53 protein-coding genes and 1 other annotated feature (2 of these 54 cut by a window edge) are annotated in these 57,671 nt (G+C 40.3%); of the genes, 12 read left to right on the top strand and 41 right to left on the bottom strand.

The genetic code is table 11. The features are described from left to right. Positions 1–988, bottom strand: partial view of a 5-methyltetrahydropteroyltriglutamate--homocysteine S-methyltransferase gene (gene metE, locus I6N96_RS13840; protein ID WP_209558142.1) — the beginning only. The gene continues 1,295 nt to the left of window position 1, outside the view; 988 of the gene's 2,283 nt are visible here — the first part of the coding sequence; the start codon lies at positions 986–988; its stop codon lies beyond the left edge, outside the window. Between the two features lie 160 nt (positions 989–1,148). Next, positions 1,149–1,394: a binding site (T-box leader), on the top strand. Between the two features lie 54 nt (positions 1,395–1,448). Here metE and I6N96_RS13835 point away from each other — a divergent pair. Both I6N96_RS13835 and I6N96_RS13830 read left to right on the top strand, forming a co-directional pair. Continuing rightward, on the top strand, positions 1,449–2,396 hold the full coding sequence (locus tag I6N96_RS13835; RefSeq protein ID WP_209558141.1) for a LysR family transcriptional regulator: 948 nt from the start codon (positions 1,449–1,451) through the stop codon (positions 2,394–2,396). Next, a complete protein-coding gene (locus I6N96_RS13830; RefSeq protein WP_209558140.1) occupies positions 2,380–3,501 on the top strand; it encodes an aminotransferase class I/II-fold pyridoxal phosphate-dependent enzyme in 1,122 nt (373 codons plus the stop codon). The genes I6N96_RS13835 and I6N96_RS13830 overlap by 17 nt, the downstream gene beginning before the upstream one ends. A gap of 200 nt (positions 3,502–3,701) precedes the next feature. On the opposite strand, the gene I6N96_RS13825 is transcribed toward I6N96_RS13830, so the two are convergent. The 9 genes from I6N96_RS13825 to ganS form a co-directional block, all read right to left on the bottom strand. Further along, positions 3,702–6,152, bottom strand: coding sequence for a leucine-rich repeat domain-containing protein (locus I6N96_RS13825; RefSeq protein ID WP_209558139.1), 2,451 nt, complete (start codon positions 6,150–6,152; stop codon positions 3,702–3,704). 708 nt (positions 6,153–6,860) lie between these two features. Then, positions 6,861–7,184 carry an EF2685/EF0750 family sortase-dependent surface protein gene (locus I6N96_RS13820; RefSeq protein WP_209558138.1) on the bottom strand — a complete coding sequence of 108 codons (324 nt, stop codon included), beginning with the start codon at positions 7,182–7,184 and terminating at the stop codon, positions 6,861–6,863. 40 nt (positions 7,185–7,224) lie between these two features. Next, the gene (locus I6N96_RS13815; protein ID WP_209558137.1) at positions 7,225–7,866 is read right to left on the bottom strand and encodes a hypothetical protein; all 642 of its coding nucleotides are present in this window, start codon (positions 7,864–7,866) and stop codon (positions 7,225–7,227) included. A gap of 64 nt (positions 7,867–7,930) precedes the next feature. Then, positions 7,931–8,413, bottom strand: a complete 483-nt coding sequence (locus I6N96_RS13810; protein ID WP_245186977.1) for a hypothetical protein — start codon at positions 8,411–8,413, stop codon at positions 7,931–7,933. A 54-nt stretch (positions 8,414–8,467) separates the two neighbouring features. Continuing rightward, entirely contained in the window at positions 8,468–11,137 is a 2,670-nt protein-coding gene (locus I6N96_RS13805; protein ID WP_209558136.1) for a fibronectin type III domain-containing protein, read from the bottom strand. 494 nt (positions 11,138–11,631) lie between these two features. Further along, entirely contained in the window at positions 11,632–13,668 is a 2,037-nt protein-coding gene (locus I6N96_RS13800) for a beta-galactosidase (RefSeq protein WP_283811205.1), read from the bottom strand. Positions 13,669–13,677: 9 nt separating this feature from the next. Then, complete coding sequence (gene ganQ / locus I6N96_RS13795) at positions 13,678–14,538, bottom strand: galactooligosaccharide ABC transporter permease GanQ (protein ID WP_209558135.1); 861 nt, start codon at positions 14,536–14,538, stop codon at positions 13,678–13,680. Position 14,539: 1 nt separating this feature from the next. Beyond that, positions 14,540–15,817 (bottom strand): sugar ABC transporter permease, encoded by a 1,278-nt coding sequence (locus I6N96_RS13790; RefSeq protein WP_209558134.1) that lies wholly within the window; start codon positions 15,815–15,817, stop codon positions 14,540–14,542. A gap of 190 nt (positions 15,818–16,007) precedes the next feature. After that, positions 16,008–17,282, bottom strand: a complete 1,275-nt coding sequence (gene ganS, locus I6N96_RS13785; RefSeq protein WP_430650164.1) for a galactooligosaccharide ABC transporter substrate-binding protein GanS — start codon at positions 17,280–17,282, stop codon at positions 16,008–16,010. Between the two features lie 297 nt (positions 17,283–17,579). Between ganS and I6N96_RS13780 the strand changes: the two genes are divergently transcribed. Then, entirely contained in the window at positions 17,580–18,584 is a 1,005-nt protein-coding gene (locus tag I6N96_RS13780; RefSeq protein ID WP_209558132.1) for a LacI family DNA-binding transcriptional regulator, read from the top strand. A gap of 131 nt (positions 18,585–18,715) precedes the next feature. Here the strand turns inward: I6N96_RS13780 and I6N96_RS13775 are convergent, their stop codons facing one another. The 5 genes from I6N96_RS13775 to I6N96_RS13755 all read right to left on the bottom strand — a co-directional run bounded on the left by I6N96_RS13775 (position 18,716) and on the right by I6N96_RS13755 (position 24,129). Beyond that, positions 18,716–19,429 (bottom strand): alpha/beta hydrolase, encoded by a 714-nt coding sequence (locus I6N96_RS13775; protein ID WP_209558131.1) that lies wholly within the window; start codon positions 19,427–19,429, stop codon positions 18,716–18,718. A gap of 154 nt (positions 19,430–19,583) precedes the next feature. Continuing rightward, positions 19,584–20,249: an HI_0552 family protein gene (locus I6N96_RS13770; RefSeq protein WP_209558130.1), complete on the bottom strand. Its 666-nt coding sequence runs from the start codon at positions 20,247–20,249 to the stop codon at positions 19,584–19,586. Positions 20,250–20,420: 171 nt separating this feature from the next. Then, a complete protein-coding gene (locus I6N96_RS13765; RefSeq protein ID WP_209558129.1) occupies positions 20,421–21,491 on the bottom strand; it encodes a hypothetical protein in 1,071 nt (356 codons plus the stop codon). A 209-nt stretch (positions 21,492–21,700) separates the two neighbouring features. Then, positions 21,701–22,513, bottom strand: a complete 813-nt coding sequence (locus tag I6N96_RS13760; protein ID WP_209558128.1) for an ankyrin repeat domain-containing protein — start codon at positions 22,511–22,513, stop codon at positions 21,701–21,703. 218 nt (positions 22,514–22,731) lie between these two features. Next, positions 22,732–24,129, bottom strand: coding sequence for an aminotransferase-like domain-containing protein (locus I6N96_RS13755; RefSeq protein WP_209558127.1), 1,398 nt, complete (start codon positions 24,127–24,129; stop codon positions 22,732–22,734). A gap of 215 nt (positions 24,130–24,344) precedes the next feature. Between I6N96_RS13755 and I6N96_RS13750 the strand changes: the two genes are divergently transcribed. The 3 genes from I6N96_RS13750 to I6N96_RS13740 all read left to right on the top strand — a co-directional run bounded on the left by I6N96_RS13750 (position 24,345) and on the right by I6N96_RS13740 (position 27,036). Next, complete coding sequence (locus I6N96_RS13750; protein ID WP_209558213.1) at positions 24,345–25,127, top strand: PhzF family phenazine biosynthesis protein; 783 nt, start codon at positions 24,345–24,347, stop codon at positions 25,125–25,127. A gap of 80 nt (positions 25,128–25,207) precedes the next feature. Beyond that, on the top strand, positions 25,208–25,720 hold the full coding sequence (locus tag I6N96_RS13745) for a hypothetical protein (protein WP_209558126.1): 513 nt from the start codon (positions 25,208–25,210) through the stop codon (positions 25,718–25,720). Then, on the top strand, positions 25,717–27,036 hold the full coding sequence (locus tag I6N96_RS13740; protein ID WP_209558125.1) for a glycosyltransferase family 2 protein: 1,320 nt from the start codon (positions 25,717–25,719) through the stop codon (positions 27,034–27,036). The genes I6N96_RS13745 and I6N96_RS13740 overlap by 4 nt, the downstream gene beginning before the upstream one ends. A gap of 240 nt (positions 27,037–27,276) precedes the next feature. Here the strand turns inward: I6N96_RS13740 and truA are convergent, their stop codons facing one another. The 6 genes from truA to I6N96_RS13710 all read right to left on the bottom strand — a co-directional run bounded on the left by truA (position 27,277) and on the right by I6N96_RS13710 (position 31,694). After that, entirely contained in the window at positions 27,277–28,017 is a 741-nt protein-coding gene (truA, locus tag I6N96_RS13735) for a tRNA pseudouridine(38-40) synthase TruA (protein WP_209558124.1), read from the bottom strand. Positions 28,018–28,225: 208 nt separating this feature from the next. Further along, complete coding sequence (locus I6N96_RS13730; RefSeq protein WP_209558123.1) at positions 28,226–28,834, bottom strand: hypothetical protein; 609 nt, start codon at positions 28,832–28,834, stop codon at positions 28,226–28,228. Between the two features lie 127 nt (positions 28,835–28,961). Continuing rightward, positions 28,962–29,261, bottom strand: coding sequence for a hypothetical protein (locus I6N96_RS13725; RefSeq protein ID WP_209558122.1), 300 nt, complete (start codon positions 29,259–29,261; stop codon positions 28,962–28,964). Continuing rightward, complete coding sequence (locus tag I6N96_RS13720) at positions 29,262–29,621, bottom strand: hypothetical protein (protein WP_209558121.1); 360 nt, start codon at positions 29,619–29,621, stop codon at positions 29,262–29,264. It abuts the gene before it with no gap. Between the two features lie 10 nt (positions 29,622–29,631). Further along, positions 29,632–30,942, bottom strand: coding sequence for a hypothetical protein (locus tag I6N96_RS13715; protein WP_209558120.1), 1,311 nt, complete (start codon positions 30,940–30,942; stop codon positions 29,632–29,634). Beyond that, positions 30,939–31,694, bottom strand: coding sequence for a tandem-type lipoprotein (locus tag I6N96_RS13710; RefSeq protein ID WP_209558119.1), 756 nt, complete (start codon positions 31,692–31,694; stop codon positions 30,939–30,941). Before I6N96_RS13710 ends, I6N96_RS13715 begins: the two co-directional genes overlap by 4 nt. A gap of 493 nt (positions 31,695–32,187) precedes the next feature. Here I6N96_RS13710 and I6N96_RS13705 point away from each other — a divergent pair, with 493 nt between their 5' ends. The 3 genes from I6N96_RS13705 (at position 32,188) to I6N96_RS13695 (ending at position 34,702) form a co-directional block, all read left to right on the top strand. Then, positions 32,188–33,126 (top strand): ABC transporter ATP-binding protein, encoded by a 939-nt coding sequence (locus tag I6N96_RS13705; RefSeq protein WP_209558118.1) that lies wholly within the window; start codon positions 32,188–32,190, stop codon positions 33,124–33,126. 81 nt (positions 33,127–33,207) lie between these two features. Next, positions 33,208–33,978 carry an ABC transporter permease gene (locus tag I6N96_RS13700; protein WP_209558117.1) on the top strand — a complete coding sequence of 257 codons (771 nt, stop codon included), beginning with the start codon at positions 33,208–33,210 and terminating at the stop codon, positions 33,976–33,978. A gap of 97 nt (positions 33,979–34,075) precedes the next feature. Further along, positions 34,076–34,702: a DUF6273 domain-containing protein gene (locus I6N96_RS13695; protein WP_209558116.1), complete on the top strand. Its 627-nt coding sequence runs from the start codon at positions 34,076–34,078 to the stop codon at positions 34,700–34,702. A 458-nt stretch (positions 34,703–35,160) separates the two neighbouring features. On the opposite strand, the gene I6N96_RS13690 is transcribed toward I6N96_RS13695, so the two are convergent. The 9 genes from I6N96_RS13690 to I6N96_RS13650 all read right to left on the bottom strand — a co-directional run bounded on the left by I6N96_RS13690 (position 35,161) and on the right by I6N96_RS13650 (position 41,991). Beyond that, a complete protein-coding gene (locus I6N96_RS13690) occupies positions 35,161–35,670 on the bottom strand; it encodes a DinB family protein (RefSeq protein WP_209558212.1) in 510 nt (169 codons plus the stop codon). 367 nt (positions 35,671–36,037) lie between these two features. Then, positions 36,038–36,313 carry a hypothetical protein gene (locus I6N96_RS13685; protein ID WP_209558115.1) on the bottom strand — a complete coding sequence of 92 codons (276 nt, stop codon included), beginning with the start codon at positions 36,311–36,313 and terminating at the stop codon, positions 36,038–36,040. Between the two features lie 149 nt (positions 36,314–36,462). Further along, entirely contained in the window at positions 36,463–36,936 is a 474-nt protein-coding gene (locus tag I6N96_RS13680) for a hypothetical protein (protein WP_209558114.1), read from the bottom strand. Further along, a complete protein-coding gene (locus I6N96_RS13675; RefSeq protein WP_209558113.1) occupies positions 36,933–38,195 on the bottom strand; it encodes a hypothetical protein in 1,263 nt (420 codons plus the stop codon). The genes I6N96_RS13680 and I6N96_RS13675 overlap by 4 nt, the downstream gene beginning before the upstream one ends. A 131-nt stretch (positions 38,196–38,326) precedes the next feature. Further along, complete coding sequence (locus I6N96_RS13670; protein ID WP_209558112.1) at positions 38,327–38,536, bottom strand: hypothetical protein; 210 nt, start codon at positions 38,534–38,536, stop codon at positions 38,327–38,329. 59 nt (positions 38,537–38,595) lie between these two features. After that, positions 38,596–39,519 (bottom strand): hypothetical protein, encoded by a 924-nt coding sequence (locus tag I6N96_RS13665; RefSeq protein ID WP_209558111.1) that lies wholly within the window; start codon positions 39,517–39,519, stop codon positions 38,596–38,598. Next, positions 39,516–41,339, bottom strand: coding sequence for a DUF3114 domain-containing protein (locus I6N96_RS13660; RefSeq protein ID WP_209558110.1), 1,824 nt, complete (start codon positions 41,337–41,339; stop codon positions 39,516–39,518). The genes I6N96_RS13665 and I6N96_RS13660 overlap by 4 nt, the downstream gene beginning before the upstream one ends. Beyond that, positions 41,336–41,686, bottom strand: coding sequence for a DUF3958 family protein (locus I6N96_RS13655; protein ID WP_209558109.1), 351 nt, complete (start codon positions 41,684–41,686; stop codon positions 41,336–41,338). The genes I6N96_RS13660 and I6N96_RS13655 overlap by 4 nt, the downstream gene beginning before the upstream one ends. Positions 41,687–41,688: 2 nt before the next feature. Further along, positions 41,689–41,991 (bottom strand): TIGR04197 family type VII secretion effector, encoded by a 303-nt coding sequence (locus tag I6N96_RS13650; protein ID WP_209558108.1) that lies wholly within the window; start codon positions 41,989–41,991, stop codon positions 41,689–41,691. Between the two features lie 515 nt (positions 41,992–42,506). On the opposite strand from I6N96_RS13650, the gene I6N96_RS13645 reads away from it, so the two are divergent. After that, positions 42,507–43,007: a pyridoxamine 5'-phosphate oxidase family protein gene (locus I6N96_RS13645; RefSeq protein WP_209558107.1), complete on the top strand. Its 501-nt coding sequence runs from the start codon at positions 42,507–42,509 to the stop codon at positions 43,005–43,007. A 227-nt stretch (positions 43,008–43,234) separates the two neighbouring features. Here I6N96_RS13645 and I6N96_RS13640 read toward each other — a convergent pair whose 3' ends face one another. From I6N96_RS13640 to I6N96_RS13595, 10 genes are all read right to left on the bottom strand, one after another. Continuing rightward, complete coding sequence (locus tag I6N96_RS13640; RefSeq protein ID WP_209558106.1) at positions 43,235–43,756, bottom strand: YehS family protein; 522 nt, start codon at positions 43,754–43,756, stop codon at positions 43,235–43,237. Between the two features lie 378 nt (positions 43,757–44,134). Further along, the gene (locus I6N96_RS13635) at positions 44,135–44,737 is read right to left on the bottom strand and encodes an ABC transporter permease (protein WP_209558211.1); all 603 of its coding nucleotides are present in this window, start codon (positions 44,735–44,737) and stop codon (positions 44,135–44,137) included. A gap of 11 nt (positions 44,738–44,748) precedes the next feature. Then, on the bottom strand, positions 44,749–45,660 hold the full coding sequence (locus tag I6N96_RS13630; RefSeq protein ID WP_209558105.1) for an osmoprotectant ABC transporter substrate-binding protein: 912 nt from the start codon (positions 45,658–45,660) through the stop codon (positions 44,749–44,751). 4 nt (positions 45,661–45,664) lie between these two features. After that, on the bottom strand, positions 45,665–46,288 hold the full coding sequence (locus I6N96_RS13625; RefSeq protein ID WP_209558210.1) for an ABC transporter permease: 624 nt from the start codon (positions 46,286–46,288) through the stop codon (positions 45,665–45,667). A 10-nt stretch (positions 46,289–46,298) separates the two neighbouring features. Next, positions 46,299–47,408 (bottom strand): ABC transporter ATP-binding protein, encoded by a 1,110-nt coding sequence (locus tag I6N96_RS13620; protein ID WP_209558104.1) that lies wholly within the window; start codon positions 47,406–47,408, stop codon positions 46,299–46,301. A 200-nt stretch (positions 47,409–47,608) separates the two neighbouring features. Continuing rightward, positions 47,609–49,051, bottom strand: a complete 1,443-nt coding sequence (locus I6N96_RS13615) for an FGGY-family carbohydrate kinase (protein WP_209558103.1) — start codon at positions 49,049–49,051, stop codon at positions 47,609–47,611. Positions 49,052–49,234: 183 nt separating this feature from the next. Next, positions 49,235–50,011 carry an SDR family oxidoreductase gene (locus tag I6N96_RS13610; RefSeq protein WP_209558102.1) on the bottom strand — a complete coding sequence of 259 codons (777 nt, stop codon included), beginning with the start codon at positions 50,009–50,011 and terminating at the stop codon, positions 49,235–49,237. Between the two features lie 203 nt (positions 50,012–50,214). Continuing rightward, positions 50,215–51,141 (bottom strand): electron transfer flavoprotein subunit alpha/FixB family protein, encoded by a 927-nt coding sequence (locus I6N96_RS13605; RefSeq protein ID WP_209558101.1) that lies wholly within the window; start codon positions 51,139–51,141, stop codon positions 50,215–50,217. Further along, positions 51,141–51,929: an electron transfer flavoprotein subunit beta/FixA family protein gene (locus I6N96_RS13600; protein WP_209558100.1), complete on the bottom strand. Its 789-nt coding sequence runs from the start codon at positions 51,927–51,929 to the stop codon at positions 51,141–51,143. Before I6N96_RS13600 ends, I6N96_RS13605 begins: the two co-directional genes overlap by 1 nt. Before the next feature lie 121 nt (positions 51,930–52,050). Continuing rightward, positions 52,051–53,538, bottom strand: a complete 1,488-nt coding sequence (locus tag I6N96_RS13595) for an FAD-binding oxidoreductase (RefSeq protein WP_209558099.1) — start codon at positions 53,536–53,538, stop codon at positions 52,051–52,053. Between the two features lie 204 nt (positions 53,539–53,742). Here I6N96_RS13595 and I6N96_RS13590 point away from each other — a divergent pair, with 204 nt between their 5' ends. Further along, the gene (locus I6N96_RS13590) at positions 53,743–54,441 is read left to right on the top strand and encodes a MurR/RpiR family transcriptional regulator (protein ID WP_209558098.1); all 699 of its coding nucleotides are present in this window, start codon (positions 53,743–53,745) and stop codon (positions 54,439–54,441) included. Between the two features lie 595 nt (positions 54,442–55,036). Then, on the top strand, positions 55,037–56,314 hold the full coding sequence (locus tag I6N96_RS13585) for an MFS transporter (protein WP_209558097.1): 1,278 nt from the start codon (positions 55,037–55,039) through the stop codon (positions 56,312–56,314). Between the two features lie 150 nt (positions 56,315–56,464). On the opposite strand, the gene I6N96_RS13580 is transcribed toward I6N96_RS13585, so the two are convergent. Further along, positions 56,465–57,671, bottom strand: partial view of a hypothetical protein gene (locus I6N96_RS13580; RefSeq protein ID WP_209558096.1) — the 3' portion only. Its footprint extends 95 nt past the window's final position; only the last 1,207 of its 1,302 coding nucleotides appear in the window; its start codon lies off the right edge, out of view; it ends in the stop codon at positions 56,465–56,467.

The raw sequence follows: 57,671 nt of genomic DNA, 5'->3' as shown, positions 1-57,671 counted from the left end.
CAGAAAATGGTACATGAAGCAACGAACAGGAAGTTGATAGTACCAGTTGTTCCTGCGGCAGCTGCTCAAGGATTCCCAACGTTTGGCGATAGTCATTTCGCCAGATGTTTTTCCCATTCACCACACCGGCAAATAGTTGTTTATTTTGAGGAAAACCAAGCGTTTTGATCAATTCGAGTGTCTTCTTTCCTTCAACTAGATCCAAGCCAATTCCATCTACACCCACTGCTAAAAGATCAGCATAGATATCCCTTACATCCCCAAAGTAGGTTTGCAGCAGCAGCTTGACCGTTCTTGAATCGGCAGTCAACTCTTGATAGATCGTTAAGAAGAGCTCTCGATCTTCTTCTGAAATATCCTTCACCAAAGAAGGCTCATCCAGTTGAATCCATTGAGCCCCCAGCTCATTCAGGGTAGCAATGATTTCCTTATATGCTGTAATCAGTCCCTGAAGCTGCGCTTCCTCTGTCGTTCCATTGAAGGTTGCTAGTTTTATTAGAGTAAATGGTCCCAAGACAACCGGCTTTGTTTCAATGCCAAGTGCTTTTGCTTCCAGATATTCATCGAATAGTTTTGTTCCTGCAACCTTCACTTCTGTCGTTTCCTCAAATTCAGGTGTCAGGTAATGGTAATTGGTATTGAACCATTTTTTCATCGGTAATGCTGTGACATCTCCTGCTTTTCCTTGATAGCCTCTTGCCAAAGCAAAATAAGTATCCAATGGAGAAAGCTTCAAATCCAAGAAACGCTTAGGGATGATATTCAGCAAAACCGCAGTATCTAATGTTGTGTCATAAAAAGAAAAATCATTACTGGGAATCAGTGAAATCCCCTTTTCCTTCAGCAGATTCCAGTGCATTCGTCTGAGCTGCTTTCCTTTATCCACTAGTTCTTCCTGCGTAATATCTCCGCGGAAATAGCTCTCTGTTGCAACTTTCAATTCACGGTTCTCCCCAATTCTCGGGAAGCCAACGACCGTTGTTTTCATGGAATCGCCTCCTAAATAGTTATGAGAAAAACTTTACCACAGACGATAAGCATCTGACTAACTGTTAATTTTTATAACTTGTTATAGGTTAAGTCTATAACGGAAAAGCGAGAGAATTATTTGACACCAAGGAAAATTTTGTCTATAGTATAGAGCAATATATGATGCGCAGAAAAGAAGAGTACGACTAGAAAGTCTCATACAGAGAGCTCCGGCAGGTGAGAAGGAGCAGTGAGGATCGGTTGGAAGATGGTCTTTGAGCATTCAGCAGTGAGTAATCCCACAAGCCGCTGACGGAGGTGCCCGTTACAGCAACGCAGTATCAGCAGACGCTCGTACTGGCTAAGGTCGTTATTGTAAGGTGACGACAAACAAAGGTGGTAACGCGAAATCATTCGTCCTTTTTCTTGTATAGAAAAAGGGCGTTTTTTTATTTATCTGAAAGGAAAGGAGCAGGCTTATGCGTATACAACAACTGGAATATCTGGAAAAAATCGCTGCAATCGGCTCGATCAATGAAGCAGCAAAAAGCTTATTTTTATCACAACCAACGCTATCTAATGCAATCAAGGAGTTGGAAAGCGAGATGGGTATCTGTCTTCTTCACCGCAGTAAATCGGGGGTTTCGCTTACAGAGGAGGGACAGGAATTTCTGGCGTACGCTAAGCAGGTGATCGATCAGGTCGATTTGTTGGAGAAACGTTATAAGCACGGACATGAGCGCTCTTCCCGTTTGTCTATTTCCTCCCAGCACTATGCCTTTTCCGTTCATGCGTTTGTTGAATTTATCCATTCATATGAAGATGACAGCTATCAATTCACCTTGAGAGAAACCGAAACCCAAAATATCCTTGAGGACGTAGCCGGGTTCAGAAGTGAGATCGGCATTCTGTTTCTAAGTGATTTCAATCGGCAGATATTGGAAAAACTGTTTGAAGAAAAAAATCTGGTTTTCTCCTCCCTATTCTATGCGACACCGCATATCTTCATCAGCAAGGATAATCCTTTAGCGGGTAGAGAATCTGTGACACTTGAAGAACTGGATGAGCTGCCTTACCTCTCCTTTGAACAGGGGAACGGCAATTCCTTTTACTTTGCCGAAGAAATTCTGAGTACACGTACTTACAAAAAACATATCAAGGTCAGTGACCGCGCCACAATTTTCAATTTAATGGTTGGGCTTAATGGATATACGTTCAGCTCCGGCATCATCAGTCGAGAGCTGAATGACGACAGCATTGTCGCTATCCCGCTGAATATACCTGACCAAATTGAAATCGGCTGGATCAAAAGCAAACGTGGTACCTTGTCTACTTTAGGCGAACATTACTTAGAGACACTGAAAAAACACATTCATGACTACGGGTTTTCGACGATTGAGGAGGATATTTATGAAAAAAATCAATGAAGCACTTCAATGGCAGGAAGCCACAAAGCTAGTCCAAATCGGCAATCACAGTGACGATCAGACGGGTGCGGTCAGTACTCCGATTTATCTTTCGACTACCTACGCTCATCCAGAGCTAGGGAAAAGCACCGGCTATGACTACACACGAACAGCAAACCCTACACGTCAGGTCGTGGAACAAGCATTGGCACAACTAGAAAACGGTCGTTGCGGTTTCGCTGTCAGCTCCGGTATGAGTGCCATTCAATTAGTATTTGAACTGTTTCCCTGCGGCAGCCGTTTTCTTGTTTCCAGAGATTTGTATGGCGGAAGCTATCGCTATTTCGATGCTTTGACTAAAAAAGGATTTGGGTATTTCACTTATTTTGACACACTGGATGAGCTGGAGAAGGCGATTGGTTCGGAAACATCTGCCGTCTTTTTAGAAACACCAACAAATCCTTTGATGAATGAACTTGATATCGCTAAAGCTGCCCAACTGGCAAAAAAACATGATGCTCTGCTGATTGTTGACAATACTTTCTTAACTCCGATCCTTCAAAAACCATTGACTTTAGGTGCAGATATCGTGGTTCATTCAGCGACAAAATTCTTGGGCGGACACAACGATCTGTTGGCGGGAGCGGTCATTACAGCTTCTGATGAGCTAGGTGAAAAGCTGGCATTCGCATTGAACACCACAGGAGCTGTTCTTTCGCCTTTTGACTCATGGCTTCTGATACGTGGTCTGAAAACACTGGCACTGCGGGTAACCCAACAAGAGAAAAATGCACGAAAATTGGTTAGTTACTTAAAACAAGAAGCTCTGATCAAGGAAGTCTTTTATCCTGAGCGCGGCAGCATGATCAGTATCAAGCTAATATCTGCCGATCAAATTCCATCTTTCCTGTCAGCTCTGGAGCTATTTACCTTTGCAGAAAGTCTAGGCGGAGTCGAGAGTCTGGTGACATATCCAACGACTCAGACTCATGCGGATATTCCCAAAGATTTACGGGAATCCTATGGTCTAACAGATGATTTACTTCGATTGTCCATCGGGATCGAAGCAGCTGATGACTTGATTGAGGATATCCAGCAGGCATTAGAAAAATCCGCAGCTCGCTGATACAGCAAACTGCGGATGCAATACGAAAATCATTCAAGCTTCAAGATGATATCTGTTCATGCATGTCGATTGATTCAAGCCTTTTGAACGAATGTAAGATCATTCAAGGTTGGTAACAGAACACGACATTTCTTATCTTTATAAGTAATTATATCCACTATTTCTGAAGAGAAGCCTTTCTTTTCCATGACTTTACTAAGCTATTCTTTGTACTCCAAGTACACAGTTATATTTATCGTCACAGATTGTCCATTTATAGTTCCCTTATAGGCAAATGGCAGCCAAGTTGCCGTTTTTGAAACCTTCCAATGAAGCTCATCGCCAATCTTCTGTCCGCCGCGAGAATAGAAATTGATCGACTCAATACTCATATTAGAACCGTATTTTACCGGATCTTTGATAGTTACTTCTCCATTCCCATTGATATAGCCTGTCATTTCTATTTTCTGACTGTCACCTCCGGAAGAAAAACGCGTAGCGGTTATATTCTCCATCGGCGTAAAATCACAAATACTATTTCCAGCTAAATTCAATGTTCCCAGCTTTGTCAGGTTTCTCAAAGGTGTTATATCACTGATTTGATTATTTGAAAGCTGAAGAATTGTTAATTTTGTCAGATTTTTTAATGGTGTCAGGTCTGAAATCTGATTGCTGTCTAAGGAAATGTTCGTCAAATTGACTAGATTTGTCAGAGGGCTCAAATCACTGATATTGTTTTTATGCAGTCTTAAATACGTCAATTTTGTTAAATTCCGAAGCGGTTCAATGCTTTCAATTTCATTACTGTACATTGTCAGGTGGCTTAAGTTTGTCGCATATTCCAAGCCGGTCAAACTTTTTATCTTTATTTCTAAGCCGTTGAGTGGAACAGAAAGTGACACCAGCTTTTCCATTTGAGCTTTAGTGATTTCAGCATCTTCTGCCTGTCTCAGCTGTGTGTTGATCATTTTTCTCAGCTCTGTATCCGGAATATCTACAACATCCTCTGTCGAAGCTTTTATCACAGTCAGCTGTACAGAAGCTGTCTTACCATTGTGTGTTTTTGCAGTGATGGTGACAATTCCAGCTGCTTTGGCTGTTACAACACCATCTGCCGAGATAGCAGCAATCTGTTCGTCATCAACTGACCAAACAACAGATTTATCTGTGCTGTCATCCGGAGTGACTACAGCAGTCAATATAGCTGTTTCTCCAATTGCCAATTCTTTTCTATTTGCAGTGATTTCAATTTTTTCCGGAAGTACTTCACTAGACAGCTCTGTTACAAGAGTTGGTTTATTAGGATTTGTGATATCCAGCTGATACAAATAAGTTATTTTTCCACTTGTCGAATCTGGTGATACCCAAGTCAGCTTATTATCTGTTACTATCGGTTGACTGTTCGCCGTAAAGCACATCCCTTCAAAACTTTCCTCTGACAGTACCGTACCTTGTCCGTCTAGCAATGTGTAGATTGTTTTTGGATTAGCTCCCTTGATATCATCAAATACGGTGTACAAATAAACATAACGATCGTTATTTATTTTGATCAAACGAGAATCTCCTACATATGCCGTCTCAGCTTCGCCAAACTTAGTCAGCCAGTTGAATGTAGTAGTCATTGTTGCTTTATCTACGCTTAATACAAAGGCATTCATTTTTGCTCCTGTTGTCACTCCATTGACCGTCTGAGTACTTTGAGGTATCAGCCTTCCGGAAACCAGATAGGACTGCTCCGTAATTTCAAAACCGCTCATTGTTGCTCCAGTAAAGTTAGCCCCATGAGCTCCATCAAATGGCTGCAGCATATACTCTTTACCGTCTGAAAACGTAAATAGTTCAATCCCTCGGCCATATGCATCTCCATGACCTAATGTGACAAATTTACCCTCGTCGGCTTGAACAAACTGGTTCATTGAATGGCTCTGATAACCTTTGTTCCAATTTTTATTTGTTAGCGACATGGTAGAAGTATCTACAGAAAAAATCAAATTGGACTGATGAGCGACACCATTTGAATCCTTATACATCATTCGATTCGTGTGGATAGCTAACTCAGTTCCCTCCAAAGCAACCCTTGTCTGACCTGCCTTAAACGGCTCTGTGATGCCTTTCATATAAGCAAATACTACACCGCCTTTTAGCTCAGCAACGCCCTGCATGTTTCCCTCTTGATCATATTTCCGCACTTCTATTACAGTTTTATCATTGTTCTCTTCGGAATTTGCTTGACCAACAATCAGGTAGCAGTAACCGTCGGGAGCAAAATAGAAATGACCATATAGAGGCATCGTTGAATAGTCTATCGTCACAGTTTTCAATAACGTATTGGTCTGTTTCTGGTATGCGTGAAGATACACCTTGTTGGTGCCAGTATCCGTGACAGCAGTCAGAATATTCCCTTCATCATCAACCGATGTAGTGACTTTATCCGGCTGAGCCCAGTTGCTGTCTTTTAAAGCAGAATTAGATGTATAGTTATAAGGTGACCACCCCAGCCTCGACTGCGTAATTTCAGGCAGCAATGCCACACTCCCCACCGGAAGTTCTGTCCCTAGTCTAACGTTCGCAGACACTCCTGGTTCTTCTGCCAAAACGATTGGTGAACACAAACCAACAACTCCCACTGCCAATCCAAGCATAAAACATGTTCCTAATTTTCTCTTCTCCATAGCTTCTCCTTTCTGACAAAAAAATTTGCCAGCCCCAGTATTCAAATTTGTGCGAGAACCTTCTTGTTTTTCGATTACCGGAACAAAAATAACCAGCAATTACTTTGCTCTATTTCAGTCTAAGTCATTACAAACAAAGTGTAAGCGTTTTCTCGAAAAACAATGACTATTGAAACAGAATAGCGCATCCTTGCTGCCCTTTCAAACAATTCATCGCTGTTAAAATTTAGCATCAGCAACCAACAGAACAATGTTAGCTATATACATGCATGGCTCTATTGTCCCATCATTTCAAAAGCATGAATATTCTCATCACTTTTTTAATTATCCATATTAATATGTATAATTGTCAAGTAATTTTCTTAAAATTTTATATATTGTTTTTGTGTTTTTGTAAAAATAATATATATTATAAATAAAATATATAAACAAAATAACACGTTTATCAATACCATCAATTAGTTATCTGTTCCATCTCGTTTTTTCAAGAATTTTATATTTATTTTCATTAGTAGATATCTCTTCCTTTTCTACATCTTCAACTACTCATTACGTGTTAAAATGAAAGGCTCCACTATTCTCGTTTTTCATTCTCCAACACAGTATCAAGGATATTATCATTTTCTCTGCTTCGACTAGACGAGCTAAGGCTTTGTAAAACATACAAAAAATAAGCGCAGGAATCAAATCGATCCTGCGCTTATGACTTTATTCACTTCTCTTTTTCAGCTTCGTAAAAATAAACAAAAGAAGACAGGCTGATCCGATGATCAGAATTAGATAGGTACGCTGTTCGCCGGTTTCAGGGAATCGACGCAAAAGGATTTCGCTTTCCTTCGGTGAAGCAATATCCTCAGAAGGAGAAGGCGGTTCAGGTTCTTCGGATGTGTCAGCCATCGTCGTGTCTCCCCCGATTTGTCCGTTGATTTCAACAGAAGCACCAGACGCATGAATTGGGATAAAAGAGCATAGTCCCAACATCATGATCACACTAGAGAGAAGGACTCCCTTGATAAACGAGTGCTGCTTCATCTATACATTCTCCTCAGACTTGCTCTATATGCTTGACCGACTATCTGCCGATCGTTGTGCCATCTGACTGCACAGAAGCAAATTTCAATGTCAGTGTGTAATTTTCTGCTTCAGCAGTTGCCGGTGCGCCTTCAACTGTACCTGTGTAATGGAATGTTGCATCGCTACCATATGCATCTTCAGCATCATTTGCCAGATTTAAACGACCTTCATTGTTTGCCAGCATCAACCATGGTGTGTCAGGCATTGCTGCAATCGCATTTGTTTCTACCAAGTTTACAGCAGTTGGAGTAGATACCAACTCTTTTGATCCTGCCGCCGGATTGATTGTCAGTTGAGTAACGTAGTTTGGTGTACCTGTCAGTGAAGATAGGTATACAGCAACACCACGACCAGAATTATTTTGAATACCATATGTAGCTGATTCAATTTCTGTATGTGCTGAAGCAATTGTTGTATGGAACGCAGTTGCTGTATCGACTGTTACGTTGATCCAATCATCCGAACCTTCAGGCAATTGTGTATCGGGATCTGTGTTGTCCATTTTTCCAATCGATCCGTTGATTTGGATCTCGCCTGTGTTTAATCCATCATATGTTTCCGCACTTGCTGCTGGTGCCAAACCTGCCATGCCCATTCCTAAAACCATTGTTGCTGCGATTAATTTCTTAGTTGCTTTCATAAGTGTTCTCCCCTATAATTTTTTATTTATATTAACAGGATGGATTCCCTGTTAAATGTGTGTGTTATGCTAAAACGCTGATCGTGATACTTGCTTGAACCTGACCCTTTTTTTGTTTTGTCACAGGATCATAGATATTGAATGTCGCTGTTGCAGGGTACTCCCCTTTATCTAGTCCTTCATCCAATACAGCTCGTTTGACTTCATAGCCAGGCTCAATGGCTCCGGAGGAATAAACTTCTTTACCACCCTCATTTAGTGCGATGACGACATTGATTGGATACGCATTATGTTCAGGATTTTGAATATAGATATCCCCTTCTTCATTCCCAGAAGTAAAGACTGCCTCCGGTTTGATTACCATGTTGAACTTACTGGCATCTACTGCGGTTTGTTCGGCTTCCTTGATTTGCTCATCTGTCATCTTCTGTGCTGCTTTGGCATCAGGCAGATAATCACCTGATACAACACGGACAGTTTCTGTCTGCTGAGTAAAATAATAATAGAGACCTCCTCCGATGAATGCAAAGAGTAATAAACCTAGCAAAATCCATTTTCTTTTCTTATTTGTGCTCTGCTTCTTTTCTATAACTTCTCTCTCCTATTCTGCTTTTTCAAATTTTAGTGTCAGTGTATAAGACGGCAGCAAGACTTTTCCAAGCGGGTTAAAAAATTTACCACTGAAGTCCAACTGTAGTATATTCGCATCTGAAGTATTCATCGTTCCCAGTAATTTCGGTTCTGTTTGGATCTCTTGCGATAGAAAGGTTTCAGTCATAACAGTTCCTCTCGCCAAAAGCTTCAGTGCCAATTGATCAGAAGCTGCTTGACCGTTCATATCCGTTAACAGTTCTATTTCCTTTGCTGCTTCATTCTCAGGTGTGAATCCTGTAACATGCACAGCTGTATCAACGTTCCCCTGATTCTTTATTTCATAGGACTCGTCTTTACTATGAATCGTTCCGGCATTCTCAGTGCCCGCTTCCTTATCATCCGTTGCAAAAATCATCTCTACTGGAATAGATACATCGATATATTCGCCATACTTCGTTTCAAATGTATAAACAAAAGGAAATAAAATTTCTCTTCCGGAAATACCCGTAACTTTCACCCGAACATAGTATGTTGTTGATGGTCGCAAGTTTGTCAGCTCTTCAGAAAATTGACTGTCATTCGGACCGAAACGCTGCTCAACAAGAGTTGTTTCTGCCTCTGAAAAATCACTATTTTTGCTATACTCCATCTGAATCACTGCATCTGAATAGCTCGCTCCAAAGTCGGCCGCTTGATTAAAAATCGGATTCTCTTGCCCATTGCTGAAATCTGTCCAGAAACCAGTATTATTTGCCAATATACCCGAAATTTTTGCTGTCGTCTCTGTTAAATCCTCTTCATTTTCTATTCCTAAGCTCTGCAAATCAGGGTCGGTAGAAAAAGTTATTGGCTGCGACCAGTCGCTTTGCCCATTTTCATTTGTGACCCTAGCCTGAAGCCAGTATGTGGTATTCGGATTTAAATCGGTTGCTTCGAATTGATACGTCCCTTCAGTCTGTTGAGAGAGATCCGTCATTGTGTAAATGTGCTTTGCTTTCTCTAATGTTCCTGTGTCACCCTCATTTGTAAAAAGGAAATACGTCGCCTCTGTTGCGGGAAAGCTGCGGTTTTCAGAAGTAACAGACAATACAGCACTTTGACTGCTTTCATTGGTCACTGCGGTGGATAAAATCTCCGGTACCCAAACACTCGAAAATACAAGTCGTTTAGAGGTTGCCAGAGCATTCAATTCCGCTGTACTTAGTGCTTCTCCAGAGACATTCTGATAGGTCGTATTCGTTGCAGACAGTGCCGTTTCGGTTTTATTGAACGCTGCACTGGGCAGCTCTGCTGTTTCACTACTATAAGCAGCTACCTTCATCCGATTCGTTCCGCGATAAGAAAGGTTGGCGACGCTTGTACTGCTGGAGCGAATGCCTAAGGTACCAGCAGCAGTTCCATTGAATGCTGCTTTCTGTACACGGTCGATATCCATCGAAAAGGTTCCAGAAGTACTTACAGAAAACATATTGCCCTCTTCAACATTCATTTCATACGCGGCATTTTCTCCAATCGTCATCCCCCCCCTAGAGTTGTACAAAGGCATAGGAATTTTTAAGTCCAGCTGCACAGCAGAATTTACACCAAAGCGAAAATCTGTTGCTGCTCCTGTCCCCAAATTAGGATAAATGAACCTCTTTCGTGTTGCCTCTGTTCCCGTTTGCTTGACTGCTAACGCTGCGTTGTCTTCTACTATGATCGATTGATCATAACTTGCTGAACCACTATAGAAAAACGCATGACCTGTCTCAACATCAAATGAGGCACCCGAACGAACCACAACATTTGCCGAGCTTGCATATGGACTATTGGTGTTCGTCCCATGGGCATAGATAAAACCATACATGTTCGTTGTATTATGTACTACTTTCGTTGTTCCAGATTCCACTTCTATGTAATTCGTTTCTGCCCATTCCTGAGAATATGTAGATGATCCCGTTTGGTTGAAGCTGTTGTTCCCTTTGAAAATGATCTGTCCGTTCAAATTATAAAGCGGCTGACCATTGTTCGTTGTGTAATTGATATTTTCAAATATCATGGTCATGTTAGGATAGGCATCAAATCCGGTAATGATTCCATAATACCCGGTTGCTCCTGAACCATCAGCCAAACCAAAATTCACGTTTTTCATGGTAACCGTCGCATTCGTTTCTTGAAGGTAGAACCCTGCAGCTGTACTCCCAGCCTTATTATAAGTAATTGTGTGCCCAGCCCCATCTAAAACAAAAGAATTATACAAAGCCAAGCCAGTTGAACCAATATCAATGTCTGCAGTTAAGCGGATATTATTTTTCTTATCTGTTCCTATGTATGTTTTTAATGTGGCCGCATCTCCGACTAGCCAATACCCGTCCTCTGCCTGCAGTGCTTCTGCGTAAACAGCAGCTTTTGCACTCGTGTCTTTCTTTTCATTCGAAGAATCGGTTGTTTCTGTTTGTTCTTCAACTGTCGTTGACGACACCTCAACATCTTCCTCAGAAGAAGCAGTGATTTCTTCTAAGCTTTCTGAAGTTTCTTCCACTTCAGCTTCTTCAAGCTGCTCATCTGATCGTTCTACAGATTCTGTACTTTCCTGAATTGCCATTTCCTCAGCAGCTGGTTGAAGTACTTCTAGCCCTGCAGCACTGATCCCATTTCCAAACATTAAAATCGACATCATCAATGCAAGCTTATTCAATCACCTTCCCCTTTCTTCAAAAGACTTCATTTCACTATTGCCTAATTTATTTTTAGTGAAGGATCCCTCATTGTTAAACCATTCATTAGAAGGGGTAAAACATGCGGTTTTCCTATCTAAATTGCTAATTAATGCCATGATATTTTTTTATCACTCATACCAAAATACAATCTTTCACAAACTTTTTCAACATGTTTTAATATATAATTTAATTTTTTTATGATATTTTAATAAAATACTGTAGTTATTTAAAAAATTAATTTCAATACTATTATATTAGTACAACTAGATTCAATTGAATCAACAAAGAAAACATACGTTTTTTTATGACGATCCCTTTTCTATTCTATTCGTAATTCAAAAAAATATTTCTATGAGTTTGCTCATTTCTTTTCATATAAAAACTCAAAATTTCCATTTGTTTCTCAGTGAATCAACAGAAGAAATCCGATCCATAAATTTACGGATCGGATTTCTTCTGTTCTATTCATTTGTTATGGCTGTAAAACCTTTACACCATATGGTTTTAGTTCAATCAACGTGCCTACTCTTTCACCAGTAAGCAAATCTGTACTCTCTTTTGCTACTTCGATCACTTGATTCTCCTCCGAAAAGTTCATGACAAAGTAATAGCTTTCTGCTTCTGAATTACGTGACTGGACAGAAACATCAGGATGCCCTTTTACAATCCATTGATTGCTAAGAGACAGTTCTTCGATCAAGCTGCCGTAGAAGTCCGTCAGAAAATCCTGTTTCGTTCTCGCGCCGATGAAATACGCTATTCCGTCACCTAGCGAATGCTTCGTCACAGCTGGCTGTTGTGCGTAAAAATCCTGCGTATAGCTTCCCAGACTTTGTCCTCCCTGAAGCTGAATGATGCTGCAGTAATCCTGAACCACATAGGATTCTCCTAAATAATCCAGCTGATTATGATCTTTCGGATAAAGAGTGTCTGTCTCTTTGACTGTGATACCAAATAGTCTCTGAAGCTTTTCAGGCCAGCCATTGAGGTACGCCAAGTCTGTTTCATTCACATAACCGGTCAAATAAGTTGTGACTAGTTGACCCCCTTGTTCAACAAAATCTGTAAGCTTATCCATTGTTGCTTCTTCTATCAAGTACAGCATCGGTGCAATAATCAAATCATATTTCATCAAATCAGCATTCGGTGTTATCACTTCTACTGGGATATCCGCATTCCAAAAACTGCGGTAATGTTCTTGTAGTGTCTGACAATAACGTTTGCTTTGTTGAGAAAAGTTCTGTGCATCCTCTAACGCCCAGTTATTAGCCCAATCAAAAATAATACCGACCTTTGAATTTTTATAGCTGCCTTTGACCGCCTTGATCCTTTCAAGACCACGACCAACCTCCGCTACATCTTGAAACACGCGATTCTCTTCACTATTATCATGATCAACAACAGCGCCATGGAATTTCTCCGAAGAGCCGCGAGATTTACGCCATTGAAAATACAGATTACTATCCGATCCGTGAGCGATAAACTGCATAGACGACAACAGATGCATCCCCGGACGTTTTGTTTTGTTCACATCATGCCAGTTCACGCCGCTTGGTGTTGATTCCATAATGAGAAACGGCTGTTGTTTCAGGCTGCGGTATTGATCGTTGATAAAACCAACCTTGCTAGCCAGATCGGCAGTTGTTCCCCAATCATTATGCCAAGCAGGGTAACAATCCCAGCTGATAACATCTACATGCTGTGCAAATTTCCCATAATCCAGACTCTGGAAAGGGATCAAATCATTCGTATCAGCCATAAAGTTCGTTGTAATAGGAATATCAGGTGTCAATCGGCGGATATCCTTGATCTCATGCTGATAAAAATCTATTGTTTGATCTGTGACGAATCGTTTCCAATCAAGATTCAGTCCGTGAACCATCGTTTCACCTAAGCTGGAAGGTGATTCTACCTGAGACCAATCACTGTACGTATGACTCCAAAAAGGCCCCCACCACGCTTCATTCAACGCTTCAAGCGTCTGGTATTTATTCTTCAGCCAACTGCGAAAATTTTCCTGACAATAGTCACAATGACAATCGCCTGAGTATTCATTTGAAATATGCCACATCAGTAACGCAGGATGATCGCCATAACGCTCCGCCAGCTTCTTATTGATGATCGCTGTCTTTTCTCGATAGACTGGAGAAGAGAAACAATGGTTGTGTCTGCCTCCATGCAGTTGTTTTTCTCTTCGTTCGTTTGTACGCAATACTTCAGGGTACTTTTGAGAAAGCCATGCCGGTCTTGCTCCACTAGGTGTTGCTAAAATAATATTACTTCCCATGGCATGAATATCCGCTATGATTTTATCCAACCAGTCGAAGTGAAAAACGCCTTCCTCTGGTTCCAACGTGCTCCATGCAAAAATCCCCAATGAAAAAGTATTGGTTTTCGCTTTCTCCATCAATTCAAGATCCTGTGCCAGTACCTCCGGATAATTTAACCATTGATCTGGATTATAGTCTCCCCCATGAAGCAAGCGTGTCTCTAAATCGTATCGTCTCATATGAATTCCTTATCCTTTCGTTCCTCCGGCTGTCAATCCTGATACAAAATGCTTTTGCAGAGCTAGGAAGACCAGCGCAATTGGAATACTGATGAGGATCGCTCCCGCCGCAAAGGTGGTATAGCTTGCCCCCATTTTATCCGTCACTAATTTATATAGCCCAATAGGCAAGGTGTAATACTCTGGATTTCTCAGTAAAACAGAAGATAGTGCAAAATCTCCTAAAGGTCCTGTAAAGCCATTCATCGCCACCACTGCCAGCATAGGTCTGGATAATGGGAGGATGATCTGCAAAAATATCCGTGTGTTGCTGGCACCATCAATTTTGGCACTTTCATCCAAATCTCTCGGGATCGAATCGAAATAGCCCTTCAAAAGATACGTGTTCATGGGAATCTGACCACCAACATAAATCAGTATCAACAACCAATGGCTGTTGATCAGCCCAAGCATTTGCGCCAATACAAAGATAGCGATCAATGCTGAAAACTGAGGGATCATCTGCAACAGTAAGAACAGGATCAATCCGTTCTTTCTTCCGGTAAAACGGAAGCGGGAGAAGGCATAGGCTGTCATAGATACCGAAACCAATGAAAGCAGCATCGTAAAGAAGCTGATTTTCAATGAATTGATGTACCATTTTCCATAAAGCAGCGTTCCTTCGTTCGCAAATAATCGACTGTAATGACCTGTCATCGGGTTTTCAGGAATCAAGCTAGTACTGATCAAACTGTTGCCTGAATTGAAGCTGGCGCCAATCGTCCAGAGTAGTGGATAAACAATAACTACTACCATAAAGATCAGCAGCAAATAGGTCAGAGCAAGTCTTACATGACGCTGTCGTTTAATACTTGAATGCTGTTCTTTCATCTTATGCTTCCTCCTTAAACGAATTCGTCCGTCTGAACTGCCAGATAGCCAAGCCGATCACGAAGATCGACAGTAGGATCGTCAACGCTGCTGCTAATGCATATTGACTGTTCTGCATCGTCAGCTTATAGATCCAGGAAACTAAAATATCTGTACCGCCGGCAGTTGATCCCGGCACGGCAGGACCTCCTGCATTGAATAGGTAAATGATATTGAAATTATTAAAGTTGAAGGTATACTGCGTGATCAGGATCGGTGCCATTGAATACAGAATCAACGGCAATGTGATTTTACGAAACTTTTGAAAGGCAGATGCACCATCAATCGTTGCAGCTTCATATAAGTCTTCCGGAATCGACTGTAAGGTTCCTGTCGTTACGATAAAGATATAGGGGAAGCCTAACCATCCTTGAATAAGCAGCAGCGCAATACGTGTCCAATTTGCGTTGGTCAGCCACGGAATCGGCGAGATGTTCAAAAAGCTCAGCAAGGAATTATTGATTGCTCCAAAGCTGTCATTGAATAGACCGGCAAAGACCAATATTGTCACAAACCCGGGAACTGCCCAAGGCAATACAAGAATGGTACGGAAAAACTTTTTAAACCGAAGCTCCTTTTGATGAACAACCACTGCCAGAAAGATACCAATCGCTACCTGTAAAGTTGAAGCAACCAATGTCCAGATAACTGTCCAGCCGAGAACATCAAAGAAGGTACTGCGCCAGATATCAACAGTAAAAATTTTCTTAAATGTCTCCAATCCAACCCAATTCGCCAGATTAGCAGGTGCGGAATGGTACAGATCATAATTAGTAAATGCTAGAGCAATGCTGAATAAAATAGGAAAAATAACAGAAAACACTAATAAGATAAATGCAGGACTGCTCAATAAGTAAGGATAGCCCTCACTCAAAAGCGCCTGATAACTTTCCTTCAGTGAATTGACTCTCAACCCTTGATCGATCAGCTCGCCATTTCTATAAGCATCACGAATATTGAGGTAGTAAAAAAACAAACCAAAAGCAATCACGATCAATGCTACTAAGCCCTCAGCAAGCAGAAAAATCGAATTGTCCCGAGGTACCTCTGTTCCTAATGTTAAAAGTCCCCATATCCCCATATTGAATAAATCCTTAAAAACAACTATATACATGACAAAGAAAAACAGAAACAGTCCGGCTTTCAGCTTTTGGCGATTATAAAATTGACCGAAGCCTGGAATGACTGATAAAAGTGCTGCTTTTTTGGCATGTGAGCTATTGGTTTTCACAGCCTCCATTGATAGAACCTCCTTTGAGAATAGTGGTTGTGACATAAGGCTGTCACAACCACTTACCTCCGAATAAGCGGTGTTTCAGAAGTGACTCTCTCGGAAATAAGCCGAACAATCTCAAAAATATGAAAAGCTATTTTTGGATTTTCCTTCCTATTTCCCAGAGCTGAACACTTTTGTCACAGCCTCTTTTCCTCTAATTTTGAGTCGCTGCAATTGCTGATTTGATTTGTTCGACTGCTTGCGGTAATGCTGTTTCTGGTTCTGCCTTACCTGTTGCAATTGTCTGTAATGCTGAATCTATTGGTTCCCAGACACTGTTCATCGCAGTGATCCCAGGTGTCAGCTCCGCATATTTTGACTGCTCGGCAATCGCCGCTGCACTTTCACTTTTCAGAATCGAAGAATCGCTAGCCAATGCTTCCACCGCAGGTATTTCAGCGGTCTTCTCAAAACGAACCTTTGAATTTTCTTCATTCGTGATAAATTCGACGAATTCTTCCGCTAAATCAGCATTTTGAGAATAGCTGCTGACATTATAGCTTTTCACGCCAATAAAGGAGCCCATATGCTTATTATTGCCAAGCATCGGCAATTCCTTCACACCATAGTCAATACCAGCCTCTTTGTACGGCTCCAGATTCCACGGGCCGGAAATCACTGCGGCTGCTTTTCCTTCAGTAAATAATGAATCCAGTACATTGATTCCCTGCTCTCCAATGATGCCTGTTGGAAATACACCTGAGTCATAGAACTCTTTTATATACGCTGCCCCTTCTATTGCTCCGTCATTAGCTAACCCGATATCATTCGGATCATAATTACCGTCCGCATCTTCCCCGAACACGTAGCCGCCATAAGGACCAATCACTCCTTGGGCATAGTAGATTTGATCCCATAGCGCCAAAAGTCCATAACTGCTGTCTGTTGTGACTTTTTTAGAATACGTCAGCCATTCGTCTGTTGTTTCAGGCAGCTCTTCTTCTGAAATCAATGCTTTATTATAGTAAAGGATTTGTGTCTCAACAGCTTTCGGCAACCCGTAAACTTTGCTATCTACGATTTGAGACTGCATTGCAGCTTCTGTATAGATATCCTGCGTTGCTTGATCAACATCCATTTCCTTCAACAAACCTTCTGTTACCGCTGTTCCAATCTGGTCTCCCGGAATCGTGATGACATCTGCTCCCGTCCCAGCTGGACCGTCCAAGCGTAAATCTTCTAACTGATCTGCATACGCTTTTTCAACAACCTTTATCGTTACATCATGTTCTTCTTCAAATGCTTTCACAGCATCCTTGATACCAGCCGATTTTGATTGATCCTCCCAGACGAGCAGATCATAGTCCTTATTGCTTCCTTTAGAAGAACCTGAGCCATTTGTAGTGCTGCTGTCCTGAGGACCACAAGCAGACAAGCCTGCCGCCAGTGCGCCTAGTAATAAAAGATTTTTCCCTTTTTTCATAGTGATCTTCCACCTTCCATCTTTTGAAAACGCTATCTACATCTACTATAATAAATTAATTTACTAAATAAGTAAAGATATTCATAAAATTAATTTCCCGATATAATTAACTTTATTTACCAACTCTACTTGATAAAACGAACAAAAAACAGTTTAAATGTTGAAACTACAAATAAAAAAGAGTGTTTACCCTTACAAAAACAATTCATTCAGAAAAATATATTTAATGATTCACGTATAATAATTTAGTAAATATATTTACTAAATCCTTTGATTAATGTATACTGATTTTGAGGTGAAATTATGGTTACTATTAAACAGGTTGCAGAAAAATCCGGTTTTTCCCAAGCAACGGTTTCTCGTTTGTTAAAAGGAGACACCAGTTTATCTATCGCGGAAGAAACAAGAAAAACGATCATCCACACCGCTCTTGCTATGGGGTATGATCGCTCAAAGATAAAAACACCTATCGAACAAATTGCTGTTCTATTTTGGCTGACAGATCAAGAAGAGCTTCAAGATCTTTATTTCAGACAGCTGCGTATTTCTATTGAAAAATATGCAAAAATCAATAATATGGAAATCACGATGCTTAAGCATGAGGAAGGAATCGAAAAGCTGCCCAAGAACACTTCCGGATTCATCGGAATCGGTTCTTTTACCAGCAAGGAAATTCGGCAGTTGAAGCATACTTGTCCAAATGGTGTTTTTCTGGAAATCAATCCTCAGCCGGATCTTTTTGACACTGTCAAACCGGATACAGATCATATGACTAGAAAAGCAATCGATTACTTTATCCATAAAGGACATCAGAAAATAGGCTTCATCGGTGGTGCATTCTTCGATCCAGACACAGGTTCACAAGAGCGAGACAGCAGAGAAACAACCTTTAGAGATTATTTGCAGAAAAAAGGGCTGCTGAAGGAAAAGTATATTTTCTCGGGCGGACATTTCACTGTAGACCAAGGCTATCAATTAACCACTGAATTGATTGACTCCTCAAATAATGACTTGCCGGATGCCTTCTTTGTCGCCTCCGACACAATTGCAGTAGGAGCTCTCCAAGCGTTCAATGAAAAGGGGATTTTGATTCCTGAGCGTCTGGAACTACTAAGTATCAATGACAATGAAATCGCCAAATTCGTTTCTCCTCCCTTGACTACCTTCAGAATAGATGTGGAGGAAATTGCCAAAACTGCCATCGATATGCTGGTGGATCAACTGATTTATCCACGAAAAACAACAAAAACAGTCCTACTGGGTTCTGAGCTGATTGTTCGAAAAAGCTTCGTCCCGGCAGAAGAATAACCTTTGTCGATTGCTAAAAAGCTTACTAAAATACAGATCATTACTTTTTCACTTAAAAATAAAAAACCTGTCGTGAAGGACATAACGTTCACGACAGGTTTTCTTGTTTTTCAACTTTGTATCTGCTCGTTCTAGTAAGCAGCTGAGTTCAGTGAACTGCTTTTTTCTACGATAAAATCTACCATATCTGTTACAGCCCGCTCTTTGTTTTCTCCCAAAAACAGCTGATGTGTACCACCTTCATAAAGACGGACTGACGCTTTACCATCACTGCTTTTCCATAGATAATCAGCGCTTTTAACATGGGTCGTCTCATCACGCTTATTCTGTAAAATCAGCATATTCGTTTTCAACTCTTCCTTCAAACCGCTTTTCAGTTGTTTTTTTGTCAGAGACAGCAGTTTCAAAAATTGAAGACACGCTTTAAAAGGTGTTCCTGTTGATTGGAAGTAATAGTTCAATCGTTCCTTATCTTTGGAAAAAAGGCCATGACTGATATCATAAAAAATCACTGGAAAATTATAAAGATGGATCGGTGTACTACATAAAACGATTTGATCAACTGATACTCTGTGAGATTGCTGGATCGTCAACAACCCTCCCATCGAAAAACCAATACAGGTTATGTGTTCATACTCCTGCTCCAATTCTATGATCTTTTCCTCTACATCATTCAACCAATCCAAATAAGTCGCTTGGGCAAACACCTGCTTCTCCTCACCATGACCGGTAAGACGTATCCAAAAAGAATCCATCGCCTGCCGCTGTAAATAACGATGCAAATAGAGAATTTCCTGCTCATCTCCGCCAAATCCGTGAATGATCAATAGCGCTCTGTCTTTCATCGCTTCTCCCCTGTGATAGATGTATTTTCCCTAAATATAGCAAGAACAGCTTGCTCTTTCAACAAATCTCAGCAGTATTAGGTATTCCTTAACCATCTCTTATCCCTTTGTTTAGAAATTCTTTTAAAAGGTCGATAAATAAACGGATTTTTTTCTATATAGAGCCTTTGCTGCTCAATGAAAAGTAGAGGGGATACAGCTCTTTCAATGCAGCTGTCGTATGCGCAACAATATCATCAATATCTTCTGTTTTGAAAAAAAGCTTACCGATTTGAAAGGTGCGATTCCCCATCCTTTGCTTGAACAGTACCTGCTTTTCTTTATCTGCTAAAAACTCCGCCAACGGCAGATGATCCGTCAACTCGTCCTCGAGCTGAGGCCAAATGTAATACTCTTCGATTGCTACGTGTTTGCTCCACGCATCCAAAGAGAGCAGCAGCGTATTATATTCTTCTACACTACCCATCCGTTCCTCACTCTTATAATGCTGAAACATGAGGTAGATTTGAAATTGCTTTTTATTCAACAGTACGGCCAGACAAGTATTTTCATTTTCACGATCAGCACTGCGGTAAGCACACCAAAAATGGCTGCGCAGATTCCAACCATTTGTCCAGCTCTCAACTTTCGGCTTTCTCATCTGATAGCTCTCAGGAAGCAAGGCTGCTGTCTGAAGCTGTAACGATTTCCAGGATTGCCATCGTACTTTATACTCCGCTTTTATTTGTTCGATCATCGATGCCGGAAGAGCTTCCTTCAGCTGCTTAAACGTATAGACTTCCCGATCGAATAATTGAAAATCCTCTATAGTCAGTTTCACGTTGTCTCTTCCTCCAAATATTTTTTCAATATTCCTCAGCATTTTGCCTCCCTTGATTGGAAAGAAAAATCTTCTTTCATCCAAGGAAGGCATCAGCTTTACTTACTCTATTCTTATTTGTTTCTCAAGTTGATTCAGAGATAGACTTCTTTTCCTACTGCTGTATGCAATTTAGTTTAAATCATACGTATAGCATGCTCCGGAAGGCTCTGTGGTTGTACTGCCGCCAGTATTTTCAAAGGAGTATAGACCAGTGGTAACCACGTAAAGCGTCACCATATCTCCTTCCAGCAAGCGTTTCTCTCCCCATATATCTCCTGGGATCACTACATAAAAGACATCATCATTCCAGTTATTGTATTCTCCAGCTGCAGTGGCTACTCGTACGAGTGCACTACCGCCATTCGTCGCTTCGACAGATTGTACAACCTTCCCTGTCACGATCAGCTTGTCCCCTTTATTCTTATCGCCTTCTCTTGCCTGCTGTTGGTAGATATCTGCTGTCATTTCTTTAAATAGTTCTCTATTGCTGCTGTCTGGTAAATAACGAAGAATGAACTCCGTCAAATCGTCTTCATATTCTTCATCAAGAGTCAAATCATATTTCTGAACAAACTCAGCTATACTTTTTTCACGCTGATTGGTGCCGTTATTGTACTGATTCTTCCAAGAATTGGAATTCAGCTTATACTCTTCCGTTGCATCAAGCTGCTGCTTTACTGCGTCATAATACGTTGTAAATGCTTCTGCAAGTTCCGGTTTTTTCGTTTGTTTGTCTAAATACTCAGTCAATGGTTCGATTTCAGCCTTGATGTACTTCAAATAACGTTCTTGTTCCTTCTCATCATTCAAATCAGTTACTGTTCCATCTGCATTGACTAGCTTCCAACGAGCTTCAATCCCTACCTTCACTGCATTAATAATTTCCTTATCATAGAAAGTATTCGCTTCGTCTGTTTCAGCGATTTCCTGCTCCAGCGCCTCGACTTCTTCGACATCCTTCGCATCTTTCAGCAGCTGCAGATAATCTTCTCTGTCAGAATCCGGCAAGTGGATATATGTTTCGTCCATAGCCAACTCCACTTCAGAGACTTTTTTGTTTAACTGATCCGCCAGTTTTTTTGCTTCCTGCTTTGCCTGTTGATCTGCCTGATAAGATTGATAGGCAAAGTACCCGCCGACTCCCCCAGCCACCGCAACAACCAAAATAATAATACCAATAAGAACTTTTTTATTCTTCAACTTTCCCAACTCCTCAAATTAATTACTTGTTTCATTTAACAATCCATTTGATTCTATATTACTTGATAACAAACCTCCTATCAACAAGAACTTCTAAATGAAAACTACGTTATTTAGTAAATTGATAAAGACCCATACTTTACAGGATACAGCCTGTAAGGTATGGGCTTACTCTTCTATTCACTCTAACTCTTTATCATTTACCTGCTCTAATCATACTGCGACAGGATCGCATTGATTTCGGTATAGCCCTTCTCCACAGCATAATCCATTGCTGTTCGCCCAGAATTGTCCTTGATGTGCTGATTGGCTCCGTTGTCCATCAAGACTCGAACAATTTCTTGATACAACTCATTACCTTCACGAAGTCCTACTGCTTCAATCAGTGCCGTATACCCATAATTATTTTGAAAATCGATATCCTCACGACCATCCGCCAACAGCAGCTTCACATTGTCGATATGTCCTTTTTCAGCTGCCGGAATCAGCGCATTACCTCCGAAACGATTGTGAACCGTCAGGTCTGGTTCTGCATTTCCCAACATATACGTCAATATTTCTGTTCGCCCCTGAGCTCCTGCGTATAGGTACGGACTATCACTGATAGTATTCTGCTTGTTGATATCTGCTCCGCGATCGATCAACAGCTTTGCTATTTCAACGTCATTATTATGAACAGCAATGTTCAACGGGGTATTATTTTCCCCATCCACCTCATCTATCACATAGTTTGGATCTTGCAGGATTTCTCTCACCTGATCAAGATTCCGCTGATTGACTGCTGTCAATAAAGTCCCCGGTTCAAAAGTCTTCACAGCTTCTTTCACTTCCTTCTGCTCTTCTGATGTTTGCATCGTTTCACTGGTTTCTATCGTCTCAGTTATAGATGTTAAGGAAGTAGAGACGCTGCTCATTGAAGAGACTTGACTAGAGGCTGAAGTATTCGGCTTTCCTTGACAAGCTGCTAACGCTACTATTCCCATTAGACCGGCCACGCTTAATAATAGTTTGTTCGGCTTCATCCTTATCCCCCTTTTTAACATTGATCAGACGTTAGCCTCTCTATCAATAATCTAGTAAACATCCTGCTATTTGTCTATTAATATGACTGACTTAATTAATGATTCTATCCATAAAGGCAAACTAAAAAATTTCTCAAAACTTTTTTTGCCGGTATAATCTCAAAAAGAAACTAAGGACAATTGCACTTGCAAGCAATTGTCCTTATTTATTTATGCTTTTACGAATTTGTATACATACCAATACTCTCTTTAATGATCTGCAGGCCTTCATCCAATACATCTAAACCATTAGAAGATAGCGATACTCGGATAAACGGGTCTTTTTGCTTCTGTATCGTAAAGCGATTGGAATGATAAATACGAACTCCTCGCTTCAGAAAATCCTGCTCTATTTGTCTTTGTTCAATAGATGAATCGATAGGAATAACACGATAATACGGATACAAATTGCTAGGTCTCGGTAACGCGAAATAGCTGTCGAACAGCTCATTCGCTCTCTTTGTCAGCTGGAATTTCTCTGTTAAGATCGTATCGACTGTATCTGAAAGCAGGATTTTTGTGATCACTTCTGTATCCAATCCTGAAGTTTTGACATTGATATTAAAGATACTTTTTCGAATCAATGAACTGATTTGCGGAGGAAAAACCAGATACGCCACACGCAACCCGGAGCAAATGAATTTCGTCATCCCTGCAAGATAGAGAGTTTGTGACGGGATCATCGCTTGAAATGGCGGAACCAGTTCCTCTTGAAAATAGTTCGTCATAAATGCATGGATGTCATCTTCGATCACCCATAATTTTTCTCTTTTTATAATTTCGACAAGTTCCCGTCGTCTGGAAAAACTCATCTGAAAGCCAATCGGATTATTGCAGGACGGCATTAAAAAAATACCATGTATTTTCTTCTTTTTGCATTCTATTGCTAAAAGCTCCGGCAGCATGCCGGACTCATCAAAATCAATCGGGACAACCTCTAGATGAAAAAGTATTGCCAGTTCAATAAAATTGGAATAGGTGTAGCGATCAACAGCGATTCTATCTCCAGGTGAAAACAAAGCCGCCAGAATGATGGCCAAGCCATTTTGAACACCGGAAACTACGGCGATATTATCTGTGCTCGTACGAACGCCTTGCTTAGAAAGCCACTGAGCTGCACTGGTTTTCTGCCTCTCACTGCCTAATGGGTCCTGATAATTTAACAGGTCGATCAAATGATTTTCTTCACTGACTGCCTTGATATGAGGAACGACCCATTTGTTGCACTCTTCAAATGAGCTTACTAGACCAAAATCAATGATATCTTCTCTTACCTTATCCGTAGAAATCGTAATAGAGTTGAAGGCATTTTGAGAAATGAAGGTCCCGCTTCCAATATTCGTATAGAGCAAGCCTTTTTCAATTCCGTATTTATATGCCTGACCTACTGTCGTAAAATTGATATCCAAATAATCAGCCAGTTCTCGTTGCGAAGGCAAGCGAGTATTCTTCTGAAGCGCTCCGGAAATAATGTCCTCTTCCAGCTGTTTGATCAAGCTTTTATAGACTGGGCGCTTAAGACTTCCTTTATCCGGTCGCCAAGTTAGCGGATAATCGTCAAATTGATTGATAGACATAAGCATTCTCCTAAATTGTATTCCATACAATTATATCATTGAATGTCATTTTCTTAGCGTTTAAGATAGGACTACTGATAAAAGTATTTGGCTGTTCAGTCGCTTGTAGTCTACCTAACGAAAGTACTGCCCTATAAATAAAACACCCCATTCATTATAGAGCACAGATTGTGACAGCTCAAAATTCTACAAATACATTCATTCGAAGGAGAAAAATTATTATGGAATATTTTGTTGTTGATGCGTTCACAAACAAGGTTTTTCACGGCAATCCTGCTGCAGTTTTTGTGTTGGATAACTGGCTAGCTGATGAACAAATGCAAAAAATCGCTATTGAGAACAATCTTTCTGAGACAGCCTTTACAGTTTGCGAAGAAGATGTTTTTGAACTGCGTTGGTTCACACCAGATCGTGAAATTGATTTATGCGGTCACGCGACTTTAGCAACAGCCTTTGTCCTGTTTACTTACTATGACTATGTCGGAGACACAATTACCTTTACAAGTCAGAGCGGACCGCTGTTTGTAACAAGAAAAAATGATTTCTTTTATTTAGATTTCCCAAGTATTCTTCCGAAAGAAACGCCTATTTTACCGGAATATGAACAAGCTCTTGGCACGAAAATTCGAGAAGCATACATAGCCCGAGATTTATTCTTTGTTTTAGAAGATGAAGCAGCTGTTGCTCAATTGACTCCTGATTATACAAAAATGAAGGATTTTCATTTAGGCGTTGGTGTAATTGTCACTGCATCAGGCACACAAGTCGATTTTGTTTCACGAGCATTTTTCCCAAAACTAACGATCAATGAAGATCCTGTCTGCGGTTCCGCCCATTCAAATCTGATCCCCTATTGGAATAAACAGTTGAATAAAGTACACATGAAGGCTCTTCAGGTATCTGCCCGCGGCGGTGTCTTAGACTGTGAATTTAAGACGGAGCGGGTCATTATTGGTGGTCAGGCTGTTCTATACGCAAAAGGGGAAGCCTCTATTTAAGGCATTTCTGAAAAGACCATGACCATCTATGAATTTACATGCTTCAATGATGATGTTACAGCAAAGAAAGGGTTTTTCTTATGGATAAAAAAAATATTACTCGTGAAGAGGTTGCCAACCAGCTGATTTCAGATCCTTTTTTTGAAAAGAAGCATGTTAGTATGACCTTACGCCAAAGCTTCCTGACTACTCTTGCCTGGCTGGGGGTCTTCCTGCCGTTTGTCTGGCTGATGCTCCCCTTCTTTTTGCCTCAGACTGCTGGACAGTTGCATTTCAGAACTTACTTAGAAGGATTCGTTACCTTTGATTTTCTAAGCCTCTTTTTATTTTTTGCTTTTGTGCTTATCACAATTGTATTTATAGGACTAACCCTATGGAATAATTATCGATTCAACTACCGTTTACGCAAAGAACCTCTATACGAGCCAGAAGTGCTGGCTATTCGGAAAAGAAGTTTAGAGTCTTTTTATACAGAACGCTTTGGTCAAAAAGAAGAACGGGAATCTCTTCGTTTTTATTCTGTAAAAGAAGAACAAAATCTTGAAACAGACAGTATTCAAAAGCTGTTTCATAATGAAGGAGCATCACTATGATCACCTTGGCCCACACAGGAAACACCATCGCAGATGTTTTTTTAACTCTTGTTTTCTTGATTCTAATTACTTATCCTATTTTGGGCGCTTTCTCATGGTTTATTGGTGTTTTATGCTACACGTTTTTGTTCAGACATCGGCAAATCGAGTGGATACCCATACCAAAAGAAATCGAGCCCTTCATTACCATCATGGTCCCTGTGCATAACGAAGAAATTGTTATCGAAAATACGATTACTTACTTAATGAACAACCTCAACTATACAAACTATGAGGTGTTGGTCACAGATGATGGTTCTACAGACACTACACCTGATATCCTCGCTGAATTGATGGATCGCTACCCAAATCTGCGTGTCATACGAATCGAAAAAAACAAAGGGAAGGCGCATGCTTTTGATATTGGTGTTGCTTTTGCTAAAGGGGAACTGATTTTGAGCAACGACGCGGATACCGTCCCTGAGCCTGATGCACTTTGGAAATACGTCAATTACTTTATTCGCCAAGATGCAATCAACATTTCAGCCGTTACAGCAAATATGGACGTTCAGAATCGAGCCACTCTGATTGGAAAATCTCAGACTGTAGAATTTTCCAGTATTGTTGGAATAATCAAACGCACGCAAGTCGGTGTTCTTGGCGGGATCTATGCTTACAGCGGCGCTAACACGATGTATCGAAAAGACGCATTGATCGATGTAGGCCTATTTCGACAAGACAGAGCAACAGAGGATATCAGTATTGCATGGGATCACCAATTCAACGGATGGATTTCTTTATTTGCACCAAAGATCATGTTCTTTATGGAGGTACCTGAATCCTTAACGATGCTTTATCGCCAACGAAAACGTTGGGCAAAGGGCGGTACAGAAGTCTGGCTAACTAATTTCAAAAAAGTCCTTTTCCATCCTTTTGAAAATATTGGACGGACATTGATGTTTGTGGACCAGAGCTTCAGCATTCTTTGGTCGTTCTTCTTCTGGCTCTCTTCGTTTGCGTTCCTTTTCAACCTGATCAACTTCTCTTTGTCAGGAAATTACGAACGGATTTACCACATGTTTACCATGGCGTTTATTTTCGTCTGCTTTGAAATGATTGCCGGGATTTTTCAACTTGCCGCCAGTTTGCTGGTAGACGACCGTGGACGTAAAATCAACTATTTATTCTTTGCCCCTTTGTATATGCTGTTTTTCTGGATGATGAATGCTGTAACGATTGTCACTACCTTCATCCCTGCCGTCAAAACTATTTTGGGCTACGGCTCAGGAGTATGGGTGAGCCCTGAGCGCCAAGGAGCTAAAACCACCACTGAATAAAAAAATAGAGGCTGAGACAGAAGTGTTTAGCTACAAGCAATAAGCCGGAATTCACGAAAATTGTTTCACAAATTTTTGTTGAATTCCGGCTTATTGTCGTAGGAGCTACTTCTGACTCGCCGTTTATTCGGATTTAGGGTATGGAAAAGAGTGGCAACAGATTATTGTCCCACTCTCTTAGCAGTTTCTGAACAGATCAGACAGCTTCAAATCCTCTTCTCTGCCATTCGTCTTCAACAATCAGCGATAATAGACTTCATCGAGAAATAACCCTTGAGCAGGTACCGTTTCTCCAGCCGTTTCTCTGATTTTCTTTTCAAGTACTTCATCGATTATATCCACTTTCAGCTCTCCAGAGCCAATTTCTAAAAGAGTCCCCATGATGATGCGAACCATTTTATGCAGGAAGCCATCCCCTACAAATGTAAAATGAAGCATGCTTCCTTCTCTTTTGATCGAAAGCTCCTCAATCGTACGAACAGTCGATTTCTTTGTCTTTTTCAAAGCAGAAAAACCGGCAAAATCATGCTTTCCAAGTATTTTTTCACAGGCTTCATTCATCAACTCAAAATCAAGCTCTTGCGGGTAATGAAAGCTGTAGTTTCGTTCAAATGCCGAAGGGATCACATCGTTCCAGACATAGTAGCTGTATTTTTTCCCAGCAGCATTGTAACGGGCGTGAAAGCGTTCCGGAACTTCCTCGATGTTCGTTATGACAATATCTCTTGGCAGCTGATGATTGAGTGTCGTGATCATCTCATTCACAGTCAACACAGCACCCGTCTTGAAATTCGCAACCTGACCTCTTGCATGTGTCCCGGCATCCGTTCTGCCTGAGCCGATAATTTCAATTTTTTCTCCTGTCATTTGCGTCAGAAGATTTTCGATTTTCCCTTGAATCGTTTTGTCTGAATTCCCCAATCTTTGCCAGCCAAGGTATCTGCCGCCGTCATATTCAATCGTTAATTTGATATTTCGCATAGTCGTTGATTAACTCCTTCTGTTCTTTCGATAGGTTTGCTGCTGGTTTGTCGTATTGCCGATATAGTAGTTATACCACTAGCAGCGACTCCTGTTCATTCTATCATGGATAGAGGAATCACGCTGATTATTTACTAAACCCGTCAAAGCAAGCCTAACGGAATGTTTCAATAAAAGGCAATTCGCACATTTCTCATGAACTAATTATTTACTGTCCTCCTACCCAGACAGTGTCATTTTTAATGAGATAAATAAGGTCTTCGTTATACTCTATCACTCTATAAGCAGACTCCCTGATTGCTTGTATCTCTTCTTGTGAGTATAGCTCACTCTGCAGATCCTCTTGTAATTCTCTTTCAAACCAAGCAGCCACATCAATGCCTTGCTCCCAGTCCAATCCTTTCGCGGCTTCAACCATCATTCCATCGGGAAGTGCACCTACCGGCTTCAAACCTTCAAAGGTCTGATCATAAAAATGGAGATAGCTTCTAGCACTGACTACCACCTGAGAGGACATGAACTCCTTTTCAAAAACCCATACCTTCAAATAATAAGGTTCATCAAATGTATCCATCGTCTGCTTCCACGAAGCATAGATTTCCAACAGCGCTTCTATAACTAGGCGCTTGTACCAGAAAGGCAGGGTATGTTTTTGTAGAGAAAAGAATGGCGCGATCCATACTTTGACATAGTCTCGATCATAGGCTGCAAGAGCCTTCTTATCCAGCTCCATATAAGCATTTTTCCAACGCTCAATTTTCTTCGCTCTTCTTTTCCACCCTCGAATTTTCCTTTTTCTAAGATCAAATGTTATCATAGCTGCTCCTTCCTGCAGTAACTATTTCTTTCGATAGCTTTTCCTGAGACAAAAAAAGAGCGAAACAATCCTCCTATTGAAAAATTGCTCCACCCTGAATTACGATTCAACTTGCCAAATTTTCTTGCTATTCCTTGTTCATCACCTTTGAAGCATCCGTTATAGACTGCTTGGCTTTTGTTACCCACTGCCCTTTGACCGCTGTTGAAAGATCCGCTGTATATGAGGTGCAAAGACCTTCTAATTCCTGCAGATGTGTCTGTTCCATCGTTTTCAACACTGTTTTTCGCGTTTCTGATGTCGCATGACTCGGACTGGCTACACACATACGAATCAGATTTTTCTCTAAGCTTTTACGCGCATTGAGCAGGTTTTCCTTCGTGTCTTCTACAAGCCCATTGACACCACTCATTATATCATCAAACATCTAACCATTTTCCTCCTTTTTCAGCAAGTAGAGCTCCTCTTCATAAGTATCCTGCTGCTTACGATAATTAGACTGATTTTCCTCCAATTTATCCTCTAAAGAAACATGCACCTTTTTCACGATATGCTCAGCCTCTTCCTGAGTCTGCTCTATGATCCGAAAACCAGAGGTCAAATCCAACGCTTCCTCATAGGTTTGTCTATGCGAAATAATGCGCAGCTGCTCAGCGGCATTATCTAAATAACGAAAAAAGTGTCGCTTCTCTTCTGCAATAATCTCTAAATTCTCTTCCAGCTCCCGTTGATTTCCTTGATAGGCTTCTTCTGAATCCAACATTTTCTTCTCTATCTCCTGTTTCATAAGAACCTCCCTAACCCAAATAGGCTGCCAATTCTTGATCTACGGCAACTTGCTTTTGAATAGCTGTTTCTATATCACTTAAAAGGGACGTAAATTTCCCTTCATAGGATGTCAGCTTAGACATCGCAGCTTCACATAGTTGAACCGGCTCTGTCAAAATACTGGCTTCTGTCGCATTGCCAGATGCCAATGCGCTGATTTCTTCTGCTGAAGAAAGATGTTCCCCTAAACCTGCCGCATCTGATTTCGTTGTTTGCCACAGCTCTTCGGCATTTTCGATGCTTCGCTCATACATTTTTTTCATCTCTGCAATCTTATCCTGCGTGGTCATAATCATGCCTTCCGTGATGGTTTTAGCTTCCATCGCATCCAAGTATATTTTCTGCGCACCTGTCAGACTACCTCCCCCCTTAGCAAGGAGGTCCTTCTTCATACTTTTCAGCGCATTCATTCTTGCCGTCGTAAAGGCTTTAGCTGCTTCTGCCCCAGAGATCACTCGCCCATTTTCATCTACTAATGTCAGCTTTCTTTTAATGAAAGCCTGTGCTTCCCTATCCAAGAAGAAAGCCATATCGTGCCCTTTGCCATTTTGAATAACGAATTTTTCTCCCGGATACAGACTTCCGAAAAGTCCGGCTACACTATTCAACGGATCTTTTTCAGAGATCATATAGACCAGTCGACCATCGTAGTTCTTGATGATATTATCCAGCTCAATACCGTAATAGAGCCGTAAAAGATCTTTGAAAGGATTAGAGCCGATACCACTAGCAAGTCCTTGCGCAAGATTATTTCTTAATGGTGCCGCATTGTACAAAACAATATTGGGAATGTTATTGGACATCCCCAATATCGCACCGTTACGTCCACCCAAGGAATGACCTGTGACTGTATCTATAAGATAACCGTCCTTCTGCAATCCCTTGATAAACTCGTCGCCCTTACTGAAATATGGGGAAGATGCTGAGTCACTACTGAAAGCAATCGCGCCCCATTGCCCGACATCCTTTGCACTCTCCCCCAGGCCATTGCTAAGATTGGTTCCAGCAAATCCAACAGTAACATTCCCTGTATTCGTATCTTGAAACGCTACAGCACAAAGGCTGGTCGCTTTATCGTATTTTGCATCAATAAATTGAAGATTGGAAGGGAAGTTGCCGTTACCTTTTAACTCGTTTACCTGCTCTTTAATTTGCTGATTCTCTACACCGTTATATCTTGCATTTTCTATCTCATAAGCAATCGTTGAAATAGCACTGGTTGATTCTGTATCACTGGTTAAATTTTTTATCTTCTCTTCATCAAATGTGTAATTACTCACTCATTATCCTCCTCTTTAGTAGGTTGATAATTAATAGAATCCGAAAAAAATACTGGTGGATTTTTAGTAAATTGAATTGTTGTTCGCTTATATCCAACAGAGGAACCATCTAGCTCTCCACGACCAGACAATACCAATGTTGGCGCGTCTTCAATCGGAATATCGTATCGCTCTCGCAACTGTTGAACGTTTAAATCACTATTGGTCAACTGATATTCCAATTCATACATAGGCACCTCTGCATTATACATTTTCCGAAGATTTTCATATCGATCCAAATTCTTGAACTCTCCATACTGCACAAAAAATTGAAAATTTTCAATTCTTTCCTCAAGAGCAGCATCTGAGATTTTCTTTGTTAAGTGAAATCCTTGTTCATCATATATTACGGGGTAACGCTCCTCTGTTACTTCCTTTTTTGTATCATAGGGTGTACTTCTAATATAGTAATATCCTTCAGATGTTTTAGTATTACAATTTATTCTAAGTACCATTCCTTCCGATAATAATGGCGCTTCCTCCGCTTGGCTTATTGACATACCAGAGCTAATTGACCACACACCCTTATCATCCTCATCAAACTCTGAATCACGATATCCTTCCATATCATAAAAATCCATCAGATTTTTAGTGGGGTACATAGCTAACACTTTGTCGAAGCTCTGTTCGACTTCTTCTTTGCTTTTCGTTTCACAACCACTTACCAGACCTATCATTACTATTACTCCAATAATCATTACTCCCTTTTTCAACACCAGTTCCTCCTATTGCCTTCTTTTAGCAAACATTTATAGATTATACTATATCTTTCGCTCGTTATCCTCACCTATATGACAGAAATAACATAACTACATTCATATTTTTTAACGCTCTACTTCATCTAAATAATTCTCTCTCAAAGAAAACTCACTCTCGTATTTCTGCTCTCATCAATTCAGTCGCTATATATTTTACTTACTTAAGAACATTGAATAAATATCGACATTCACTATTCAATCGACTTAAAATAATTTTTTGAAAGAGAAAAATGAATAGAAAACACCTCTCAGCATAGTGCCTTTCGTTTCTATTATATCCATAGTTAATTATGTCTATATATATGATTTCAGTCTATATCTCTTCCATTTACAGGCGTTCGTATTTATAAATAAAGGTACTAATGTTAGAATAAGGAGGCATGTTAAATTTAAGAAGGGGATATCCCCCTGAAAAGAATATCAATAACCAAAAGGAGATCGTTAGTAAATGACCTATGCACTTGAAATAACTGACTTAAAAAAAGTCTATGACACTGGTGTCGAAGCCTTACGTGGAATCAACTTAAGCGTCGAGGAAGGAGACTTCTATGCACTTTTAGGCCCAAATGGTGCCGGAAAATCCACAACCATCGGGATCATCACTTCCCTTGTCAATAAAACCTCCGGAAACGTAAAGGTTTTTGGCTATGACCTAGACACAGATTTAGTACTTGCTAAGCAGCAAATCGGTCTGGTGCCTCAGGAATTCAATTTCAATCCATTTGAGACTGTCCAGCAAATCGTTGTCAATCAAGCTGGTTATTATGGTGTCTCACGAAAGGAAGCCTTGAAACGCAGCGAAAAATACCTGAAACAGTCTGACTTGTGGGAGAAGCGAGACGTTCGGGCAAGGATGCTTTCCGGCGGGATGAAGCGTCGCCTGATGATTGCACGTGCCTTGATGCATGAGCCTCGTCTGCTTATTTTAGATGAGCCCACTGCCGGAGTGGATATCGAGCTGAGGCGGGAGATGTGGGATTTTCTAAGAGAGCTGAATGAGAAAGGAACGACAATTATCTTGACGACTCACTATTTAGAGGAAGCTGAAATGCTTTGTCGTAATATTGGGATCATCCAATCCGGAGAACTGATTGAAAACACCAGTATGAAGACTCTTCTGGGGAAACTTCAGTTTGAAACCTTTATTTTTGATTTGGCACCAGTTGATAAAACACCGGAAATTATTGGATACAACAGTGTCTTTGAAGATGAGCGAACGCTTGCTGTTGAAGTTGAACGCAATCAAGGACTGAACGACTTATTTGAACAGCTTACCCGCCAAGGCGTACAGGTTCTTTCTATGCGTAATAAATCCAATCGTTTGGAAGAGCTGTTCCTGAAAATCACTGAAGAAAATCGCCATGTATCAACAGGCGCATCTGTATAAGAGATGAGTCAATCAATGTGGATATACTGGCTTCCAGACAATCTCATAAAAAATCAATACGTATAAATAAGGAGCTTAAACATGTTTAACCTATATTTCACGGCCCTAAAAAGCCTTGCTGTAAAAGAAACCAACCGCTATTTGCGGATATGGATACAAACTTTAGTACCGCCAGTGATCACTACCTCACTGTATTTTGTTATCTTCGGAAACCTGATTGGCGGACGAATCGGAGAAATGGGCGGCTTTTCTTATATGGAATTCATCGTGCCCGGACTGATCATGATGTCAGTCATCACGAGCTCTTATTCTAATGTTGCTTCCTCTTTTTTCTCACAAAAATTTCAGAAGAATATTGAAGAATTATTGATTGCACCAGTACCGACACATGTGATTATCTGGGGATTTGTTATCGGGGGACTTGGTCGAAGTGTGCTGGTTGGCGCACTTGTAACGCTGATTTCATTGTTCTTCGTACCGCTTCACGTGTATTCATGGTTTATTGTTATCGTCACATTATTGATGACAGCTATTCTATTTTCATTGGCAGGCTTACTGAATGGGATTTTCGCACAATCATTCGATGATGTCTCCATTGTACCGACCTTTGTTTTACAGCCATTGACATATCTTGGCGGTGTCTTTTATGCAATCTCTATGTTACCTCCAATTTGGCAGGCAATTTCCAAGGTCAATCCGATCGTTTATATGATTTCAGGTTTCCGATATGGCTTCCTTGGAACGATGGATGTGCCGATCGTCATCTCGCTTACAATCCTAGTCCTTTTTATCTCTGTGCTTTATATTATTTGCTGGTACCTGATTCAAAAAGGCCGTGGCTTGAGAAGTTAGACTAGAAAATAAGACTAAGCTTTACAAGGTATACAATCCTCAAAAATAGAAATGGATGTTTATTATTAACTGAAATGAAAACGAGGGAGGAAGATAGGTGGAAGAAGCTAGAATTGGTTCAATCCTGCCATTTGGCGACTATAACTGGCGTGTGCTTGCTGTCAAAGAACAATCTATTCTGCTTATGACCGAGGAAATCATAGAACAGCGTGAATACCATGATACACCTGAAGATATTACTTGGGCTGACTGCGCATTAAGAAAATATCTCAATGATGCGTTTTATAATAGTTTTACCGAGGCAGACAAAGTACGGATCATTCCGACAAGCAACAAGAACTCAAACAATGAATGGTATGACTCAATTGGTGGAGAAGACACACAGGATCATATCTTCTTATTATCAATTGAAGAGACTGTTTGTCAGTACTTTGGAGACAGCAGCAAGCTGCTCTACAATCCAAGCAAAAAACAAAGATATTGGTTCCAACGAAAAGATGAAAATAACCCAAAAAGAGAAGCCTATTTTAATAATAGAGGCTGGTGGTGGTGGCTTCGGTCACCCGGTCGTGGAAATCGGCGAGCAGTGTACATTCACGGTGACGGTAACATAGGTATACAGGGAAACGGCACCTTTAAGTACAGCAGCAATACTCTCCATCCTATATCAGGCGATAATAGAGGCGGGGTTCGCCCTGCTTTATGGCTGAAGCTGGAATCTTAATCAAACAAAAAAGAGGCTGAGCCAAAAATGGGATACTCCGAGAATTAAGAAGAAATAGACGAAAATAGCTGTTCATATTTTCAGTATCCAAGTAGGTACTTTGCCACGAGGCTGAGACAGAAGTGTTTAGCTACAAGCAATAAGCCGGAATTCACGAAAATTGTTTCACAAATTTTTGTTGAATTCCGGCTTATTGTCGTAGGAGCTACTTCTGACTCGCCGTTTATTCGGATTTAGGGTATGGAAAAGAGTGGCAACAGATTATTGTCCCACTCTCGTGTTAAAGCAATTTCGGCTTAATTCCGAAGGAGCAGCTTTTGGCTCGCCGTTTATTCGTGTTTAGAGTGTGGGACAATTTCTAATTGGATTATTGTCTTACACTCTTTTGATTTGTCATCTTCTATTGAAACCGAAGAAATTTTCCCCTTCACTTATGCATATCTTTCAGCCCACTAGAGCTACTTGCCAATGACTAATCTTCTCGTATAGACCGCCTGACCTGAGTGCATCACCGCATCATCGATCGCTGAGACAACCCGAACCTGACGGGTAACAGCCGGTGTCCAGCTTGTGTCAATGACATCGCTAAGACTTGCCTCATCAAGAGCCTCCAGATAACTGATTGAAAATTCCACACTGGCAGTTAAATAATCCAGCAGCAATTGCTTATCCGTCACGACAACCTTCTCCGCTTCCTCAGGTGTATGACGCCAGTCCTCAGTGTCATCAGGTAAATCCAATGCAAACTTTTCTGTCCAACCGGCACTTATCCAAAGCGGCTCAGTGTTGTTAAGCCCTGAAAGCTGATAATCCAGTTCGCGTGCAGTATGCCAAATCAACCACGTAACTGATTTGATCAAAGGCTCCGGCATCGTATTAGCATCTGCGACACTCATTTGCTCCAATGTTTCTTCAAAACGTTCCTGTGCTCGCTGTAGCGTATCAATAGATAATTGTGTAACTTTCATCATGATCCTCCTCTGAGATTGTGCCAAAGCTCCTCCCTGCTTCAAACCTGTAACGAACGAAAAGTCCATCAAAAACAGAAATCCTCAGACACCTTTTATATATTTTAAAGATTGAGACCTGTCAGTGCCTCTCCCTTGTTGATACAACTCTCTATAAAATACTTTACTACGTTGTCTCTATGCATTCAATTATTCCAAACTATTTTTACTGGAATGCAAGGAAAACCAGTTGATGAAATAGTGATTCGGCTATACTTTTTTGCACAACAAAGCATACAGATCAAATACTGCGTTTGACCTGCATGCTTCATTCTAAGTACTATACATTTTTTTGAGACAAGCTTATGTTAAACACATTTGTTTCTTCCTACAAGGCTTCCAGACTTGCCAGCTGAAAATCCAGCATATAGTAGCGGTAATCATTTTTGGAATATTTCGACTTTTTGTCCTCCAAGCCTTCCACCAACACAGACCGCTCTTCTTCTGTCACTTCTTCCCAATCATCCTCATGGGTCCTACAATACAAACGGAACGGCAACTCCACTTCCATATGCACCTCCATAAAATTTGTAGGCTTTCCCAATCCATGATACTCTACATCCGTTAAAATCTCCCCGACATAATTCATGTACTTCTTGCTCATCTTACTTCCTCCTCCAATGTAAACGTTTTCTTCTTTTATAAAAATTATACGCAATAGTTGGTCAACGAACAACTGTTTTTTTATTAAGAATGCTTTATAAATGAAAAAACGACCCTATTGGTCGTTTTTTCTGGATTCAGTTCTATTTTTTACGGGAAGGTCATAGAAACCACTTCATTGTCTACAAGATATATATTCCAAATTTCCGAATTACCAGAATAAGTATAATCATATTGGTAACAGATTAAATTATTTGAGGATGTTCTTTTTTCGTTGTATTCCTTTTTCTTCGTCTCACTACCAAAAAAAGCCAACATATCTTCATAAGGTAATCTATCAGTTATTTCCTCAGATTCAACCTCTTTAATCTGATTTACTTCATCATTATCAATGATAATCTTCTTTGGTTCTCCTAACATATTCATCACTTCATCAGATGTCATTCCAGCTCGCAGCTGTAAAAAATCGGATTCTGTTAAATTCTCTTGGATGTTCCGGCAAGTTGATAGACTGCTCAAGGTAACTAATAGAAAAATGAGAACTCGTAATCTGACCTTCTCCTTTGATTGAGCAGCTATCTTTTTTTTAGCCAGATTTCGACTAATTGTAACCCATTCAATCATGGAAATGACATCCAGACGACTTCATTATCTACGAAATAAATTCTAAACTTCTCTACTTTTTTGACAGCTCCTCTTTCACACTCATATTCGTAATAGGACCAACCCACTTCCTGATCCATCTTTTCAAAAAAATACTCTTCTTTTTCTCCGAAAAAAAGGTCAAAATAATCATAATTTTTTTCTGTCCATATATCTATTGAGGATTCACTATCTTCTTCACGTTGCCTGATTACTTCATCGTTGTCATTGCTGATTTTTTCAGGCTTTCCCATTTTACTCTCAACTTGGCTCGGGGTCATTCCTGCATAAATTTTTTCTTTGAAATCATTAATTTCTACTATTCTTTTTGTCGAGCAACTTGATATAGCAAGTACACTTATCAACAAGAAAAACATTTTTTTTACACGCCCAAAGAACCAATGAATACTGGTGACGAATACAAGTAGGTAAAGTCCTAAAAAACCATACATAGAAATGGCAAGTATACCGTATACAACGATGAAACTACTCACAATAGTTATGATTTTTTCTCTTTTATTCCTGTCTCTTTTGGTAAATAGCCTCCAAATGCCCGAAAGGCACCGATTGATTGCCCAGACAAACAACACAACAGAAAGAAGCATGATTATGCTAAAAAGAAAACCTTCCATAAAATTTTGAGTTTCAAAGAGATGACTCGCTGTGTAGTAAATATAATACACAGGCTTTAGACTCTTTCTGACATAATAACTACTGTAATAGCTAAACTTCGACAAATAGTCAATTGTATAAGAATAACTAACCTTACCGCCTTTATCAAAATAGGAAACTTCATTTGGACGATACTCATTATCAAATAGAATCTCAGCTTTCGAAATCTTTTCAATATCTGAACTTAATCCTTCATCTTGCACAGAAAAAAATTGAATCATTTCTTTTCTGTCTGTTAATTCGAACTGATTATTTTTCAGGTCAGAAATAGTTAAATCTAAGGTTTCGATACCTCTCAAATAAGCTGATTGGTCAAATTCAATCCATTCCATTTCCCATTCTGCTCCTATAGCATAGAGATGCGTGCTTTCAGGATAAATCGTGTACTCTGTTTCTTTGAAAAAACTTTTTTCTCCATAAACATCAATAAATAAATTGCCATCTATTTTTAAATAGGCTTCATTTTCGATTCGTTCGTTTATGAATTGACTTTCATCATTCTCTGCAAAAGAATTTAATGGATACAGCAGAACTAGCCAAAAAGCTAATATAAGCAATATTTTTTTCATTTAACACCACCATTTCACTTTTTAAAAGGACATTCAGAAGACCCTACTCATTACCAAGTAAATTCTAAGCTTCTCTACCGTTCTTCTTTTGCAATCATAACAATGCAACCACTGGTAAAAAAAGCATTCAACTAATCAACATAATTTTCAACGTATAGAGGCTCTATAGTATTTGTCGATTCGTTCCCAGAGTAAGTTAACCCAGTTTCCTCGTGAATGGAATGTTCAAACTCTTTTTCTGTGACACTTTTTGTAGCGGATGTCAAAACATCGAAAATGATATACTCCTGTTCATCATCTCCACTATTTTTATTTGAATGAACAATATACTGAAAATCCATTTTTTTATAATCACCAAATAGTATATTCTGTCATTGACATTAAATTATCATTATTCTACCTATTCTCGTTTAAATACTTTCTTGAAGAAGAAAATTGCAGCTTTTACGCCACCACCAATAATATCTAGCGGAAGTAATATCAGAATCCCGTATGGGACAATGAGAAGCAAACTATAAACAAACACTCCTATGATGAATAGCACCCATACTTTGTTCTTAGTAGCGAGGGATTTCTTCGTTCGCTTCGTATACAACCATGAACAGAAATTAAGCAGTAACAGAATTGCCAAAACGATTAAACTCAGAAGAATAAAAATTGCTAATAGTCCTTGTAGTATATGTTGGTCCATAAAATACTTTATTGTGTAATACGCACGATATACCGGTTCAGACAATTTACGAAAAATAAAATTGAAATTATACTCTATCATTGATATATAAGTGATTTTATACCAAAAAAAACCTTCATTATTTGAATCATAAAAAGTAACGTTGTCTGGTCTTCCTATATCATCAAAGGAAATCTCGACTTTAAGTAAACCATTCTCTAGATCAACATAGTCCATCAATTGAATGAGTAACTTCTCGAATAAGGCCAATTCATCTTTTTCTTGAACGATTATCGTTTTATCCTTTTGTAAAGATGCAGTCAAACCCAATTCTTCTATAGCTGAAAAATAATTGGTTACTTCAAGCTGTTCCTTTTCATTGTCCAGATCGTATTCCACAAATAGATTGTAAAATGACAGAGTCATATTATTGTCATTTTTATACAGAGTATAGAGAGTATTACTGGGTAAAAAGCCTTTATTTTCAACTGTATCAATAAATACTGTATTTATTGCATTGTTAATTTTTAAATAGCGTTCTTGACTTATGATATCAGTTACAGTTTCTTTAGCCTCTGTTACAGGTGTAAAAGGAAGAAGGATACCTAGAATCAGGATAACAGCACAGATACATTGAGATAATATTTTCTTCATTTCACAAAACCTCGAATATCCTTTTCACTGTTATATAGTTCATTATAAGGTTCAGGATAAGGCCATTTCTTTTTAGACTCACTTCTAATATTGCTGTCCAAACCTTCTGAGCCTCCAGGTTTCATATCAAAGCGATTATGCTTTCCATTTTTAAGTAACATTTCCCACTCTCCCTTGAGTATTACATCTTGCCATCTATCTCCTTCTTCATAATTAAAGGACTCAGTATCCGCAATCTCTTTTCCTGATACTCCAACCAAGTCATAGTCTTTGTAGTTACTATTAATTTTATTTGAGTTGACGCCAACTACTTTATCATTTTCAATTATAAATATTTCCTCTCCTTTTTCAGTCTTTAACTGATCCCATTGTGAAACAAAGGCACCTGTCTCCACATTGACAATAAATTCAGAAAGTCCATTTTGAGTTTTTATCTTATCATTAAGCTGCTTATCAAGATTTTCTTTGACCTTTTTATCATCTTTATCTCGAATAATCTTTCCATTTTTATCTACTGAAAATTTAACTCTATTATGAAATTGAGCTGTATCTCCATATAATAGATCTTGTTTAGTTTCTTTAGCATATGCAAGCAATTTCTCATAGTCAGTCGCTCCTTCAAAATTCGCCCTAATGTAATATAAATTTTGAAGATCAATAAAATGCCTAAATTGATGAATCATACGTAATTCTTCTTCATTTACTCCAATGTTCCCCCCGATAATTAACCCCTCTGGATAACCCTTTTTTACACTCTCAGCAAATTTCTCTAAAAATTTACTATGCGGCGGCATCATAGGATCGAACTTATGCGTTCCTTGCAACTGAAGCATGTTGTTTTCATCAACGGCTGCTCCCATTTGTTTAAGAACTAATCTTACTTTCTGTTGTTCTGTCATATCTGCTGCATCAAACATCATTTCGTAAACCCCCGACCCCACCAATCGTGTTTCCACATTGATCTGATTCAATCGGTCAAAGACGTCTTTGCCGCCGGATGCCAGATTTTTATTGACATGCTTCATATACGCTTTAAATGCTTCTTCATCCCAGCCGTCTTCTTTACAAAGAATATCCTTCTGGTCACGCAAAGTCTTCAAATATTCCTGATACTCTTTTGCCGTCATCTCCTTCGGACACTGAACATCATATTTTTTCGCAAACTGGCGATTTTGCCAACGATTGTTGACATCCTTTGTCCATGACATGTCTGTACCTTCCGGCAATTTAAACGTGCCAGATGCCGCATGCCAAGACTTACCGGCAATAGACGATCCTTGATTGACTGCATTCGTCAGTGTAGTGATCTCTGAAAAAAGAGAAGGGGACGACGCGTGGAAATCCAGCAGCTTCTGTAACTGCTCCTCTAATTTTTTCTTTGCCGCTTCATGTCCGGCAATAGCATTTTTATTTGAGTTCAGCTGTCTCAGCTTCATATTATCAGCTGTGTCTCTGGATTCAATGCTGCTTCGGATTGCATGCAGCGTTTGAATTTCATTTCCCAATCGCTGAATCTTTTCTTCCAGTTCTGAAGATTTCAAATCCCCGCTATCAACTTGGGCAGTATACTCTTCTGGAAACTTTTGACAAGCTTCTGCAACACTCTCGGATAAGAGTTGACCAGCTTGAATCAACGGCACGATTACTGAATTGAACATCCCTTTTGCAGAAGTGTAGGCATCTGCCTGCAAAACCGAATCATTCGCGAAGCTTTGTGCTGCTTTTTGCAGCGCTTCATATCCCTGTGCATGGGATTTTCCCATAGTTGCTGCACCTGTTGCCTGAGATTTGGCAGTAGATAGATACATATCGATACTCAAGGTGTTTCCTCCTCTTCAATAGCCTGTCGCTTCTTTTCATAATAAAGCTCATCCAATTCATCCTGACAATCGGCTTCCTTCTTGTTTAAGCTGTCTCGCTCTTCCTCCAAATGATCCGTGATCACTCGCTGTTCCTTTTGAAGGTCTGTATGGATATCTTCAAATAGTAATGAAAAATCATTGCCATGAAAGCTTTCCTTTAATTCATAAAATAGACGATCAGATGAATGAAACTGTTCTTGGTAATCATCCTGGATTTTTTCCAGTTGTCGCTGAGAAAGCTTCAAATCATCTTGTTTCTCTGTTAACATACGCTCTTTTCCTGCAGCATCCTGTTCTACTGTCATGATCAGCGACCTCCTGAATTAGGTTTTGGGAGCTGTCCAAAAACGCTATTCTTAAGGTGATCATCAGCAGCCGCAAACTCCGAAGCTACCGATTGCAGATTTGCAGCCGCATTTCCGATAGAACTACTGACTTGAAGTACTGCCGCTTGTGCAGAAGCAATGGCCTCCTTCGCACTAGCATTCCCAGCTACCGTTGTTTGCCCGTCTTCACTAACAGATGTCGCAGCATTCAATGTATCTAGCGCATTGAATAATCCTGTCGCCAATTGTCCGGCAACCTCTTTATTACTATTGACTCCAACCATTTTATTTCCTCCTGATTTTTTTTATTCCTCTCTCGGCTTGTACCTCACACTACGATAGACGTCCACCTCTTAAATAAACAGGCCTTTAAACTCTATATCAGACGACCGACTATTTTTTACTTTAAAAAAAGTATAGCATGTGCAATCAGCATATTCTACACAATAAAGCAAGAATAACGGTCTTTTGGCCAGTTATCATGATGAATGACAGATGGACAAAGAAGTTGAGCAAAACAAAGAATAACAGTCTCTAATCTACTAAGAATTGCGTTTTCATCACATATCAATGTCTTACACTAAAATTCTTCTAAATTGAGCGATCCATGTTTTTCCCCAATCAATTAATCTGTTCTTGAATTTTATGGATAACAGGATATAATTACTCCTATAAAACGAAACAGAGCACTTTTTAGACAAATTTATTACAGTGGACGCTGACCTGTGATTTCGTGCAAATCGTTGACCATTGAAGGCACTGCTGCTAATACTACAATCAAAAAGGATGTGGGAAGAAAATGAGAAGAAAAGATCGAGAAATCCTGGATTTAGAAAAGATAAAAGAAATTGTGGAGGCCTGTCATGTCGTGCGGCTTGCGATGTTCGATGAACCGTTTCCCTATATTGTTCCTGTGAATTTTGGGTATCACTGGCAAGAAGAAGCCCTGACCCTCTATATTCATGGTGCTCGTCAAGGAAAAAAAGTCCGCCTTTTGGAAAATAACCCGATGGTAGCAGTCGAGATGGACTGCAATCACGAATTGATCGAGGCTGGGACTGTTGCAGAAAAATATTCTTATGCTTATCAAAGTTTAATTGGTTTTGGCGAAGCATTCATCATTCAAGAGCTAGAAGAAAAGAAACAGGCGCTTCAGCTTTTAATGGATCATGAAGTGAAACATACAGCGTACAATTTCCCACCGGATAAAATGATTGCCGCGACAGGAATCATAAAAATCGTTCTTTCTTCCTATTCTTGCAAAGAGCATATTCATCCAAATAAAATGCCGCCTAAATAATCAGCAAAAAAGAAAAGCCTAAATAGAATTATCCGACTTTAAAGGCGGTAGGATTGGCCTTTATGTCATAAAAAAAACAGCGAAGAAGACTATGTTCTTCTTCGCTGTTTCCTTTTTCAATTGCTATTCACGTCTATACCATCCTATTGTTGCTGCTATTTCCTTTACTGCACACATTATGCAACGCTCACTTTTCATGTGCTGAGCCTTTAATAGGATTCAGATCATTAATTATTTTCACTACGGTAACGCAAAGCCAGCCCCTTCAAGAAATTGCGAGCATACTTATCTCCACAAGGCTTAAAGTTACGATGTCCTTCTTTTCTTAAAATAGCGCCAAGCTCTCCTTTTGACGGATACACACCAGCTTCAGCCATAATATCCAGCATGTCTTCACTGGTCAAGGCTAAGGCAATCTTCACTTTTTTCAACAGAATATTGTTGATGTGACGGATCTCATTGCTTTTCAATTGTGGTGTTTCTGCCGGTTTATTTTTCGGCTCGCCACGCTTCAATGTAATAAATCCATTTAAAAAGGTATCCAGCACTTGATTGTTGATCGTTTTTACATAGATATTCTTTTCAAAGCTGTCATAGTCCTCTTGCTGCTGGGTGTTGTCTTTCGTCAGCATCGCTCTCACGTCTTCTTTAGAAACAGCCATTCCACCTAACTTAAAGGCCTCTACTATATCTGTATCCTTTATATCCAACGCATATCTCAAGCGCAGCAGTATATCATTATTGTTCATTTGTTTCCTCCATCATTTTTATACTCTTACTATAGCATAAAAATGGCAAATCGTTTTCTTAGGATGTGTCTGAAAAGTCTATCGGCGAATCGTTTCAAAAGTATGACTTTTGCAACAAGCTATCTCCAGAGAAGGGGATGACTGTCTAAATAGTCGTATGCTTGTCGCTTCGCATACTATTGTGCTAGATCAAGTTTACTACCTAGAGACTTGTATCTACGAGTCTCAATATCCTTCGATTCTCGACACAAATGCGTCTACTTGGGAAAGCATTGGCAACTTCATTGGCAGAAATCCCTGAAAAATTTGGTTACTGCTGTACTTTTCAGACACGCCCTAGTTATCCTTTCAGCTTCTACATTTCTATATAACAATACCTCACTTTATCAGCCAGTCAAACAGCCACTCCATCAACACCGCAATCAACGCACATAAGAAGGCCCCTACGAAAATAATCGGTTCGCCATTCGTAATGTTGATCCCTCTTAATATAATATCTCCTAGTCCACCTGCGCCAACAAAGGAACCAATCGTTGTGATCCCTACAGAAATCACCAAAGCATTTCTAACTCCGGCTAAAATGACCGGCATGGCTAAAGGAATTTTAACCATGTATAGAACCTGAAATCGACTCATGCCCACACCGCGAGCACTGTCAACATAAACGGGATCGACATTATTCAATCCGGTATAAGTATTGGCAACGATCGGCAGCAACGAATATAAGACAACCGTAGCAATCACGGTATTTTTTCCTAAGCCCATTAAGATCAGTAAAATCGTCATCATGCCAATTGACGGAATCGTTTGAATAATATTGATCAGCCCAATCACGATTGTCGCAGCTTTTTTATTATCTGATAAAAATATCCCGACTGGAAAACCAATCAAAAAAGTCAGCACAACGCCAACGATTGAAATATACAGATGAATTGAAAATTGACTGATGATATAAGAGGAGTTTTCACTTAAGTAATTCATCAACGCTTGAATCAACGGCTCTCCTCCTCAAAATAATTATTTGCTTCTAAAAACTGTCTGGCAATCAATGCTGGCTCCAACAATTGACTGTCCGATTCATCATTCATTTTCTGCATCATTTCCGTATCGATCGTTCCCTCCAACTTTTCCAGAATCCCCTTCAATTCAGGATTATCCTTCAAAACTTTCTCTGTAGTGACCAAACTGCATGTATACGGCGGGAAAAATTGATGATCATCCTCCAGCATCACTAAATCATAACTTCCTACTCGACCATCCGTAGAATAGCCTAAAATCACTTCCAGCTCACCGGCAGCTAAAGCGTCATACAGCAACCCCACCTGCATCGGATAGACACGCTTAAAGTCCATCTCATATTCTTCCGCAAATGCCTGATACCCATCGCCTTCTCGTTTATACCAAGTCTGGTCTGTTCCTAAGTTCAATTGGCCAGCATAACGTGCTAAATCACTGACCTTCTGCAAATCGTATTTTTCAGCTGTTTCTTGTGTCACCATGAATGTAAACTGATTTGAAAAACCATAGCTGGGAAACCAGACAAACTGATACCGCTCCTGAAACTCCTTTTGAACGATCGCCAATGCTTGATCCGACTCTTTTTCTATTGGTAAATGCAAGGTTCCAACTAAATCTGTTCCTGTATAGCGAGGCGAAGCAATATCCAAATCCCCTCTTTCCATAGCAGCTTGCATCATATTGGCAGAACCCAGATTATTTAGAAAAACGATTTTCTTATCTGTGTAATGCTTCAAAAGTTCCACAACAAGATTCCCCAGAATTTGTGATTCTGATGTCACACCGCCGGAAACAGTAATTGTATCCTCTCTATTTGAAAGATTTGATAAGATAAACACGACAAACAATGCACTAAAGCTGATAAGTACAGTTAACTTTTTTTTCATTCAGTCACCCTCTATCTACGGTTAATTTGGACTCAAAATATCTTAGCAGCGCATCTGCGGCCAATGCCAGTAAGGTAATCGGAATCGTCCCCATCATGATCAAATCCAGCCGATACAAGGTCAATCCATTAAAAATGAAATCACCGAGACCGCCAGCTCCAATATAAGCCGCTAATGTCGTCCAGGAAATAACGTAGACTGTAGAAACCTTGATTCCTGAAATAATCACACTAGCCGCCAACGGAAATTCGATTTGCAGCAGCCTTTGCCATTTCGACATCCCCATCCCTTTGGCAGCATCCAGATATGTCCCATCTACAGATTGAATCCCCACATATGTATTTCTCAAGATAGGCAGCAGCGAGTATAAAAATAATGCAGCAATCGCCGGTGCTTTCCCTATACCGAATATCGGCAGCATGATCGACAGTAATGCTAACGAGGGGATTGTCTGGAAGAAGCCCACGATTCGAATGATCACTTCCGACCCCTTTTTTACACGTGTTAATACCGCACCCAACGGTATCGCAACGAGCGTGCCTAGAAGGATTGCACTAAATGAAATGTAAAAATGTTCCCAGAACTTCAAAAGAATTTCTGCACCATACTGATTCCAAAAATTTTCCATCATAGCCACCCTACTTCAGCTGATCGTAAATCAAGGACACCAGCGAAGAACGTGTCATGATCCCGACCAAGCAATTATCATCGTCTACAACCGGCAGATATTTCAATTCCATGTTTAATAGAGGATCAACCACATCTGCGACTTTTTCCCTTTGATTGACACTAGCAGTTTCTGTACGCATGATTTCATAGACATTTGTCACTTTATTGATATTGCGGTCAATATCTTTGATATCTATAAATCCCTTCAAATGGTGCTCGTCATCTACTACTAATAAAGAATCAACTTTTTTATTGGTCATCTGGCGGATAGCATCGATGATCGATTTACTTAAGGAAATGGACTCTACCTGCGTGAACATCAAATCCGCTATCCGCATATCATTTCCAATATGGGATTGTTTTTTTCGTTTGCCCAAAAGCTCTTCCACAAATTCATTTGCCGGATTTTTCAAAATCGTCTCTGTCGTGTCATACTGTACGATTTCCCCATGATCCATGATAATGATTTTATCCGCCAACTTGATTGCTTCTTCAATATCATGGGTGACAAATACGATCGTTTTCTTCATTTCCTGTTGCAGGCGTTTGATCATTTCCTGCAAAGCCTCTCGTGTGATAGGGTCCAATGCACCAAAGGGTTCATCCATCAAAATAATATCTTGGTCCGCTGCCAGAGCACGAATCACACCGATCCGCTGCTGCTGTCCACCGGAAAGATTTTTTGGCTTACGGTCTAAATATTCTAATGGCAGCTCAACTTTTTGAATGAGCCTTTCAGCAATCCCCTGCTTTTGGTTCTCTCCCCATTTCAGCAGCTTCGGAACAATCATGATATTGTCCCGAATACTCATATGAGGAAACAAGCCGATATTTTGAATAACATAGCCAATCTTCCGCCGAAGCTCATCTTCATTTAAGCCAGTTGTATCGACGCCATCGATTTTTATTGCCCCTGTAGATGGTTCGATCATTCGGTTGATCATCCGCAGCAAGGTTGTTTTCCCACTGCCGCTGGTTCCAATCACACAAATAAACTGGTTGTCCTCGATGGTCAAATCCAACTTTTCAACAGCGACGGCTGCACCATAGCGTTTTTCCACCTCTATAAATTCAATCATCTGTTTAACTCCCTTCAACCCCTATGTATGCGGAAAAAGGCTAAAGGCCGATTCAGCGGCTTTTAGTCCTTTCCGTTTCTTACTAAAATAAATTGTATCGGCTTATCCTCAAAAATCGGGAAACTATCTATCGAAGCAGGTGTTCTAATGAATCTGCTTGACTGCTACTACAAAACAACAACTAGCGATAGCTCCTAATGCTACGATTCTGGATGCAGGATAGCGAAGGTTTTCTCCAAAACCTTATCTGTGTGCTCAGTCAAGCCTTTATAAACTTCCTCATTCAAGCGTTTATAAACAGCGACATTTTCCGGTATTGGAGTAAAAATATCCTTGACCTTGACCATTTTTTCCACAGCCTCTTCATAAGATGGATAGATTCCCAGCCCTACAGCTGCATTGATCGCTGCACCGACACTGGCACTTCCATTGACAACATTTCGTTTTATAGGCAGATTGAATATGTCTGCAAAAATCTGCATCATCAAGTCACTGTTGGACCCTCCGCCTGTCACAATAACCTCTTCAATCGTTTTTCCTAATTCATCGGTCATATTTGTGACATTGTTCTTCATCGTATAAGCGATGCCTTCTAAAATAGAACGATACATATAACGATAATCATGATGGGCATTGAAGCCGATCATCACGCCGCGTTTGAAGGGCTCCCAAGGATTAGCCAGCCAATCTAAGACGGTCATCAAGCCATCACTACCTGCCGGAACATGCTGCGCTTGTTCATTTAAGTATTCTTCCTCTGAAATACCTTGATAATTCGCTCGAATACTGATTTTTTCACCTAAAAGATCCTTAAACCAAGATACTGTCCACATACCACGACGAATCCCATAGCCTTCATATGCATACTTATCAGGAACAGAAGACATAATACCCCAATAACTGACTGCATCCTTAGGCATGTCTTTACCTGTGACCATACTGCTGATATACGTACCTAATGAAACAAATGCACTTGTATCATGAATCAATCCGGCACCAAGTCCTTCCACTGCTTTATCACTGGTAGTTGCAAACAATGGTAAGCCTTCAGGAAAACCAGTTTTTTCACTCGCTTCTTTTGTGATATACCCTAAAACTTCCCCTGGTTTTACTGCCTCAAGCAGCATTTCCTTCGGAAGGTTGAAATTCTTCAATACCTCTTCGTCTGTAGACCAATCCCACGTCGCATAATCGACTGGCCACTGTCCAAAGTGATTGCCGATGTTGTCTTTGAATTCTCCTGTCAAACGATGTGTCAAGTAGCCGTTTGTAGAAGTAACATATTTCACTTCAGGATTATCATGAACATAGGGCGTTGCCACTCTTTTATCCATCCAGCTGATGATTGGCTGAGCCAATGAGCCGTCCTCTTTCATAAGCACACGACAACAGCGAATCGAACCTAAGCCGATCCCTACAATATTATTTTTTCTCAGACCGAACTGATCCATGACCTTCTTCGCCGCCGTGCAAACTGATTCCCACAGATCATCTCCCGGATGCTCTACAACAACTCCTTCAGCCAAGTGCATTGGACGCAGATTCTCTTTTCCTTCACCTACGATATTTCCCTCAATATCAAAGATCACGATCTTGGTACTTTGACTGCCGCCATCAATACCAACGATATACTTCTTTTCCATGAAGATCTCCTTACGTCAATAATTTTCATTCTCTTTTCTGTTGCAATTGATTGACAGCCAGAAAGCTTGCCATGATTCTTTTGGCAGCTTCCTTAGCCGAAATATAGAAGGACTGACTGCTGTACAGCGGAAGATCGTTTTGCCCAACTGAAGCTTCAGCCCTGCTTTTTTTTTGCTACTGAATCAGCGAACTAAGAAGCCGCCATCTACCGTTAGAACATGACCATTGACAAAATGAGCTGCTTCAGATGCTAGAAAGACTGTCGCGCCCATCAAATCAGCAACATCCCCCCAACGTCCTTCCGGTGTGTGGTCAACGATCCATTTATTCCGCTCTGTATCTTCTATAGAAGCTTGCGCTACAGCTGTTTTGAAATACCCCGGAGCGATCCCGTTAACTTGGATATTGTATTGTGCCAGCTCATCACAATACGCCTTTGTCAGACCGGCCAGTCCATGTTTTGAAGCGGCATAAGCCGGCGCCCATTGACCACCTAAGAATGAGAACAGCGAGCAAATGTTGATGATTTTTCCGCTTTTCTGTGGAATCATTACTTTTGCCGCCTCATGACTCATATCAAAGGCAGCCGTTAAATTGATACTGATTGTCGGGTCCCATTTGTCACGACCATAGCTTAAAACATCATCGACTGGACAAATACCGGCACAGTTCACTAAGATATCTACAGAGCCCAGCTCAGCGATACATTTCTCAATGATTTCTTGCGGTGCGCCATCTTTAGTAATATCTGCATACATGTAAACAGCTTTTGCCCCGCGTTCTTGCAGTGTTTGATTAAACGCAGGATCATCCGGCATGATCGACGGCATAAAGATATTGGCTCCGGCTTCCGCCAATGCCAAGGAGAAGGCTTGACCTAATCCTGTATTTCCTCCGGTAATAATTGCATTTTTCCCTTTGATTGAAAACATATCCATTTTAAAATCGTTGATTTCCATTTGACTACCTTCTTTTCTCTTTTTTAGTTAGGCTTATGACAAAATGGGTTGATGTCATACGATACCGTTTTGCCAGCCTTTCGCAAAGCTTTAGGCGAAAGGACTATTTTATGAATCATTCCTATCCGTCATTGCTTCTATTTCTTCATTCAACATCATTTAATAAACATCCGCTCACTGCGCTATTGGACAAAATAGCCCGCTCATTTTCTTAATCTTTCCGTTAGCTTTTCAGCGAACTCCGCAGCATCGCCAATCACAACTAATTCAGCCAAGTAATTCATCGGTGCTCCTTCATCGATATTCACTGAAATAATATTTTCCACATTTTTTAGCCCTTCCACATGCTGCATCGAGCCGTAGATACCTAATGCAATATACAGATCAGGACTAACTGTTTTTCCAGATTGACCCACTTGAATTTCTCTTGGTGCACGCTGTAGTTCGACTAAAGGCTTCGAAACGGCAACAGCGCCATTGAGTATGTCAGCTAACTCCTGCAGCTGATCGACCTCAGTTTTAAACCCAGCTCCGGCTGAAACGATCGCTTTTGCTTCTCGAATATCTTGTGTTCCACCCTTTTCAGAAGTTGATAACACTTCAATTGATGACGCTTTCAATTCAACTGGTAAGAAATCAATCCTCTCAGGCTCTTTGGCCGCTTCTTTGACATGAAACACATTTGGATGAACACTTGCCATGATAGGCGTTGAGTCACAGATAATGCTTGCCAGCATATTACCGGAAAAAGCAGGGCGTACCAGCCTTCTTTCCTGACCCTCGACTTCTATATCTGTGATATCCGCAGTAAGCCCCACCTTCAACCGCATCGCCACTCTCGGAGCAACCATGCGTCCAAAATCAGTCGCCAGTACAATGATGCTGTCGAATGAAAATTCTTCATGCACCTGTTGGATGATATCTGTTAATACACGACTATCCTTTGATTGAAGGAATGGAAGGTCCGCACAAATGAGGGAATCAAAACCTTTTACCTCTTTATCCGCCAGATTGATCCCCAGACCATAGGTGAGCAGTTCATCCTCTCCGGCAAGACGGTTGGCAACCTCTATTAAATCGATTGAATCATGGACAAAATCATCATCGATCAAAATGAGTGCTTTAAACATTATAAGTACCCCTTTTCTTGTAGAAATTGCACCACTGCTTCTATGCCGTCATCATCTAGGTTGACTCTTTGATGTGTTGTTTTCTTTCTTTTGGCAACGACATTTTTTCTAACCTTTGTCGGCGAACCTTTACGGCCTACCTCGTCTTTTGACAGATTCAAGGTTTCGTTTGTTACTAGAGAGAATTGTGCATCAACGTCTTTGTCGATGTTTTCATATCTAACGAAACCTAAACGCATGTTCATCTGACTTGTCAGGCTTAAAATACTTGGATTTTGAAGCTTCAAGCGAATGATTTTTTCATCCTGATGGGCTTCTACAACTGAGAATTCTTCATTTGCCTCTTCAATTGCTTTGATATTGGAAAATTGGTTAAGCCCCAACAGATCCGCTACCTGCGGACCAATATGCCCGGTACCGCCATCTAGTGTGTGTGTGCCGGTAAGAACAAGGTCATACTCCTGCTGAGATAGATACTTGGAAAGAACAAGACTTGTCGCAAGCGAATCACTTCCGGCAAATAAACGATCACTGATCAAAACACCGTGATCAGCTCCTAAACGGATAAAATCCTTCAGCTCTTTTTCCGTCTTAGGCGGTCCCATCGAAACGACTTCAACTACCGTTGAGGGGTCCTGCTTTTTCCGTTGCAATGCCCATGCCAGCGCATTCCTATCATCCGGATTCAAAATGAGCTTCGACTTTTCGCGATTGATCTTGTCTGTCTCATAATCATATTCATATTGCTCTGTATCTGGGACAAATTTAACTAAACAAATGATTTTCATTTCTCATTCTTCCTAACATTTTAACTAAACAGAGCGATAGTAACACTGCTTTTGAGTCTATTACTCTGTTTTAGTCGGCAGTACTTGGGACGCCGCAGCATCCCCAGCACCTGCCTCGTTTCTATTTTTGATATTTGAACCCTTCTTGTACCGGGTAAATGTTTCCAAAGTTCATGATTCCTTTTGGATCGAATACTTCCTTCAAGCTTTCAAGGATATAGTAAGCTGATTCATGCTCTTCTTTCGTCCATTCATTACGGTACTTACCGATACCATGATGATGACACATAGAACCGCCTAATTTCAATGTTTCCTCTACAATGATCGCCTGAATAGGGTGATGATAGATTTTCATTTCATCCTCCGGCTCACAATTGATCACATAATTATAGACAAAATACATATTGGTTCCATTGATATAGCTATGAGAGGAGTGTCCACCCAGCATTGTTAAGTCATGCGCTCGAGGGAATTCTGTACGAACACGGTTTATGACATTATTATAAATTTTAGGGATCGTTTCCCAGTCTGCTGAAATTTCAGTAGTAAAGCCATCATGCTTGTCGTTGTCGATCATTCCCTGTACTTCATCGTCAATGGTTTGCTGTGTCCAGTTCAGTTGATTGAACCAGTTGGCGATCAATTGGCTGTCGACTTGTTTATACACGCCATCCTTGAATTTCTCAACCGCTTCTTCAATACCCGTGCCTGTGGCTTCAACGATTCCCTTCGGCCCCTCTGCCATAAATAGAAGGACACACTTATCTTCGTAAAAATGATAGAAATGCTGACGTGCATCTTCCGGTGAATAGGTTCTTGCTACAGAAGGGCGATAGCCGTTAGCCATCACTTCCCGCAATACCTTGATACCTGTTTCTACATCGTTTACCAGATAACCGAAGAATTTGTTGTTTTCCGGATAGTATTTAAAGATTTTCACTGTTACCTCAGTAATATAACACAACGTTCCTTCGTTCCCGATCACAATATGACGAATATCCGGACCACCGGCACGTCGAGATACATTTTTGATTCTTGAAATGTGTCCATTCGGGAATACACATTCCAAACCAACGACCATATCTTCAATCCCACCGTATAAAGTAGAGAACTGACCAATCGAACGAGTCGATACCAGACCGCCATACTGAGCCACTGGTTTTGATTGCGGTGAGTGTCCGGTCGTGTAACCGATTTTCCGCAACTCATCTTCCAAATCCTGCAGTCTTACACCAGCTTCCACTGTTGCCTGCATGTTATATGGATCGATGTTCAGGATCTTATTCATTTTTGAACCATCAATGACTAAAGCTAAGTCCTTCCAGTTCTCAAGACCACCCTCAGTTGCAGTTTTCCCGCTTCTCGCAATCACGTTGATGTCATTTTCGTTCGCATACATCAGCAGCTCTTTTACTTCGTTTGCATTCTTCGGATAAACAACTGCTGTCGGTAAAGGATTATCTAAAACCCTTTTCGCTTTTGCATATTTTCGATAGCGGTCGGATGCAGCATCATATAACGTTTCATAATCAGTTACTACCTGCTCCTCAGGAACAATCTTTTTTACCTCTGCAATAATTGTTTCCTTGATCAATGTGTCAGAATTCATTCAACTAGCTCCAATCAGTCATTTTTTCGAAAGCGCTTTCCATGTTCCTTAGTATACGGATGCCGAAAACTTTTTACATTAAAATTTGATTAATTTTTCCGTATATTTAACTAATTTTAACTAAAAATGGAAAATTTTCCACATTTGCTCTTTACTGCTATCCTGTGATATTCTTTAGACAGATGAACATCAGGAGGTGGATAGATGAGGATACAACTGGATCGATTAAACCCATTGGAATTACAGATACATAAAAAATTGAGTGATGTCAGTAAGGCAGAGCCGAACCTGACAATCACTGAAGCAGCAGAGATTGCCAATGTCTCTCCTTCAAAAATTTCTAAACTGGTTAAAAAAATGGGCTTCCTAGGCTATAAAGAATATTTTCGTTTTCTCACTGGGAAAGAGTTAGTCAAAAGAAAAAAAATGAATACAGAGTTTTCTCGTATTCAAGAATTCATGGAGAATTTTGATCCATCAACGACCACTTATCTGGCCGACCTGATTCGAAAATACGACAAGATCATCCTTTTTGGCTATGGCCCAACAAATATCTGTATGGAATATTTTGAGTATAAATTGATTTACACCGTTGATAAGCATATCATTCGTGCAACTCAACCAGCGCTCATTCCAGATTTACTGTCTGAGAATTCTTTACTACTTGTCTTTTCAGTCGCTGGTAAATTTGCTCAGTTTGACTCGTTGTTCGAGGAAGCCAAAAAGCACCACGCAAAATCTTTGTTGGTGATCGAAGAGCTGAATTCAAACTTAACATTGGATAACAACGAGATCATTTACTTAACTAAGTCTCATCAGGATGAGCAACTTAATTCCCACGAAAAAACACGGACGATTTTATTCATGTTTATTGAAGAAGTCATTCGAGAGCTAAGCAAATAAATCATCGATTTCATTCCTATAATCACAAAAGAAACGGATGCCAAAATAGGCCGCCCGTTTCTTTTTTTGCTCAAGTGCCTCTCATAGCTTTTATGCTTCCAATCATTTTACGAAATACCTAAACGGAAAATTTTCCACTCTAAAGAGCAGATGATTTGCAAGGATGATTTCTTCTGATTTTATTCGAGTCAAATTTCATTTTCCCTCTCTTTAATTACTGATTCGAGTATCGAACAACTCTTCTCTCCCAACAAACCCTTCCAAACCAAATGATCCAATCGATTAAATTATTTCAACTTAACGCTTTCAACCATTCAACGATCTAGCGATTCGCTCTATTTCCAATCATAAAATTGGCTTATTTACGTGACTTCACTCTAGTCCTTATTTATTACCATCTCGAAAACAATTAACAAATGATTAGAATTTGATTATTATTTTATTACAATAAAATCATTGACGCACAAAAAGAAAACCCTTACAATGAATTTGTTACTAGAGAGAATAGAGAACTGCAGCGTGACAACGAGGTGCCGGACAACACCCTGTTTCCCGTTACTATTTTGAAAATCACTTACTGGAGGTTCATCTATCAATGAATAAAGAGTTTATAAAAAAATATGGTACTCTATTACTCTTAGCTGCGGGTGCCGGCATTATTTTCCAATTGCCGTATATTCGCGAAACGTTTTATGTCCCTATTCAAAAAGCCATGAATTTATCGAATGCTCAAATGGGCGTGCTTTCTTCAGGTTATGCAACAATGGCTACTTTTTCTTATTTCATTGGCGGAATCGTTGCAGATAAATTCTCAGCCAGAAAGCTTTTGACCTTTTCCTTCTTGGCAACTGGGATTCTTGGGATTTGGTTTTCGACTTTTCCGTCGTTTACCACTGCTCGCATCATTTTTATCTTGATGGGGATCTCAACAATCATTACTTACTGGTCAGCCATGATCAAAGCCACTAGAATGCTGGGAGATTCTTCTGAGCAAGGGCGTTTGTTCGGACTGCAGGAAGGTCTTCGCGGCCTTTTAAATGCGCTTCTGGTATTTGGAATGACTGCTGTTTACGGCATGTTCGCAGATGATATTCTTGGAACGGCTTGGGCGATTCGTACTTGTGCAATTGTTGTTATTATTATTGGTGTTCTAAATTGGTTTATTATCGAAGATACAGAACAGGAAGATGAAGTAGAATCCCTTAAGGATGTCGTGGTTGGGACATTTAAACAATTGGCCATTCCCCGTGTTTGGCTGCTTGTAGCAATTGTATTTTTCGGTTACAGCCTTTACGGCATTTTCGGTTATATCAATACTTTAGCCATCAATGTTTACGGATTATCTGTCGCAGGCGGATCTACACTTGGCGGAATCCGTTATATCATTCAAGCTTTCGGCGGGATCATTGGTGGATTCCTTGCGGACAGGATCGGTTCACGTCTAAAAGTCATTATTGGCGGAGCAGTACTTACAGGACTTTCCTATGGTTTGTTCCTTGTTCTTCCAGATGACAAGGGCTTACTGGCTATCATTCTAGCTAACTTTGTAGCGGGTATGTTCTTCATCTATCTGATTCGCAGTCAATATTTTGCAATCATTGATGATGCTGGGATTCCTGTGTCTAAAACGGGGCGAGTTTCAGGTATCGTTTCTTGTCTAGGCTACCTTCCCGACGTCTTCATGTACACAATGATCGGCGGCTGGCTAGATAACAATAGCGGAAAAGACGGTTTTAATATGATGTTCATTTACGCCATTGTTATGGCTGTAGGCTGTGTTATCGCATCTCTTGTCCTTTCCAGAGTAATAAAGAAAGGACATGTTGAGGAAGCTTCTGCTGAAAGCGAGGCTATCTCAGAAATAGGTGATTAACCGATTCAATTCCTCTTATTGAAAATGAAAAAAGCAATCCAAGAGGCCGTAAAAACGGCTGCTGGATTGCTTTTTCTATTTAAATATTTTAGCAATTGCTAGATCAAATACTAGCAGCATCTTTTCAGCTTGACTGTAGAAATCAATATTCTATCGTTGAATTAAAATCAAATCCCTCACATCATTTGGATTCCCTGCAGGTACACTCATCACCTGTGCATTGTCCAATATCTCCTGAGTTAATGTCATAGATACTTCCGGATCAGCCGCTGAAGCTGCAGGCCAATGCCCCGGTACCGAATAGATAGTGACCGTGCCGTTATGATTACTGGCATATACGATCGATCCTTCTGCAGTGAAGCCCCCTGAAAGCATGATGACCTCTGTCGGATAGGTCATACTGCTGGCATTATAAGGGTTTATCGGCGTCCCTGCGGCAATTCTTGTTGCATTAAGCTCCGATGGTTTTGTACCGAACTTTGCCAACCATACACGAGCATATTCGATCTGATCATCCGAATAGCCAGCCAATATATCGTCTGCCTTAGAAGCTTGCTCTGCAGCCGCATTGACAGCACCCTCCACAGCTTGCTGAGCAGCATTCGCTGCATCTTCCACAGCTTTCGCCGCTTCTTCTTCCGCTTCTTTCTGCTGCTTAGATAAAGAATCCAATTGTGATTTGGTATCGATCATCGTCTTCATCAAAATCAGCTTCGATGTAAATGCTATTTTCAATTCTTCATTTCTAACCTTTGCGATTTCCTTGTTCAAGCTGTCATAATCACTTTGCTTCACTGTATCCTTAGGCACATTCCCATCAAATGCTTCATCAATCATTTTTTTGATTTTCTCAACCTGATCTACTTGGTTCGTCGCATTTTTGATGATGGAATCAATCGCTTCTTTCCAATCGCCCTGCAATTCTTTATTTGCTTCGATTCGTTCACTGACATCAGAAATATCCTCTTTTGTCAGCTTCGTAGTGATCGGCAGTTGTTTTTGGATCGTTTCTCCGTCAATAGCTGATTCTTTTGAGCTGAACAGCTTATTTACATCTGTTTGCACCGCCAATTTATCATTAGCCAATGCAATCTTTTGCTGTAATTTTTTTATATAGAGCTCTGCTGCATCGACATCCACGTCAGAACCATATTTTTTCTTCAACGCGTCAACCTCTACCTGTTTTTTCGAAAGACTTTCTTCTGCTGTTTCAATCGCTTCCAAGTCAATTTTTTCCGCTAAAAAATCTTGATTTTCACTATATAACGAAGCAATCTCTTTGTATAGATCGCCGTCCTTCTTCGTCTCTTTTTCGATAGAGGCTATTTGGCTTTGTGCCTCCTCGATTTTTTTCTTC

Source organism: Enterococcus larvae, assembly GCF_017830045.1.
Lineage (GTDB): Bacteria > Bacillota > Bacilli > Lactobacillales > Enterococcaceae > Enterococcus_L > Enterococcus_L larvae.
The sequence above is the reverse complement of the archived record's forward strand: the minus strand, read 5'-3'. Positions and strand labels throughout refer to the sequence as shown.

Excerpts from the sequence above, each read along its gene's own strand:
- I6N96_RS13835 (WP_209558141.1), top strand. The coding sequence starts at position 1,449 with ATGCGTATACAACAACTGGAATATCTGGAAAAAATCGCTGCAATCGGC.
- I6N96_RS13830 (WP_209558140.1), top strand. The coding sequence starts at position 2,380 with ATGAAAAAAATCAATGAAGCACTTCAATGGCAGGAAGCCACAAAGCTA.
- I6N96_RS13825 (WP_209558139.1), bottom strand. The coding sequence starts at position 6,152 with ATGGAGAAGAGAAAATTAGGAACATGTTTTATGCTTGGATTGGCAGTG.
- I6N96_RS13820 (WP_209558138.1), bottom strand. The coding sequence starts at position 7,184 with ATGAAGCAGCACTCGTTTATCAAGGGAGTCCTTCTCTCTAGTGTGATC.
- I6N96_RS13815 (WP_209558137.1), bottom strand. The coding sequence starts at position 7,866 with ATGAAAGCAACTAAGAAATTAATCGCAGCAACAATGGTTTTAGGAATG.
- I6N96_RS13800 (WP_283811205.1), bottom strand. The coding sequence starts at position 13,668 with ATGAGACGATACGATTTAGAGACACGCTTGCTTCATGGGGGAGACTAT.
- ganQ (WP_209558135.1), bottom strand. The coding sequence starts at position 14,538 with ATGAAAGAACAGCATTCAAGTATTAAACGACAGCGTCATGTAAGACTT.
- I6N96_RS13790 (WP_209558134.1), bottom strand. The coding sequence starts at position 15,817 with ATGGAGGCTGTGAAAACCAATAGCTCACATGCCAAAAAAGCAGCACTT.
- I6N96_RS13780 (WP_209558132.1), top strand. The coding sequence starts at position 17,580 with ATGGTTACTATTAAACAGGTTGCAGAAAAATCCGGTTTTTCCCAAGCA.
- I6N96_RS13775 (WP_209558131.1), bottom strand. The coding sequence starts at position 19,429 with ATGAAAGACAGAGCGCTATTGATCATTCACGGATTTGGCGGAGATGAG.
- I6N96_RS13760 (WP_209558128.1), bottom strand. The coding sequence starts at position 22,513 with ATGAAGCCGAACAAACTATTATTAAGCGTGGCCGGTCTAATGGGAATA.
- I6N96_RS13755 (WP_209558127.1), bottom strand. The coding sequence starts at position 24,129 with ATGTCTATCAATCAATTTGACGATTATCCGCTAACTTGGCGACCGGAT.
- I6N96_RS13745 (WP_209558126.1), top strand. The coding sequence starts at position 25,208 with ATGGATAAAAAAAATATTACTCGTGAAGAGGTTGCCAACCAGCTGATT.
- I6N96_RS13740 (WP_209558125.1), top strand. The coding sequence starts at position 25,717 with ATGATCACCTTGGCCCACACAGGAAACACCATCGCAGATGTTTTTTTA.
- truA (WP_209558124.1), bottom strand. The coding sequence starts at position 28,017 with ATGCGAAATATCAAATTAACGATTGAATATGACGGCGGCAGATACCTT.
- I6N96_RS13730 (WP_209558123.1), bottom strand. The coding sequence starts at position 28,834 with ATGATAACATTTGATCTTAGAAAAAGGAAAATTCGAGGGTGGAAAAGA.
- I6N96_RS13725 (WP_209558122.1), bottom strand. The coding sequence starts at position 29,261 with ATGTTTGATGATATAATGAGTGGTGTCAATGGGCTTGTAGAAGACACG.
- I6N96_RS13720 (WP_209558121.1), bottom strand. The coding sequence starts at position 29,621 with ATGAAACAGGAGATAGAGAAGAAAATGTTGGATTCAGAAGAAGCCTAT.
- I6N96_RS13705 (WP_209558118.1), top strand. The coding sequence starts at position 32,188 with ATGACCTATGCACTTGAAATAACTGACTTAAAAAAAGTCTATGACACT.
- I6N96_RS13700 (WP_209558117.1), top strand. The coding sequence starts at position 33,208 with ATGTTTAACCTATATTTCACGGCCCTAAAAAGCCTTGCTGTAAAAGAA.
- I6N96_RS13690 (WP_209558212.1), bottom strand. The coding sequence starts at position 35,670 with ATGAAAGTTACACAATTATCTATTGATACGCTACAGCGAGCACAGGAA.
- I6N96_RS13685 (WP_209558115.1), bottom strand. The coding sequence starts at position 36,313 with ATGAGCAAGAAGTACATGAATTATGTCGGGGAGATTTTAACGGATGTA.
- I6N96_RS13680 (WP_209558114.1), bottom strand. The coding sequence starts at position 36,936 with ATGATTGAATGGGTTACAATTAGTCGAAATCTGGCTAAAAAAAAGATA.
- I6N96_RS13675 (WP_209558113.1), bottom strand. The coding sequence starts at position 38,195 with ATGAAAAAAATATTGCTTATATTAGCTTTTTGGCTAGTTCTGCTGTAT.
- I6N96_RS13670 (WP_209558112.1), bottom strand. The coding sequence starts at position 38,536 with ATGGATTTTCAGTATATTGTTCATTCAAATAAAAATAGTGGAGATGAT.
- I6N96_RS13665 (WP_209558111.1), bottom strand. The coding sequence starts at position 39,519 with ATGAAGAAAATATTATCTCAATGTATCTGTGCTGTTATCCTGATTCTA.
- I6N96_RS13655 (WP_209558109.1), bottom strand. The coding sequence starts at position 41,686 with ATGACAGTAGAACAGGATGCTGCAGGAAAAGAGCGTATGTTAACAGAG.
- I6N96_RS13650 (WP_209558108.1), bottom strand. The coding sequence starts at position 41,991 with ATGGTTGGAGTCAATAGTAATAAAGAGGTTGCCGGACAATTGGCGACA.
- I6N96_RS13645 (WP_209558107.1), top strand. The coding sequence starts at position 42,507 with ATGAGAAGAAAAGATCGAGAAATCCTGGATTTAGAAAAGATAAAAGAA.
- I6N96_RS13640 (WP_209558106.1), bottom strand. The coding sequence starts at position 43,756 with ATGAACAATAATGATATACTGCTGCGCTTGAGATATGCGTTGGATATA.
- I6N96_RS13635 (WP_209558211.1), bottom strand. The coding sequence starts at position 44,737 with ATGAATTACTTAAGTGAAAACTCCTCTTATATCATCAGTCAATTTTCA.
- I6N96_RS13630 (WP_209558105.1), bottom strand. The coding sequence starts at position 45,660 with ATGAAAAAAAAGTTAACTGTACTTATCAGCTTTAGTGCATTGTTTGTC.
- I6N96_RS13625 (WP_209558210.1), bottom strand. The coding sequence starts at position 46,288 with ATGGAAAATTTTTGGAATCAGTATGGTGCAGAAATTCTTTTGAAGTTC.
- I6N96_RS13620 (WP_209558104.1), bottom strand. The coding sequence starts at position 47,408 with ATGATTGAATTTATAGAGGTGGAAAAACGCTATGGTGCAGCCGTCGCT.
- I6N96_RS13615 (WP_209558103.1), bottom strand. The coding sequence starts at position 49,051 with ATGGAAAAGAAGTATATCGTTGGTATTGATGGCGGCAGTCAAAGTACC.
- I6N96_RS13610 (WP_209558102.1), bottom strand. The coding sequence starts at position 50,011 with ATGGAAATCAACGATTTTAAAATGGATATGTTTTCAATCAAAGGGAAA.
- I6N96_RS13605 (WP_209558101.1), bottom strand. The coding sequence starts at position 51,141 with ATGTTTAAAGCACTCATTTTGATCGATGATGATTTTGTCCATGATTCA.
- I6N96_RS13600 (WP_209558100.1), bottom strand. The coding sequence starts at position 51,929 with ATGAAAATCATTTGTTTAGTTAAATTTGTCCCAGATACAGAGCAATAT.
- I6N96_RS13595 (WP_209558099.1), bottom strand. The coding sequence starts at position 53,538 with ATGAATTCTGACACATTGATCAAGGAAACAATTATTGCAGAGGTAAAA.
- I6N96_RS13590 (WP_209558098.1), top strand. The coding sequence starts at position 53,743 with ATGAGGATACAACTGGATCGATTAAACCCATTGGAATTACAGATACAT.
- I6N96_RS13585 (WP_209558097.1), top strand. The coding sequence starts at position 55,037 with ATGAATAAAGAGTTTATAAAAAAATATGGTACTCTATTACTCTTAGCT.